The 57,186-nt window shown below is 71.1% G+C and carries 55 protein-coding genes and 1 tRNA gene (2 of these 56 cut by a window edge); 18 read left to right on the forward strand and 38 right to left on the reverse strand.

Annotation, left to right across the window (positions count from 1 at the left end):
* Positions 1–510, forward strand: the end of a protein-coding gene (locus ABD709_RS12455; RefSeq protein ID WP_344775827.1) for a hypothetical protein. 981 nt of this gene lie to the left of the window's left edge; only the last 510 of its 1,491 coding nucleotides appear in the window; the start codon falls outside the window, past its left edge; it ends in the stop codon at positions 508–510.
* Positions 511–522: 12 nt separating this feature from the next.
* Here ABD709_RS12455 and polA read toward each other — a convergent pair whose 3' ends face one another.
* Complete coding sequence (gene polA / locus ABD709_RS12460) at positions 523–3,219, reverse strand: DNA polymerase I (protein ID WP_344775829.1); 2,697 nt, start codon at positions 3,217–3,219, stop codon at positions 523–525.
* A 64-nt stretch (positions 3,220–3,283) separates the two neighbouring features.
* Between polA and ABD709_RS12465 the strand changes: the two genes are divergently transcribed.
* Positions 3,284–3,703 (forward strand): hotdog fold thioesterase, encoded by a 420-nt coding sequence (locus ABD709_RS12465; RefSeq protein WP_344775831.1) that lies wholly within the window; start codon positions 3,284–3,286, stop codon positions 3,701–3,703.
* On the opposite strand, the gene ABD709_RS12470 is transcribed toward ABD709_RS12465, so the two are convergent.
* The gene (locus ABD709_RS12470; RefSeq protein ID WP_344775833.1) at positions 3,700–4,302 is read right to left on the reverse strand and encodes a GNAT family N-acetyltransferase; all 603 of its coding nucleotides are present in this window, start codon (positions 4,300–4,302) and stop codon (positions 3,700–3,702) included. The genes ABD709_RS12465 and ABD709_RS12470 overlap by 4 nt on opposite strands.
* A gap of 126 nt (positions 4,303–4,428) precedes the next feature.
* On the opposite strand from ABD709_RS12470, the gene ABD709_RS12475 reads away from it, so the two are divergent.
* From ABD709_RS12475 to ABD709_RS12495, 5 genes are all read left to right on the forward strand, one after another.
* On the forward strand, positions 4,429–5,175 hold the full coding sequence (locus tag ABD709_RS12475; RefSeq protein ID WP_344775835.1) for a DUF554 domain-containing protein: 747 nt from the start codon (positions 4,429–4,431) through the stop codon (positions 5,173–5,175).
* A 25-nt stretch (positions 5,176–5,200) separates the two neighbouring features.
* Positions 5,201–5,986, forward strand: a complete 786-nt coding sequence (locus ABD709_RS12480; protein WP_344775837.1) for an ABC transporter substrate-binding protein — start codon at positions 5,201–5,203, stop codon at positions 5,984–5,986.
* A 23-nt stretch (positions 5,987–6,009) separates the two neighbouring features.
* On the forward strand, positions 6,010–6,810 hold the full coding sequence (locus tag ABD709_RS12485; RefSeq protein ID WP_344775839.1) for an amino acid ABC transporter permease: 801 nt from the start codon (positions 6,010–6,012) through the stop codon (positions 6,808–6,810).
* Positions 6,807–7,541 (forward strand): amino acid ABC transporter ATP-binding protein, encoded by a 735-nt coding sequence (locus ABD709_RS12490; protein WP_344775841.1) that lies wholly within the window; start codon positions 6,807–6,809, stop codon positions 7,539–7,541. Before ABD709_RS12485 ends, ABD709_RS12490 begins: the two co-directional genes overlap by 4 nt.
* Before the next feature lie 210 nt (positions 7,542–7,751).
* A complete protein-coding gene (locus ABD709_RS12495; protein ID WP_344775843.1) occupies positions 7,752–9,074 on the forward strand; it encodes an ABC transporter substrate-binding protein in 1,323 nt (440 codons plus the stop codon).
* A gap of 77 nt (positions 9,075–9,151) precedes the next feature.
* Here the strand turns inward: ABD709_RS12495 and ABD709_RS12500 are convergent, their stop codons facing one another.
* The 5 genes from ABD709_RS12500 to ABD709_RS12520 all read right to left on the reverse strand — a co-directional run bounded on the left by ABD709_RS12500 (position 9,152) and on the right by ABD709_RS12520 (position 14,159).
* Positions 9,152–9,928: an ABC transporter ATP-binding protein gene (locus ABD709_RS12500; RefSeq protein ID WP_344775845.1), complete on the reverse strand. Its 777-nt coding sequence runs from the start codon at positions 9,926–9,928 to the stop codon at positions 9,152–9,154.
* Positions 9,925–10,848, reverse strand: a complete 924-nt coding sequence (locus tag ABD709_RS12505) for an ABC transporter ATP-binding protein (RefSeq protein WP_344775847.1) — start codon at positions 10,846–10,848, stop codon at positions 9,925–9,927. The genes ABD709_RS12500 and ABD709_RS12505 overlap by 4 nt, the downstream gene beginning before the upstream one ends.
* Positions 10,841–12,043 carry a branched-chain amino acid ABC transporter permease gene (locus ABD709_RS12510; protein ID WP_344775849.1) on the reverse strand — a complete coding sequence of 401 codons (1,203 nt, stop codon included), beginning with the start codon at positions 12,041–12,043 and terminating at the stop codon, positions 10,841–10,843. The genes ABD709_RS12505 and ABD709_RS12510 overlap by 8 nt, the downstream gene beginning before the upstream one ends.
* 10 nt (positions 12,044–12,053) lie before the next feature.
* A complete protein-coding gene (locus ABD709_RS12515; RefSeq protein ID WP_344775851.1) occupies positions 12,054–13,424 on the reverse strand; it encodes an ABC transporter permease subunit in 1,371 nt (456 codons plus the stop codon).
* 141 nt (positions 13,425–13,565) lie between these two features.
* Entirely contained in the window at positions 13,566–14,159 is a 594-nt protein-coding gene (locus tag ABD709_RS12520) for an ANTAR domain-containing response regulator (RefSeq protein ID WP_344775853.1), read from the reverse strand.
* An 82-nt stretch (positions 14,160–14,241) separates the two neighbouring features.
* Here ABD709_RS12520 and ABD709_RS12525 point away from each other — a divergent pair.
* Positions 14,242–14,324 (forward strand) — tRNA-Leu (locus ABD709_RS12525).
* Between the two features lie 464 nt (positions 14,325–14,788).
* The gene (locus tag ABD709_RS12530; protein ID WP_344775855.1) at positions 14,789–15,562 is read left to right on the forward strand and encodes a DUF427 domain-containing protein; all 774 of its coding nucleotides are present in this window, start codon (positions 14,789–14,791) and stop codon (positions 15,560–15,562) included.
* Here ABD709_RS12530 and pyk read toward each other — a convergent pair.
* The 8 genes from pyk to trpC form a co-directional block, all read right to left on the reverse strand.
* A complete protein-coding gene (gene pyk, locus ABD709_RS12535; protein ID WP_344775857.1) occupies positions 15,559–17,031 on the reverse strand; it encodes a pyruvate kinase in 1,473 nt (490 codons plus the stop codon). The two genes, ABD709_RS12530 and pyk, sit on opposite strands and share 4 nt — an antisense overlap.
* Before the next feature lie 83 nt (positions 17,032–17,114).
* Positions 17,115–18,596 carry a glutamate synthase subunit beta gene (locus ABD709_RS12540; RefSeq protein WP_344775859.1) on the reverse strand — a complete coding sequence of 494 codons (1,482 nt, stop codon included), beginning with the start codon at positions 18,594–18,596 and terminating at the stop codon, positions 17,115–17,117.
* 65 nt (positions 18,597–18,661) lie between these two features.
* Entirely contained in the window at positions 18,662–23,227 is a 4,566-nt protein-coding gene (gltB, locus tag ABD709_RS12545; RefSeq protein WP_344775861.1) for a glutamate synthase large subunit, read from the reverse strand.
* Between the two features lie 139 nt (positions 23,228–23,366).
* A complete protein-coding gene (gene lgt, locus ABD709_RS12550; protein WP_344775863.1) occupies positions 23,367–24,365 on the reverse strand; it encodes a prolipoprotein diacylglyceryl transferase in 999 nt (332 codons plus the stop codon).
* A complete protein-coding gene (locus ABD709_RS12555) occupies positions 24,362–24,958 on the reverse strand; it encodes an SCO family protein (RefSeq protein WP_344775865.1) in 597 nt (198 codons plus the stop codon). Before ABD709_RS12555 ends, lgt begins: the two co-directional genes overlap by 4 nt.
* Positions 24,955–25,749 carry a tryptophan synthase subunit alpha gene (gene trpA, locus ABD709_RS12560; protein WP_344775867.1) on the reverse strand — a complete coding sequence of 265 codons (795 nt, stop codon included), beginning with the start codon at positions 25,747–25,749 and terminating at the stop codon, positions 24,955–24,957. Before trpA ends, ABD709_RS12555 begins: the two co-directional genes overlap by 4 nt.
* The gene (gene trpB, locus ABD709_RS12565) at positions 25,746–26,882 is read right to left on the reverse strand and encodes a tryptophan synthase subunit beta (protein WP_425575128.1); all 1,137 of its coding nucleotides are present in this window, start codon (positions 26,880–26,882) and stop codon (positions 25,746–25,748) included. The genes trpA and trpB overlap by 4 nt, the downstream gene beginning before the upstream one ends.
* Positions 26,883–26,944: 62 nt before the next feature.
* Entirely contained in the window at positions 26,945–27,763 is an 819-nt protein-coding gene (gene trpC / locus ABD709_RS12570; RefSeq protein WP_344775871.1) for an indole-3-glycerol phosphate synthase TrpC, read from the reverse strand.
* 128 nt (positions 27,764–27,891) lie between these two features.
* Here trpC and ABD709_RS12575 point away from each other — a divergent pair, with 128 nt between their 5' ends.
* The 3 genes from ABD709_RS12575 to ABD709_RS12585 all read left to right on the forward strand — a co-directional run bounded on the left by ABD709_RS12575 (position 27,892) and on the right by ABD709_RS12585 (position 29,071).
* Positions 27,892–28,194 (forward strand): CD225/dispanin family protein, encoded by a 303-nt coding sequence (locus ABD709_RS12575; protein WP_344775873.1) that lies wholly within the window; start codon positions 27,892–27,894, stop codon positions 28,192–28,194.
* 1 nt (position 28,195) lies between these two features.
* On the forward strand, positions 28,196–28,636 hold the full coding sequence (locus tag ABD709_RS12580; RefSeq protein ID WP_344775875.1) for a DUF2752 domain-containing protein: 441 nt from the start codon (positions 28,196–28,198) through the stop codon (positions 28,634–28,636).
* A gap of 69 nt (positions 28,637–28,705) precedes the next feature.
* Positions 28,706–29,071, forward strand: a complete 366-nt coding sequence (locus tag ABD709_RS12585) for a DUF4190 domain-containing protein (protein ID WP_344775877.1) — start codon at positions 28,706–28,708, stop codon at positions 29,069–29,071.
* A gap of 25 nt (positions 29,072–29,096) precedes the next feature.
* Here ABD709_RS12585 and ABD709_RS12590 read toward each other — a convergent pair whose 3' ends face one another.
* The 12 genes from ABD709_RS12590 to hisD form a co-directional block, all read right to left on the reverse strand.
* Complete coding sequence (locus ABD709_RS12590; RefSeq protein WP_344775879.1) at positions 29,097–29,555, reverse strand: DUF2752 domain-containing protein; 459 nt, start codon at positions 29,553–29,555, stop codon at positions 29,097–29,099.
* Between the two features lie 29 nt (positions 29,556–29,584).
* Positions 29,585–29,785 carry an HGxxPAAW family protein gene (locus ABD709_RS12595; RefSeq protein WP_344775881.1) on the reverse strand — a complete coding sequence of 67 codons (201 nt, stop codon included), beginning with the start codon at positions 29,783–29,785 and terminating at the stop codon, positions 29,585–29,587.
* 54 nt (positions 29,786–29,839) lie between these two features.
* Positions 29,840–30,439, reverse strand: coding sequence for a Trp biosynthesis-associated membrane protein (locus ABD709_RS12600; RefSeq protein ID WP_344775883.1), 600 nt, complete (start codon positions 30,437–30,439; stop codon positions 29,840–29,842).
* A complete protein-coding gene (gene hisI, locus ABD709_RS12605) occupies positions 30,432–30,773 on the reverse strand; it encodes a phosphoribosyl-AMP cyclohydrolase (protein ID WP_344775885.1) in 342 nt (113 codons plus the stop codon). Before hisI ends, ABD709_RS12600 begins: the two co-directional genes overlap by 8 nt.
* Before the next feature lie 13 nt (positions 30,774–30,786).
* On the reverse strand, positions 30,787–32,577 hold the full coding sequence (locus tag ABD709_RS12610) for an ABC transporter ATP-binding protein (RefSeq protein WP_344775887.1): 1,791 nt from the start codon (positions 32,575–32,577) through the stop codon (positions 30,787–30,789).
* A complete protein-coding gene (locus ABD709_RS12615; RefSeq protein WP_344775889.1) occupies positions 32,574–34,385 on the reverse strand; it encodes an ABC transporter ATP-binding protein in 1,812 nt (603 codons plus the stop codon). Before ABD709_RS12615 ends, ABD709_RS12610 begins: the two co-directional genes overlap by 4 nt.
* Positions 34,386–34,547: 162 nt before the next feature.
* Positions 34,548–35,309 (reverse strand): imidazole glycerol phosphate synthase subunit HisF, encoded by a 762-nt coding sequence (hisF, locus tag ABD709_RS12620; RefSeq protein WP_344775891.1) that lies wholly within the window; start codon positions 35,307–35,309, stop codon positions 34,548–34,550.
* Positions 35,306–36,052, reverse strand: a complete 747-nt coding sequence (priA, locus tag ABD709_RS12625) for a bifunctional 1-(5-phosphoribosyl)-5-((5-phosphoribosylamino)methylideneamino)imidazole-4-carboxamide isomerase/phosphoribosylanthranilate isomerase PriA (protein WP_344775893.1) — start codon at positions 36,050–36,052, stop codon at positions 35,306–35,308. The genes hisF and priA overlap by 4 nt, the downstream gene beginning before the upstream one ends.
* Positions 36,045–36,692, reverse strand: a complete 648-nt coding sequence (gene hisH, locus ABD709_RS12630) for an imidazole glycerol phosphate synthase subunit HisH (protein ID WP_344775895.1) — start codon at positions 36,690–36,692, stop codon at positions 36,045–36,047. Before hisH ends, priA begins: the two co-directional genes overlap by 8 nt.
* Entirely contained in the window at positions 36,689–37,312 is a 624-nt protein-coding gene (hisB, locus tag ABD709_RS12635) for an imidazoleglycerol-phosphate dehydratase HisB (RefSeq protein ID WP_344775897.1), read from the reverse strand. Before hisB ends, hisH begins: the two co-directional genes overlap by 4 nt.
* Entirely contained in the window at positions 37,312–38,439 is a 1,128-nt protein-coding gene (locus ABD709_RS12640; protein WP_344775899.1) for a histidinol-phosphate transaminase, read from the reverse strand. The genes hisB and ABD709_RS12640 overlap by 1 nt, the downstream gene beginning before the upstream one ends.
* Positions 38,436–39,752, reverse strand: coding sequence for a histidinol dehydrogenase (gene hisD / locus ABD709_RS12645; protein ID WP_344776039.1), 1,317 nt, complete (start codon positions 39,750–39,752; stop codon positions 38,436–38,438). Before hisD ends, ABD709_RS12640 begins: the two co-directional genes overlap by 4 nt.
* 89 nt (positions 39,753–39,841) lie before the next feature.
* Between hisD and ABD709_RS12650 the strand changes: the two genes are divergently transcribed.
* Together ABD709_RS12650 and ABD709_RS12655 are read left to right on the forward strand one after the other, a co-directional pair.
* Positions 39,842–40,777 carry an alpha/beta fold hydrolase gene (locus ABD709_RS12650; protein ID WP_344775901.1) on the forward strand — a complete coding sequence of 312 codons (936 nt, stop codon included), beginning with the start codon at positions 39,842–39,844 and terminating at the stop codon, positions 40,775–40,777.
* Between the two features lie 37 nt (positions 40,778–40,814).
* Positions 40,815–41,480: an LON peptidase substrate-binding domain-containing protein gene (locus ABD709_RS12655; RefSeq protein ID WP_344775903.1), complete on the forward strand. Its 666-nt coding sequence runs from the start codon at positions 40,815–40,817 to the stop codon at positions 41,478–41,480.
* On the opposite strand, the gene ABD709_RS12660 is transcribed toward ABD709_RS12655, so the two are convergent.
* From ABD709_RS12660 to ABD709_RS12670, 3 genes are all read right to left on the reverse strand, one after another.
* The gene (locus tag ABD709_RS12660) at positions 41,428–41,982 is read right to left on the reverse strand and encodes a hypothetical protein (protein ID WP_344775905.1); all 555 of its coding nucleotides are present in this window, start codon (positions 41,980–41,982) and stop codon (positions 41,428–41,430) included. The genes ABD709_RS12655 and ABD709_RS12660 overlap by 53 nt on opposite strands.
* On the reverse strand, positions 41,979–45,566 hold the full coding sequence (dnaE, locus tag ABD709_RS12665; RefSeq protein ID WP_344775907.1) for a DNA polymerase III subunit alpha: 3,588 nt from the start codon (positions 45,564–45,566) through the stop codon (positions 41,979–41,981). Before dnaE ends, ABD709_RS12660 begins: the two co-directional genes overlap by 4 nt.
* A gap of 150 nt (positions 45,567–45,716) precedes the next feature.
* Positions 45,717–47,819, reverse strand: coding sequence for a Calx-beta domain-containing protein (locus ABD709_RS12670; RefSeq protein ID WP_344775909.1), 2,103 nt, complete (start codon positions 47,817–47,819; stop codon positions 45,717–45,719).
* Positions 47,820–47,980: 161 nt separating this feature from the next.
* Here ABD709_RS12670 and cobT point away from each other — a divergent pair, with 161 nt between their 5' ends.
* Positions 47,981–49,009, forward strand: coding sequence for a nicotinate-nucleotide--dimethylbenzimidazole phosphoribosyltransferase (gene cobT, locus ABD709_RS12675; protein ID WP_344775911.1), 1,029 nt, complete (start codon positions 47,981–47,983; stop codon positions 49,007–49,009).
* Positions 49,006–49,764, forward strand: a complete 759-nt coding sequence (locus tag ABD709_RS12680) for an adenosylcobinamide-GDP ribazoletransferase (RefSeq protein WP_344775913.1) — start codon at positions 49,006–49,008, stop codon at positions 49,762–49,764. Before cobT ends, ABD709_RS12680 begins: the two co-directional genes overlap by 4 nt.
* 6 nt (positions 49,765–49,770) lie before the next feature.
* On the opposite strand, the gene cobU is transcribed toward ABD709_RS12680, so the two are convergent.
* From cobU to ABD709_RS12695, 3 genes are read right to left on the reverse strand one after another with little or no spacing between them, the layout of a single operon-like run.
* Positions 49,771–50,304, reverse strand: a complete 534-nt coding sequence (gene cobU / locus ABD709_RS12685; protein ID WP_344775915.1) for a bifunctional adenosylcobinamide kinase/adenosylcobinamide-phosphate guanylyltransferase — start codon at positions 50,302–50,304, stop codon at positions 49,771–49,773.
* Entirely contained in the window at positions 50,297–51,748 is a 1,452-nt protein-coding gene (locus ABD709_RS12690; protein ID WP_344775916.1) for an RNB domain-containing ribonuclease, read from the reverse strand. Before ABD709_RS12690 ends, cobU begins: the two co-directional genes overlap by 8 nt.
* 18 nt (positions 51,749–51,766) lie before the next feature.
* Positions 51,767–52,972 (reverse strand): cytochrome P450, encoded by a 1,206-nt coding sequence (locus tag ABD709_RS12695; RefSeq protein ID WP_344775918.1) that lies wholly within the window; start codon positions 52,970–52,972, stop codon positions 51,767–51,769.
* Positions 52,973–53,049: 77 nt separating this feature from the next.
* On the opposite strand from ABD709_RS12695, the gene yaaA reads away from it, so the two are divergent.
* Positions 53,050–53,829 carry a peroxide stress protein YaaA gene (gene yaaA / locus ABD709_RS12700; protein ID WP_344775920.1) on the forward strand — a complete coding sequence of 260 codons (780 nt, stop codon included), beginning with the start codon at positions 53,050–53,052 and terminating at the stop codon, positions 53,827–53,829.
* On the opposite strand, the gene ABD709_RS12705 is transcribed toward yaaA, so the two are convergent.
* Entirely contained in the window at positions 53,830–54,531 is a 702-nt protein-coding gene (locus tag ABD709_RS12705) for a hypothetical protein (RefSeq protein ID WP_344775922.1), read from the reverse strand.
* A gap of 75 nt (positions 54,532–54,606) precedes the next feature.
* Between ABD709_RS12705 and ABD709_RS12710 the strand changes: the two genes are divergently transcribed.
* Positions 54,607–55,617 carry a nitronate monooxygenase gene (locus tag ABD709_RS12710; RefSeq protein WP_344775924.1) on the forward strand — a complete coding sequence of 337 codons (1,011 nt, stop codon included), beginning with the start codon at positions 54,607–54,609 and terminating at the stop codon, positions 55,615–55,617.
* On the opposite strand, the gene ABD709_RS12715 is transcribed toward ABD709_RS12710, so the two are convergent.
* The 4 genes in view from ABD709_RS12715 to ABD709_RS12730 are tightly spaced (at most 51 nt apart) and all read right to left on the reverse strand, a layout consistent with a single transcriptional unit that may run on beyond the window.
* Positions 55,618–55,800: a hypothetical protein gene (locus ABD709_RS12715; RefSeq protein WP_344775926.1), complete on the reverse strand. Its 183-nt coding sequence runs from the start codon at positions 55,798–55,800 to the stop codon at positions 55,618–55,620.
* Positions 55,801–55,851: 51 nt separating this feature from the next.
* Positions 55,852–56,361 (reverse strand): flavin reductase family protein, encoded by a 510-nt coding sequence (locus ABD709_RS12720; RefSeq protein ID WP_344775928.1) that lies wholly within the window; start codon positions 56,359–56,361, stop codon positions 55,852–55,854.
* Positions 56,354–57,109 carry a pyrimidine reductase family protein gene (locus ABD709_RS12725; protein ID WP_344775930.1) on the reverse strand — a complete coding sequence of 252 codons (756 nt, stop codon included), beginning with the start codon at positions 57,107–57,109 and terminating at the stop codon, positions 56,354–56,356. Before ABD709_RS12725 ends, ABD709_RS12720 begins: the two co-directional genes overlap by 8 nt.
* Before the next feature lie 19 nt (positions 57,110–57,128).
* A protein-coding gene (locus ABD709_RS12730) for a bifunctional RNase H/acid phosphatase (RefSeq protein ID WP_344775932.1) crosses the window boundary here: on the reverse strand, positions 57,129–57,186 show its 3' end. The gene runs 1,088 nt beyond the window's last position; only the last 58 of its 1,146 coding nucleotides appear in the window; its start codon lies off the right edge, out of view; it ends in the stop codon at positions 57,129–57,131.

Raw genomic sequence — 57,186 nt, forward strand, 5'->3', positions numbered from 1 at the left:
GTACGCGCGCGACTGCGCGCCCATGCCGACCGCGGCAAGGTCCAGCAGGGCCAGCGGATCGACGTCACCGGCTCCTACGCCCCCCGGAACAAGGGGGTCCGGGTCGCGCTGGAGCGCAAGAGCGGCGCGCGGTGGCACACGATCGCGCGAGACCGGACCAGCCCTCGCGCGACGTTCGGGTTCCACCCTCGCGCGAGCTCGGTCGGCAAGTGGGTGCTCCGGGTCGTCGCCGCGAACGGCGGGGGCAACCTGGGCAACCAGACCGGCCGCTTCGTCGTCCAGGTCACGCCCAAACCCGATCCGCCGGCGCCGTGCGGGGCGGCGTGCGACACCTCCACGCCCGATCCCGCGTCCACGGGCACCGCGCCGCCCGACGACCCGCAGCCCGACGACGGCATCCCGCCGGTATTCCGGCATCCCGCGTCGAAGACGCCGGCGCAGCACCACGCAGACTCAGCCGTGTCGCTGCAGTTCCCGTCCGTCCCAGTAGCGAGGCAGACGGCTCACTGACACCCAGCCGCCCTAGTGGGCGGCCTCGTGCCAGGAGCGGCCGGTGCCGACCGACACGTCGAGCGGTACGGCGAGGTCGGCCGCGCCACCCATCTGCTCCCGGACGATCCGCTCCAGCGCGTCCCGCTCGCCTTCGGCGACCTCGAACACGAGCTCGTCGTGCACCTGCAGCAGCATCCGCGAGGCCAGGCCGGACTCGTCGATCGCCTCCTGCGTGCGGAGCATGGCCACCTTGATCACGTCGGCGGCCGAGCCCTGGATCGGCGCGTTGAGAGCCATCCGCTCGGCCATCTCGCGGCGCTGGCGGTTGTCGCTCGTCAGGTCGGGCAGGTAGCGCCGCCGGCCCATGATCGTCTCGGTGAACCCGGTGCGCCGGGCCTCGTCGACGACGCCCGAGAGGTAGTCGCGGATCCCGCCGAACGTCTCGAAGTACTCGTCCATCAGGACCCGTGCCTCGCTCGGCTCGATCCCGAGCTGCTGGCCGAGCCCGAACGCCGAGAGACCGTAGGCCAGGCCGTAGTTCATCGCCTTGATCTTGGCCCGCTGCTCGGGCGTCACCGAGTCGGCCGGGACCTCGAACACCCGCGACGCGGTGATCGAGTGGAAGTCGCGGCCGGACCTGAACGCCTCGATCAGCAGCTCGTCCTCGGAGAGGTGCGCCATGATGCGCATCTCGATCTGGCTGTAGTCGGCCGTCATCAAGCAATCCCAAGCAGCGCCCGGACCGTCTGGTCCGACAACGAATCCCTCGCGGATCCGGCGGCCCTCCTCGGTGCGGATCGGGATGTTCTGCAGGTTCGGCTCGGTCGAGGAGAGCCGCCCGGTCGCCGCGATCGTCTGGTTGAACGTGGTGTGGATCCGGCCGTCGGGCGCGACGGTCTTGAGCAGCCCCTCGATGGTCTGCCGCAGCCGGCTGACATCGCGGTGCCGCAGCAGGTGCAGCAGGAACGGGTGCTCGGTCTTCACGAACAGCGCCTGCAGCGCGTCGGCATCCGTCGTGTAGCCGGTCTTGGTGCGCTTGGTCTTCGGCATGCCGAGCTCGTCGAACAGCACCACCTGGAGCTGCTTGGGCGAGCCGAGGTTGATCTCCTTGCCGATGACCGCGAACGCCTCCTCGGCCGCCGACCGCACCTCGTCGCCGAAGTGGCTCTCGAGGGCTGTCAGGTGGTCGAGGTCGACCGCGATGCCGGTCTGCTCCATCTTCGCGAGCAGGTGCACCAGCGGCAGCTCCACCTCGGCGAGCAGCCGGCTGCCACCGTGCTCCTCGACCGCGGTGTCCAGCGTCTCGGCGAGGTCGAGCACGGCCCGCGCGTGCAGCGCGGCCGTCGCCACGACGCCGGCCCCGGCCGGGTCGTCGTCAGCGGCGAACAGCGTGTCCTGCTCGGCGTCGGCCTCGACGCGCAGCTCGCGCTTGAGGTAGCGCACCGTCAGGTCGGCGAGGTCGTAGGAGCGCTGGTCGGGCCGGACGAGGTACGCCGCGAGCGCCGTGTCGCTCACCACCCCCCGCAGCGCCCACCCGTGCGCCGCGCACGCGAGCACCGGGCCCTTCGCGTCGTGCAGCACCTTCGGCCGGTCGGCGTCGGCCAGCCACTCCCCCAGGACCTTGTCGTCCTCCGGCGTCAGCTTCTCCGGATCGACGTACGCCGCGCGGCCGTCTCCCAGGGCAAACGCCATGCCCTCGATCCGGCCGGTGCCGGAGCCCCAGGCGCCGCGGACGTGGATGCCGACGCGCTCGGTGCCGACCGCGTCGAGCCAGGGGCCGACCTCGGACTCGCCCAGGATGGTCGTCTCAAGCTCGAAGCCGCCCTCCTCGACCTCCTCCTCCGAGGTGAGCGTCTCGAACAGCCGGTCCCGCAGCACTCGGAACTCCAGGCTGTCGAAGAGCGTGTGCACCTCGTGCCGGTCCCAGGGACGGATGGCCAGGTCGGGAGGCGTGAGCTCCATCTCGAGGTCGGTCACGAGCGCGTTGAGCCTGCGGTTGCGGATGACGTCTCCGAGGTGCTCGCGGAGGGCCTCGCCCTTCTTGCCGGTGATCTCGTCGGCGTGGGCGATCACGTTGTCGAGGCCGTCGTAGGTGTTGATCCACTTGGCGGCGTAGCCGACTCCCACACCCGGCACGCCTGGCAGGTTGTCGGACGTCTCCCCCACGAGCGCCGCGATCTCCGGGTAGCGGTGCGGCGGGACGCCGTACTTCTCCTCGACGGCGGCCGGCGTCATTCGCGCGAGGTCGGAGACGCCCCGCATCGGGTAGAGCACCGTGGACCGGTCGCTCACCAGCTGGAGCGAGTCACGGTCGCCGGTGAGGATCAGCACCTCCATGTCGGACGTCTCGTCGGCGAGCGCCTGCGTCGTCAACGTGGCGATGATGTCGTCGGCCTCGAAGCCGGGCTTCTTCAGGTAGGGGATCCGCAGCGCGTCGAGGACCTCCTCGATCAGCGGCAGCTGGCTGCTGAACTCGGTGGGGGTCTTGTTGCGCTTGGCCTTGTACTCGGAGTACTCCTCCATCCGGAACGTCTGCCGCGAGACGTCAAACGCCACCGCGATGTGGGTCGGCTGCTCGTCGCGGAGCACGTTGATGAGCATCGACGTGAAGCCGTAGACCGCGTTGGTGTGCTGGCCGGTGGTGGTCGAGAAGTTCTCGACCGGGAGCGCGAAGAACGCGCGGTAGGCGAGCGAGTGACCGTCGAGGAGGAGGAGTCGTGGTCGCACCAGCCGACTCTATCCAGCCCTACCGACATCTCCCCCGGCCCGCCCGCACCGATACCGTGACGCCATGAGCGACGCCCAGGACCTCACCGCCGCGATGCCCCAGGGCATGGGAGCCCTCAACGACAAGATGGGCATCGAGATCATCGAGGCGTCCGTGAATCGCGTGGTCGCGACGATGCCGGTCGAGGGGAACACCCAGCCCTACGGGCTGCTGCATGGCGGCGCCTCGGTGGTGCTGGCCGAGACACTCGGGTCGATGGGGTCGGCGCTGCACGCGCAGCCGGACCGCTACCCCGTCGGTGTCGACATCAACGCCACGCACCACCGTGCGGCCACCTCGGGGACCGTCACCGGCGTGGCGACGCCGATCCACCTCGGCCGCAGCACGGCCGCTTGGGAGATCGTCATCTCCAACGAGGAGGGCAAGCGCGTCTGCACCTCGCGCATCACCTGCGCGCTGCTGCCCTACCAGCCGAACAGCTAGGGCTGCTCCGGCGCCACCGGCGGGACGGAGTCGGGGAACGCGACCCGGTCCTGTCCTCGGCTGCGCCGCTGCGACCGGCGTGCCGCGAGGACGCGCGGCATGCTGCGGCCACCCGCGACGGGCGGTGTCACCCGGCTGCGCAGCAGCGAGGTGGGCGCGGCGCGCACGGTGCCGACCGGGGCGAGCCCGAGCCGCGCCATGAACCTGTTGGCGTCGCGTGCCGTCGCCGGGACGGCGGTCGTCACGTGGAGCACGCAGTTCTCCTCGGCGAACGAGGTGGCGGCGTCCATCAGGGCCCGACCGACCCCGTGCCGGCGGGCGTGGTCGAACACGCGCGGCTGGATCGACTGGACGCACGGCTCGAGGTTGAGCGGCGACATCGTGGTGAGACGGAGGAAGACCGCGCCGGCGACGCGGCCGTCGTACTCGACCACGACGAACCGCTGCTCCGGAGACGCCGCGGCGTTCTTGATGACGAGCTCGAGGTCGGCGACCTGCTCGGCCCGGTCCACGCGGCGGAGCTGGTCGCTCCACAGCTCCGCGAGCACCGGGGCATCCTCACGACAGGCGATCCTGGGGACCAGGCTCGTTCGGCTCATGCTCGAACACCTCTCGATCCGACCGGTTGCGGGTCATGCGACCTGCAGCCCGGGTCACACTACGCTCGGCCCGGGCGTTCGCGACAGGGGCACCTACAACAACCCACAGCATCCGGGAGGAGCGACGTGATCCCAGGCTCGGGCACGGTGGTCAACGTCGCCACCGTGCTGCTCGGCTCCCTCGTCGGACGGCTCGCCGGCAACCGGCTGCCTCAGCGCACCCGGGAGCTGGTCACCGACGGGCTGGGCCTGGTGACCCTCCTCATCGCCGCGATCTCGGCGATGGCCGTGCTCGACCCGGCGCTGTCCGACGAGGTCGGCGACAGCGCGCCGGTCCTGATCGTCCTCGGCGCCGTGCTGATCGGCGGCATCGCCGGCTCGCTGCTGCGCCTCGAGCAACGGGTCGAGGCGTTCGGGGGCTTCCTGCAGCGGCGTCTGGCCGGCGACGCGTCCTCCTCGGACCGGCAGCGCTTCGTCGAGGGGTACGTCGTCGCGTCGCTCATCTTCTGCACGGGACCGCTCACCATCCTCGGCTCGCTCGAGGACGGCCTCGGCCACGGCGCCGAGCAGCTGTACCTCAAGTCTGCCCTCGACGGCTTCGCGGCGATCGCGTTCGCCGCCGCCTTCGGGTGGGGGGTCGCGGCGAGCGTCGTGACGCTCGTGGTGGTCCAGGGCGGCCTCACCCTCGTCGGTCTGGCGCTCGGCGACGTGCTCCCGGACGCCCACCTGGCGGCCATCACCGCCACCGGAGGCCTGCTGCTCGTCGGCGTCGCGCTGCGGCTGCTCGACCTCAAGCAGATCGCCGTCGCCGACCTGCTCCCCGCGCTCGTCGTCGCCCCGCTCCTGGTGGAGCTGGTGGCCGTGTTGCGGTGAGGCGCCGATCCCCTAGGGTGCGGCTATGAGGAAGCTGACCCCGGTTCTCGCCCTGTTCATCGCGGCAGCCTTCGGGCTGAGCGCCTGCGGCTCCAACGACAGCGGTACGACGTCGACCGGCGCCCAGGTCGTCGACAAGGGCACCCTGACCGTCTGCTCCGACGTGCCCTACCCGCCGTTCGAGGACTTCGACAAGTCCAGCGACACGGGGTTCACGGGCTTCGACATCGACATCATGAGCGAGATCGCCAAGCGGCTCGACCTCGACCTCAAGGTCCAGGACTCGGCGTTCGACCCGCTGCAGAACGGCAGCGCGCTCGCTTCCGGTCAGTGCGACGTCGCCGCGTCCGCGATGACGATCACGCCCGATCGCGAGAAGGTCATCGACTTCTCCGACGGCTACTACGCGTCGAAGCAGTCGCTGCTCGTGCCCAGCGACAGCGACATCGCCTCGATCGACGACCTGTCCGGCAAGAAGGTCGGCGTCCAGCAGGGCACGACCGGCAAGACGTACGCCGAGGAGAACGCCCCCGACGCCGAGCTGGTGAGCTTCCCGAGCGACGCGGAGATGTACCAGGCGATCAAGGCCGGCCAGGTCGACGCGCTGCTGCAGGACCTCCCGGTGAACCTCGACCACACCAAGGACGGCCAGTTCAAGATCGTCGAGACCTACGACACCGATGAGGAGTACGGCTTCGGGATCAAGAAGGGCAACACCCAGCTCGTCGAGGACATCAACGGGGCGCTGAAGGACATGCACGACGACGGCACCTACGACACGATCTACAACAAGTACTTCAAGGTCGACTGAGTCGTGGCCGGAGCGACGCGCTCGTGAAGCGGACCACTCGGAGGAGGCTCGTCCTCGTCGGCCTGAACGTCCTCGTCCTCGCGTTCGCCCTCGCGGCGGTCCTCCTGGTCAAGGCCAACTGGGACACGATCGGGCCGAACTTCTGGAGCCCGGGCCGCAAGGACACCTGGCGCGACCTGATCACGACCGGCGTCAAGAACACGGTCATCTACACGGTGATCGCGTTCTCCGGCGGCCTCGTGCTCGCGGTCGCGCTCGCGCTGGGACGCCTGTCCCCGGTCTTCACGCTGCGCTGGGTGGCGACGGCCTACATCGAGTTCTTCCGTGGGCTACCCGCGCTTCTGGTGATCAGCTTCATGGCGTACGGCCCGGAGATCGCCTTCGGCTGGCGCCCTCCCGGCGGACTGCCCGGCGCTGGGCTGCTCGCGCTGATCCTGGTCGCGAGCGCCTACATGGCCGAGACCGTCCGCGCCGGCATCCAGGCGGTCCCGAGGGGGCAGTCCGAGGCCGCTCGATCTCTGGGGATGGGCGGCGGCGCGACCATGGTCCGGATCATCCTCCCCCAGGCGTTCCGCGTGGTGATTCCGCCGCTGACGAACGAGTTCGTGCTGCTCATCAAGGACACGGCCCTGCTGTCGGTCATCGGTGTCCAGCTCGGCCAACGCGAGCTGACCACGGTCGCGCGCGACTTCGAGTCGACAGGCGCGACTGCGCAGACGTCGACGAGCCTGGTTCAGGCCGCCCTGATCTACCTGGTGATCACCATCCCGCTCACCCAGCTGGTCAGCTGGCTCGAGCGCCGGCAGCGGAGGGCGACCCGATGACCACCGCGGCGATCGAAGTCAAGAACCTGCACAAGTCCTTCGGCAAGGTCGAGGTCCTCAAGGGGATCGACTTCCACGTCGACCCCGGCGAGGTCGTCTGCGTCATCGGGCCCTCGGGGTCCGGCAAGTCGACCCTGCTCCGGTGCGTGAACCGGCTCGAGGAGCCGACGTCGGGTGAGATCCTGGTGGAGGGCATCGACATCTGCGACCCCAACGTCGACCTGAACGGGGTCCGGTCGCGGATCGGCATGGTGTTCCAGCAGTTCAACCTGTTCCCGCACCTCAACGTGCTGCAGAACCTCACCATCGCCCAGCGCCGCGTTCGCGGGCGGAACAAGGGCGAGGCGGTCGAGATCGCGCGTCACAACCTGGCGAAGGTCGGCCTGGCGGAGCGCGAGAAGGCCTACCCGGCCCAGCTCTCCGGTGGCCAGCAGCAACGCGTCGCGATCGCCCGGGCCCTGTCGATGAACCCCGACATGATGCTGTTCGACGAGCCGACCAGCGCGCTGGACCCCGAGCTGGTCGGCGACGTCCTCGCGGTCATGAAGGACCTCGCCGCGGAGGGCATGACGATGATGGTCGTCACCCACGAGATGGGCTTCGCGCGCGAGGTGGGCAACAAGCTGGTCTTCATGGACGACGGTGTCGTCGTGGAGGAGGGTGTCCCGAGCGAGGTCCTCGCGTCGCCCCAGCACCAGCGCACGCAGGCCTTCCTCTCGAAGGTCCTGTAGCGCGGCGGTCAGGCGCGGCGCGCCGTGTTTCGGCGATTTCACCGCAACGGGACCCAGGTAACGGTTTGATGAAGACACCAGGGCGTTCGGTCCCCCGACCCCTGGTGAGATCTAGCGTGACGAGCGTTGGCGGCCTCAGTCGGGGCGCCATCGCGGGTAATCCAACGACTGAGAGGTCAACCTGTGAAGCTTCACTCCTCCGCTGCCATGGTGAAAGTCCTGGCATGCACCACCCTGCTCAGCCTCGGGCTCGCGGCCTGCGGCAACAGCGACGACGACTCGGGCGGCAGCAGCTCCGCCAGCGACACCAGCAGCGCGAGCGGCAGCAGCGACTCCTCGGCGATGACCGACGACAAGTGCTCGGCGAACGACACCAGCTCGCTGCGCATCGGCGAGCTCCTCCCCGTCACCGGCTCGCTCGCGTTCCTCGGGCCCCCCGAGATCAGCGGTGTCGGCCTGGCCATCTCCGACGCGAACGCCGCCGGCGGCGTCAACGGCCAGAAGATCTGCTACGACCTCCAGGACTCCAGCGACTCCGACCATCTCCAGGTGTCGACCAAGGGTGCCAAGACCCTCGTCGCCAACCAGGACCCGGTCGTCATCGGCGCCGCGTCCTCCACGGTCTCCCTGAACGTGGTCGACTACTTCGACGCCCACAAGACCGTGGAGATCTCGCCGGCGAACACCTCGCCGAGCCTGTCCGGCGCGTCGCCGTTCTACTTCCGCACCGCGCCGCCGGACTCGGTCCAGGGCTCGGCGCTCGGGTCGCTGATCAGCCAGGACGGCGCCTCCCGCGTCGCGTTCCTCGTCTTCGAGGACGACTACGGCACCGGTCTGCGTGACAACGTGCAGAAGACCATCGAGGCCGCGAACGGCCAGTGCGTCTACGGCTGCAAGGGCGACGGCCAGGAGTTCGCTCCGGCGGAGACGAACTTCTCCTCGCAGGTCCAGCAGGCGCTGGCCAGCAACCCCGACGCCATCGCGGTGATCGCGTTCGACCAGACGAAGTCGATCCTGCCCGAGCTGAGCAAGCAGGGCTGGGACATGTCCAAGGTCTACATGACCGACGGCAACACGGCCGACTACAGCAAGGACTTCGACCCCGGACTGCTCGAGGGTGCCCAGGGCACCATCCCCGGCGCGGACGCGAGTGACGAGTTCAAGCAGCGGGTGTCGGACTGGAACCAGATGGCGAACGGCAAGCCGCTCGACGACTACTCCTACGCCGCTGAGTCCTACGACGCCACGATGCTCGCCATCCTGGCGGCTGCCAAGGGCGGCAAGAACGACTCGACGACGATCCAGCAGAACCTGCCGTCGGTGTCCGGCACCGACGACGGCACCGAGTGCAGCACGGTGTCCGACTGCCTGGACGCGATCGGGAACGGTGACACGATCCACTACACCGGCCCCTCGTCGATCGGTCCGTTCAACAGCGACAACGACCCGTCCTCGGCGTACATCGGCATCTACAAGTACGACAAGACGAACAAGAACATCCTGTCCACGACCATCCAGGGTTCGGTCGGCTGACCTGAGCCTCTAGCAACGAACGAGGGCCGAGCGGCAACAGCCGCTCGGCCCTCGTTCTTGTCGTCTCCGTGGTGCGCTCAGCCGGCGCCGCCGGTCGCGCCCGTAGTGCCGCTGCGCTTCTCGTCGACGTCCTTCGCCAGGGTGCCGAGGTAGAGCTCGATCACCTTGGGGTCGTTGGCCAGCTCCTTGCCCGTGCCGGTGTGGGCGTCGCGGCCCTGGTCCAGGACGTAGCCGCGGTCGCAGATCTGCAGGCAACGGCGCGCGTTCTGCTCGACCATGACGACGCTGACGCCGGTCTGGTTGATCTGCTTGGTGCGGATGAAGGTCTCGTCCTGGCGGACCGGCGAGAGGCCGGCGGACGGCTCGTCGAGCAGGAGCACGTCGGGCTCCATCATCAGGGCGCGTGCCATCGCCAGCGACTGCCGCTCACCGCCGGACAGCGCGCCCGCCTGGCGGGTGCGCCGCTCGTGCAGGTTCGGGAAGAGGTCCCACATCGCCGCGAGCCGCTCCTTGGCCTTCTTCGGGCGTAGGTAGAGACCCATGAGGAGGTTCTCCTCGATGTCGAGCGAGGGGAACACGTTGTTGCTCTGCGGCACGAAGCCGACGCCCATCTCAACGAGCCGGTTGGTGCGCTCGTTGGTGATGTCCCGGGCGCCGATCTTCACGGTCCCGGAGTGGACGTGCACCTGGCCGAACATGGCCTTGAGCAGCGTCGACTTGCCGGCGCCGTTGGGGCCGATGATGCCGATCATCTCGCCGGCGTGGGCCACCAGGCTGCACCCGTTGAGGATGTTGACTCCCGGGATGTACCCCGCGACGACGTTGTCGACCTCGATGACGGGCTGATCGCTCATCCGAGCTCCTCCCTCTCCTGCTCCTCCTCGGCCACCTCGGACTCGATCTCGTCGTAGTCCAGCTCGGCGAGGTCGGTCTCGTGGTGGGCGCCGAGGTAGGCGTCGATGACGGCCGGGTCGGACATCACCGTGTCGGACGGGCCCTCAGCCACGATCCGGCCCTCGGCCATCACGACGACCCACTCCGAGATGTGGCGTACGACGTGCATGTCGTGCTCGACGAAGAGCACCGTCATGCCGTCGTCCCGCAAGGACTGGATGTGGCCCAGCAGCGACTGGGTCAGCGCCGGGTTCACCCCGGCCATCGGCTCGTCGAGCATGATCATCGTCGGGTCGCTCATCAGCGCCCGGGCCATCTCCAGCAGCTTGCGCTGACCACCGGACAGGCTGCCGGCATAGTCGTCCTTCTTGGTGTCGAGCTTGAAGCGCGCGAGCAGGTCGAGCGCCTTCGCGTGGACCTCGGCCTCCCGCTTGCGCCACGCCGGCGGGAACAGGGACAGCGCGAGCCGCTCGCCCGGCTGGTTGGACGCGCCGAGCATCATGTTCTCCAGCACCGTCATCCGCGACAGCGCCTTCGTCAGCTGGAACGTGCGCACCATCCCGGTGCGGGCGATCGCCGCGGCCCCGGTCCGGGTGAGCTGCTTGCCGTTGAAGTTCCAGGCCGCGCCGCCCTTGCCGGCCGACGTCGGCTGGTCGAAGCCGGTCATCAGGTTGAAGAACGTCGTCTTGCCGGCGCCGTTGGGACCGATCAGGGCGGTGATGATCCCGCGCTGGACCTCGAGGTGCTCGACGTCGACCGCCGTGATGCCGCCGAACTGCCGGACGATCTTGTCGACCCGGAGGATCGGGTCCGGCTTGGCCGACCCCGGCGTCCTCTCGACCGACGCCAGGGCGTCGGCCCGTGCAGTGGCCTCAGACATGGAATCTCAGCTCTCTCTTGTCGCCGAAGATGCCCTGAGGTCTGAATATGACCAGCAGCATGAGCACCGTCCCCATCACGACGTACGCCGTCGGCTCGGCCTGCTGGTCGGACAGGAACGAGTCCGGGACGTAGAAGCGGACGATGCCCTCGATGGTCCACTGGCCGAAGAAGTAGAGCACCGGCCCGATGATCGGTCCGAGCAGGGTGGCGGCACCGCCGATCAGCAGCGCCGTGTAGCAGAGGAACGTCATCGGACGGGCCTGGTCGTCGGCCTTGATCGCGCCGAGCGACAGGGCATAGACCATGCCGCCCAGCGCTCCGAAGCAACCGCCGATGATCAGCGCCTGCAGCTTCACGGCGAACACGTTCTTGCCGAGGGACCGGATCGCGTCCTCATCCTCGCGGATGCCCTTGAGCATCCGGCCCCAGGGGCTGCGGGTCAGCAGGTAGACGATGCCGGTGCAGATCGCCGCGAGCACCCAGCCGACGAACACCACCCACCATCCCGTCGACGACGCCACGTGGTCCCCGACCTTGGAGTCGCCCGTCGAGAGCTCGGTGAGCGGGAACATGAACAGAGCGGCGAGCAGCAGCACCACGCCGAGGCCCACCATGACGAGGATCTTGCGGGTCCCGGACGCCAGCTTCATTCCCGCCAGGACCAGGCCCACGGCAAGCGCGAGCACGACCAGCCAGCCGAAGATCCGGAAGCCGGCGCTCGTGGAGACGTCGGCGTAGTTGAACGACAGGATCTGCCAGGTCTTGTAGTGCGGGAAGAACGAGAGGTTCAGGAACGCCGGGTCGTACTTCTTGCTCGGGAAGCCGAGCGAACCGCCGGTCAGGCTCTTGAATCTCTCGGAGTTGCCGAGGATCTTGATCACCTCGGCGGCCGCGATGGTCACGATCGCGAGGTAGTCGCCTCGCAACGTCAGCGCGGAGAATCCGATGATCATCGCGAACACCGTCGCTAGTGCGAACCCGATGAGGATGGCCACGACGAACGGGATGTCGTGGGCCACCGAGATCGCGAAGCCGTAGCCACCGAGCAGCATGAAGCCCGCCTGGCCCATGTTGAGCAGCCCGGTGTAGCCGAAGTGCACGTTGAGCCCGATGATCACGATCGCGATCGCCGCCGTCTTGGCGCCGATCCCCTCCCGCAGGACGTCGGTGAGAAGTGCTTGCAACTGGTCCATGTCGCTGCTCCTAACCGACCCTCTGGGCCTTGCCGAGAAGACCCTGCGGCCGGAACAGCAGCATCAGGATCATCAACAACATCGCGGTGGCGTACTTCAGGTCGTCCGGTACGCCGAGCGTCGGCACCACACTCGCGATCATCCCGATCACCATCGAGCCGACGAGCGCGCCGAACGCCGTACCGAGTCCTCCCAGGGTGACCGCCGCGAAGAGCAGCAGCAGGATCTGGGAGCCCGTGAGCGCGGTGATGCCGTTCTGGATCACCAGGGCGTAGAGAAGTCCGGAGAGGCCGGCGAGGGCGAGCGCGACCGTCCAGACCATCCGGATCACGTGATCGGTGTCGATGCCCGAGGCCATCGCCAGGGCCGGGTTGTCGGAGACCGCTCGGGTCGCTCGCCCGAGCCGGGTCCGCATGAGCGCGAAGCCGATCGCGGCGATGATCGCGATCGAGATCAACGCGGCGGTGAGCGACAGCGACGTCCAGGCGACCTTGTCGCCGAAGATGTAGTGCGGCGTGACCGTCTTCTTCGACACCTGCTTGGTGTCGGTGGACAGCATCAGCTGGTAGAAGAACAGCAGCGCGAGGGAGAGGCCGATGCTGACGATCATCAGCTGGATCAGACCGAGCCCGCGGCGGCGCAGCGGCTGCCAGATCAGCCGGTCCTGCAGCCAGCCGATCCCCGCACAGACGAGCACGACCAGGATGCCGGCCGGCAGCAGCCCGATCGTGCCGATGCCGGGGAGGCCCACGTTGCAGAACCAGTAGCCGAGCACGCCGCCGAGGGTCACCTGCTCGCCGTGCGCGAAGTTCGACATCCCGGTCGTGCCGTAGATCAGCGACACCCCGATCGACGCCAGCGCCAGCAGCAGCCCGAACACGATGCCGTTGTAGATGCCCTGCATCACCTCGGCGGTCTTGTCCTTCTGGTTCGGGTTGTAACCGCTGGCGTTGATGCTGAACGACGCGGAGTTGGCCGAGATCGTGCCGAACTTGATCGGCAGGCTCACCTCGTTCTTGCCCTCCACGGACATCCCGGAGGGGAGCGTGCTCTCGTCGAGCGACACCTTGTAGGTGCCCTCCTCCGTGACGTTGAAGTGCCACTTGCCGTCCGAGTCGGACTCCGTCGTCTGCTCGTCACCGCTCGGCGTTGTCAGGACGACCGTGGCGCCGGAGATCGGAAGGTTCTTCTGCTTGCCCTGCCGGACGAGGAGCGTGCCTTGGATGCACGCCGACTCGAGCGTCTGGGTGCACGTTTCGTCGTCGGCGGCATGCGCCGGTGGCGCCGTGGACAGCGCGCAGAGAAGGCCGACGAACGCGACAACGATCGCGCCGACCACCCCCCGTACCGCCCGGTGGCCCGTGGACTTCGGTGTGATCAACGCGACCGATCCCTTTCCTAGGCTGCCGGGCAGTCTAGGGCCGCACCACCCTCGCGCCACCCCCTAACGGGCCGGTAACAACGACCGAAATCAGGCAGTTACCTGATGGTGACCTGGCGGGAGCCCGGGCCGGACGTCGGTTCAGGCGCCGGGAACGCCGTGCGAGACGACCCCTTCGGCGACCTCGCGCATCGACATCCGGAGGTCCATCGCGGTCTTCTGGATCCAGCGGAACGCCTCCGACTCGCTGAGGTCGAGCTGCTCCTGCAGGATCCCCTTCGCACGCTCGACGGCCTTCCGGGTCTCCAGCCGGTCGGTCAGGTCGGTCACCTGCGCCTCGAGCTCGGCAAGCTCGGCGTACCGGCTGACGGCCATCTCGATCGCCGGCACCAGGTCGGACTGCGTGAACGGCTTCACGAGATAGGACATCGCGCCGGCCTCGCGCGCCCGCTCGACCAGGTCGCGCTGGGAGAACGCGGTCAGCATGACCACCGGCGCGATGCGCTTCTCCGCGATCTGCTCGGCCGCCGCGATCCCGTCGAGGACCGGCATCTTCACGTCGAGGATGACGAGGTCCGGCCGCAGCTGCTCGGCGAGCTCCACGGCCTTCTGCCCGTCGCCCGCCTGCCCGACGACGTCGTAGCCCTCCTCGGCCAGCATCTCGGCGAGGTCCATCCGGATCAGCGTCTCGTCCTCGGCGATGAGCACGGTGCGGGGCGTCGGCGTCTCGGTCACGGGCAAAGGCTATCGAGCGTGCGGTCCGAGCCGCCCAGGGGAATATGAGGCGCTGTCCGCCGCAGGCTAGAGTCGCCAGCGCGCCGGGTTGCTGGAACAGGCAGACAGGGCGAGCTCAAACCTCGCTGCCCTCTGGGCGTGCGGGTTCGAGTCCCGCACCCGGCACGATCGGACGAGATTCTGTCGGTGTCCAAGCGCACGCTCCTCCCCTGCCCCACGTTCGCCCGATATCGACGGTCGAATCCGCACTGCGCGACTCGGATGCCGGCATGAGCGACAGCGCCAACGCGGTCAAGCACGAACGGCCGATAGTCCTCGACGGATGGCAGCGACAGATCGTCCGGGCGCACCCCGGCCCGTTCCTGCGGGGACTGTTCCATTCCGATGGGTGTCGGACGACGAGCTCCACGACTCGGCTGGTCGCCGGAGAGCCGAGGACCCTGGGCGCTCGATCTCGTCGACGTGGCGTGGCGGCAGTCCGATCCTCGGGTCAACAGTGTCTCCAGACGCGAAGCGGTGGCGCGGCTCGACGACTTGATCGGATCGAAGTCATGACCGGCAATCCTCACGTCGATGCTTCGCGGTAGCACTCATGTCGCGAGCCGGTCATCCGGCCTAGCCTCGACCTCATGCGAACCGAAGCCTCGGACAAGTGGGTCCGCGCGTACGTCGGCGACGTGGCGGTGGTCGACAGCCGACGGCCGCTGCTGTTCTGGGAGGACCGGTTCCCGGTGCCGGGCTACGCCTTCCCGCGCGACGACGTACGGACCGACCTGCTGACCCCGTCGCAGACCAGGCAGACCGTGCGGAACTTCCACACGCCGAAGGGGCCGGTGAAGGCGTTCTACGACCTCGAGGTCGCCGGCCGCAGGCTCGAGCACGCCGCCTGGGAGCGGGACGACCCCGCGCTGGAGGGCCTGCTGGTGCTGACCTGGGAGCCCGGCGTGCTCGACCGGTGGACGGAGGAGGACGAGGAGGTCGTCGCGCACCCGCGGGACCCGCACAAGCGGGTCGAGGCGATCGCGAGCTCCCGGCACGTGGAGGTCTCGGTCGACGGCACGGTGCTCGCCGACAGCCACGCGCCGGTGCTGCTCTTCGAGACCCACCTGCCGACCCGCTACTACCTGCCGCGGGAGGATGTCCGGCTGGATGCGCTGGTGCCCAGCGCGAATGTGTCGACCTGCCCCTACAAGGGGGTCGCCGACGAGTACTGGAGCCTCCCGGGTGAGGCCGGCATCGACAACGTCGCCTGGTCGTACGCCGATCCCTACCCCGCCGTCCAGCGGGTGGCGGGCCGGATCGCCTTCTACAACGAGCTGGTCGACATCACCGTCGACGGCGAGCCGCAGGAGCGGCCGCAGTCGATCTTCAGCAAGGCGGGCAACCGCCCGACGTCGGGCTAGGTGGTCGAGCGGCGCCGGTAGGCCGGCGCCACCTCGTTGATGGCGTCGCCCATCCGGTGCACGCGCAGCGCGTTGGTCGACCCAGGGATCCCCGGCGGGCTGCCCGCGACGATCACCACGAGCTCGCCCTCCTTCACGCGGCCGATCCGGAGCAGCTCCTCGTCCACCTGGCGCACCATCTCGTCGGTGTGCTCGACCGACTGGGTCTGGAACGCCTCGACGCCCCAGGTCAGCGACAGCTGCGACCGGGTCCGGGCCTCGGGGGTGAACGCCAGCGTGGGGATACCACTGCGCAGGCGGGAGACGCGGCGAGCGGAGTCGCCGGACTGGGTGAACGCGACGACGTACTTCGCGCCGACCCGCTGGGCGACCTCCTCGGCCGCCTTGGTGATGATGCCCGCCCGCGTGTGCGGGTCCCACAGCATCGGCCCGAACTGTCGGCCGCCCGCGTCGTGCTCGAGCGCGTGCCTCTCGGTCGAGGAGATGATCCGCGCCATCGTCTCGACCGTGTGGATCGGGTGCTCCCCCACGCTGGTCTCGCCGGACAGCATCACCGCGTCCGCCCCGTCGAGGACGGCGTTGGCGACGTCGCTGGTCTCAGCACGGGTCGGCGCCGGGTTGGACACCATCGACTCCAGCATCTGCGTCGCGACGATCACCGGCTTCGCGTTGCGGCGGGCCTTCTCGATGACCTGCTTCTGGAGGAACGGCACCTCCTCCAGCGGGCACTCCACCCCGAGGTCGCCACGGGCGACCATGAACGCGTCGAAGGTCTCGACGATCTCGTCGAGGTTGTCGATCGCCTGCGGCTTCTCGATCTTGGCGATCACCGGGAGGAAGATGCCCTCCTCGCGCATGATCCGGCGTACGTCGTCGGCGTCCGAGGCGCTCCGCACGAAGCTGAGCGCGATGAAGTCGACGCCGAGCCGCAGCGCGAACCGCAGGTCCTCGACGTCCTTGTCGGACAGCGCCGGCACGGACACCGCGACGCCCGGCAGGTTGATGCCCTTGTTGTTGCTGACCTGACCTCCGACGAGCACCTCGGTGCGGACGTCGGTGTCGTCGACGTCGACCACGCGCAGCCGGACCTTGCCGTCGTCGATCAGGATCGGGTCGCCGGGATTCACGTCACCGGGCAGGCCCTTGTAGGTCGTCCCGCAGATGGTCGTGTCGCCCTGGACGTCGCGGGTGGTGATCGTCCACTCCTGGCTGCGGTGCAGCGCGACCGGCCCGTCGGCGAACCGCTCGAGACGGATCTTCGGACCCTGCAGGTCAGCGAAGATGCCGACCCCGTGCCCGCTGGCGTCCGAGGCCGCCCGCACCAGCTTGTAGACCTCGGCGTGGTCCTCGTGGGACCCGTGACTCATGTTCATCCGGGCGACGTCCATGCCGGCGTACACCAGCTCGCGGATGCGCCGCTCCGAGCTCGTCGCGGGGCCGAGCGTGCAGACGATCTTGGCTCTTCTCACGGGGAGAGCCTAGCGAGAATGTGATCGTTCCAACCGGCCGCCCGGCTACCGCTGAGTAGCCGGGCGGCCAACGGTCGGGACCGTCAGACCACCAGGGGCCGCGCGGTGGGCGGGATCGGCGCCGGCAGCGTCGTGCTCCCCGTCAGGTAGGCGTCCACCGCGGCGGCGGCGGCGCGACCCTCGGCGATCGCCCAGACGATCAGCGACTGGCCGCGGCCGGCGTCGCCGGCGACGAACACGCCGTCCACCGACGACATGTAGTCCTTGTCGCGGGCCACGTTGCTGCGCTCGTCGAGCTCGACACCGAGCTGCTCGACCAGGCCCGGGCCCTCCGGCCCGAGGAAGCCCATCGCGAACAGCACCAGCTCGGCCGGGATCTCGCGCTCGGTGCCCTCGACCTCGACGAGCTTGCCGTCCTCGAAGCGGACGTCGACCAGCCGCAGCGCCTTGACGTTGCCGTCTTCGTCGCCGACGAACTCCTTGGTCGACACGCCGTAGACGCGGTCGCCCGCCTCCTCGTGGGCCGAGGAGACGCGGAAGGTCATCGGGTACGTCGGCCACGGCTGACCTGCGGGACGGTCGACCGGGGGCTCGGGCATGATCTCGAGCTGGGTGATCGACTTCGCTCCCTGGCGCACCGAGGTGCCGAGGCAGTCGGCGCCGGTGTCGCCGCCGCCGATGATGACGACGTTCTTGCCCTCGGCGGTGACCTGGTCCTCGCCCGGCAGCTGAGGCTCCCCGAGCGAGGCCCTGTTCGACTGCGGGAGGAAATCCATCGCCTGCAGGATCCCGCCGAGCTCGCGGCCGGGCACCGGCAGGTCGCGGGGCACCGTGGCCCCCATCGCGAGCACCACCGCGTCGTAGCGGTCGCGCAGCCTGTCGCCGGTCAGGTCACCGACGCCGACCTCGACGCCGGACCGGAACACCGTGCCCTCGCGCTTCATCTGCTCGAGGCGACGGTCGAGGTGCCGCTTCTCCATCTTGAACTCGGGGATCCCGTAGCGCAGCAGACCGCCGGGCTTGTCCGCACGCTCGTAGACGGCGACCGTGTGCCCGGCGCGGGTGAGCTGCTGGGCCGCGGCGAGGCCGGCCGGGCCGGAGCCCACGACGGCGACGGTCCGGCCGGAGAGCCACTCCGGCGGCTGCGGCCGCACGAAGCCCGAGTCCCAGGCCTTGTCGATGATCGAGACCTCGACGTTCTTGATCGTCACCGCGGGCTGGTTGATGCCGAGCACGCACGCGGTCTCGCACGGGGCCGGGCACAGCCGCCCGGTGAACTCCGGGAAGTTGTTGGTCGCGTGCAGGCGCTCGATCGCGCCCTCCCAGTCGTCGCGCCAGACCAGGTCGTTCCACTCGGGGATGAGGTTGCCGAGCGGGCAGCCCTGGTGGCAGAACGGGATCCCGCAGTCCATGCAGCGGCCGGCCTGCTCGGTGATGATCGGCAGCAGGGCGCGGCCGATGCCCCCCTCGGGGTAGACCTCGTTCCAGTCGTGCACCCGCTCCTCGACCGGCCGACGCTCGGCGACCTTGCGGGTGGCCTTGAGGAACCCTCGTGGGTCAGCCATCGCATTCCTCCTGGTTGTCGGTCACGTCACCGTTCAGCGGGCTTGCCCCGAGGGCAACGACGTGGTCAGCCATGAAGGACCTCCATGATCCGGTTCGCGACGGCGTCCTCGTCGAGGCCCTCGGCCTCGGCCTTCGCGGACGCCTCGAGCACGAGTCGGTAGTCCCGCGGCATGACCTCGGTGAACCGGGTCAGCGCGGCGTCCCAGTCGGCGAGCAGCGCCTCGGCGACCTTCGATCCGGTCTCCTCGTGGTGCTTGCGCACCATGTCGTGGAGCTCGTCCGCGTGTGCCTCGGACACCGGTCCGAGCTCGACCAGCTCGTGGTTGACGCGGATCTCCTTGAGGTCGAGCACCCAGGCGATGCCGCCCGACATGCCGGCCGCGAAGTTGCGACCGGTCCTGCCGAGCACGGCGACGCGGCCACCGGTCATGTACTCGCAGCCGTGGTCGCCCACGCCCTCGGTGACGACCCGCGCGCCCGAGTTGCGGACGCAGCACCGCTCCCCCACGCCGCCGCGGATGAAGACCTCCCCCGACGTCGCGCCGTAGGCGATCGTGTTGCCCGCGATGATGTGCTCGTCGGCCTTGAAGGTCGCGGCGCGGTCGGGCCGGACCACCAGGCGGCCTCCGGAGAGTCCCTTGCCCAGGTAGTCGTTGGCGTCGCCCTCGATCCGCAGGGTGATGCCGCGCGGCACGAACGCGCCGAACGACTGGCCCGCCGAGCCGAGGAACGTCAGGTCGATCGTCCCGTCCGGAAGCCCCTCGCCGCCGTACTTCTTGGTGACCTCGTGCCCGAGGATCGTGCCGACGGTGCGGTTGACGTTGCGGATCGTCAGCTGGGCCCGGACCGGTTCGCCGCTCTCCAGCGCCGGCTTGACCAGCGGCAGGATCTCGGTCACGTCGAGCGACCGCTCGAGCGCGTGGTCCTGGCCCTTGGTGTTCCGCACGTCCTGGTCGGGGAAGTGCGTCTCGGCGACCTCGACCTTGTGCAGGATCGGCGTGAGGTCCAGCCCCTGCGCCTTCCAGTGGTGGACGGCCTCGAGGGTGTCGAGCACCTCGACCTGGCCGATGGCCTCCTCGATGCTCCGGAAGCCGAGCTCCGCGAGCAGCTCGCGCACCTCCTCGGCGATGAACTCGAAGAAGTTCACGACGAACTCGGGCTTGCCCGTGTAGCGCGAGCGCAGCACCGGGTTCTGGGTGGCGACGCCCACCGGGCAGGTGTCCAGGTGGCAGACCCGCATCAGGATGCAGCCGGAGACGACGAGCGGAGCGGTCGCGAAGCCGAACTCCTCAGCGCCCAGCAGCGCCGCGATCACCACGTCACGGCCGGTCTTGAGCTGGCCGTCGGTCTGCACGACGATCCGGTCCCGGAGGCCGTTGAGCAGCAGCGTCTGCTGGGTCTCGGCGAGGCCGAGCTCCCAGGGGCCACCCGCGTGCTTGAGCGAGGTGAGCGGCGAGGCGCCGGTGCCGCCGTCGTGACCCGAGACGAGCACGACGTCCGCGTGCGCCTTGGACACGCCTGCCGCGACCGTGCCCACGCCCACCTCGGAGACCAGCTTCACGTGGACGCGAGCCTCGGGGTTGGCGTTCTTGAGGTCGTGGATCAGCTGCGCCAGGTCCTCGATCGAGTAGATGTCGTGGTGCGGCGGCGGGCTGATCAGGCCGACGCCGGGCGTGGAGTGCCGGGTCTTGGCCACCCAGGGGTAGACCTTGTTGCCGGGCAGCTGACCGCCCTCGCCGGGCTTCGCGCCCTGCGCCATCTTGATCTGGATGTCGTCGGCGTTGGTGAGGTACTCCGACGTGACGCCGAACCGACCGGACGCGACCTGCTTGATCGACGAGCGCCGCTCGGGGTCGTAGAGGCGGTCCGGGTCCTCGCCGCCCTCACCGGTGTTGGACTTGGCGCCCAGCCGGTTCATGGCGATCGCGAGCGTCTCGTGCGCCTCCTTGGAGATGGAGCCGTAGGACATCGCGCCGGTCGAGAACCGCTTGACGATCTCGGAGACCGGCTCGACCTCGTCGATCGGGATCGGCGTACGACCGGACGCGGCGGCGTCCTTGAACCTGAACAGTCCGCGCAGCGTCATCAGCTTCTCGGCCTGCTCGTCCACCGCCGAGGTGTACTGCTTGAAGATGTCGTAGCGGCCGGTCCGCGTGGCGTGCTGCAGCCGGAAGACGGTCTCGGGGTTGAACAGGTGCGGCTCGCCCTCGCGCCGCCACTGGTACTCCCCGCCGATCTCGAGCTCACGGTGGGCCGGGGCGATGCCCTCGCGGGGGTAGGCCTTGGCGTGGCGCAGGGCCACCTCCTCGGCGACCGTGTCCAGCTCGATGCCGCCGAGCTTGGAGGTGGTGCCGGTGAAGTACTTGTCGACGACGGTCTGCGAGAGGCCGATGCACTCGAAGATCTGGGCGCCGGTGTAGGACGCCACGGTCGACACGCCGATCTTGGACATCACCTTCACGACGCCCTTGCCGAGCGCCTTGATCAGGTTCTTGACCGCGTCCTCCGGCTCGACCTTGACGTAGTAGCCGTCGCGGGCGAGGTCCTCGACGGTCTCCATCGCGAGGTAGGGGTTCACCGCGGCCGCGCCGTAGCCGACGAGGAGCGCCACGTGGTGCACCTCGCGGACGTCGCCGGCCTCGACGAGCAGACCGACCTGGGTGCGCGTCTTCTCACGCACCAGGTGGTGGTGGACCGCGCCGGTCAGCAGCAGCGACGGGATCGGCGCCAGCTCCTGGGTCGAGTGCCGGTCGGACAGCACGATGATCCGGGCGCCGCCCGCGATCGCGTCGGACACCTCCTGGCAGATCTCGTCGATCCGCTGGGCCATGGCCGCACCGCCGCCCTCGACCGGGTAGAGGCCTCGGGAGACGTGGGTGATGAACCCGGGCATGTCGCCGTCGCGGTTGATGTGCCGGATCTTGGCCAGGTCGTCGTTGGAGATGACCGGGAACGGGAGCACCACCTGGCGGCAGGACGCCGGCGTCGGCTGGAGCAGGTTGGACTCCGGGCCGATGCTGCCGTTGAGCGAGGTCACGAGCTCCTCACGGATCGCGTCCAGCGGTGGGTTCGTGACCTGGGCGAACAGCTGGCTGAAGTAGTCGAACAGCAGCCGCGGCTTGCCGCTGAGGGCCGCGATGGGCGAGTCGGTGCCCATCGAGCCGAGCGGCTCGCCCGAGGTGTTGGCCATCGGAGAGAGGATGACCCGAAGCTCCTCCTCGGTGTAGCCGAAGATCTGCTGGCGGCGGGTGACCGATGCGTGCGTGTGCACGATGTGCTCGCGCTCGGGCACGTCGTCGAGGTGGATCATGCCGGCGTGGAGCCACTCGCCGTAGGGGTTCTCGCCGGCGAGCTCCGCCTTGATCTCCTCGTCCTCGATGATCCGGTGCTCGTCGGTGTCGACGAGGAACATCTTCCCGGGCTGCAGCCGGCCCTTGCGGACCACGGTCGCCGGGTCGAGGTCGAGCACGCCGACCTCGGAGGCGAGCACGACCAGGCCGTCCTCGGTGACCCAGAACCGCGAGGGGCGCAGGCCGTTGCGGTCCAGGACCGCGCCGATCTGCGATCCGTCGGTGAAGACGACGCACGCGGGTCCGTCCCAGGGCTCCATCATCGTGGAGTGGAAGCGGTAGAAGTCGCGCCGCTGCTCGTCGATCTCGGAGTGGTTCTCCCACGCCTCCGGGATCATCATCAGCACCGAGTGCGGCAGGCTGCGGCCCCCCATGTGCAGCAGCTCGAGCACCTCGTCGAAGGACGCCGAGTCCGACGCGCCGGGGGTGCAGATCGGGAACAGCCGCTCGAGGTCGCCGGGGATCACGTCGGAGGCCAGCAGCGCCTCGCGCGCCCGCATCCAGTTGCGGTTGCCCATGACCGTGTTGATCTCGCCGTTGTGGGCGATGAACCGGAACGGGTGCGACAGCGGCCAGCTCGGGAACGTGTTCGTCGAGAACCGCGAGTGGACGACGGCGAGCGCCGAGGCGATCCGCTCGTCGACCAGGTCGGGGTAGAAGTTGTCGAGCTGGTCGGTCGTCAGCATGCCCTTGTAGGCCAGGGTCCGCGACGACAGCGACGGGAAGTAGACGTCGGTCTCCCGCTCGGCCCGCTTGCGCAGGCAGAACGCGTGCCGCTCCAGCGCCATGCCGGCCAGCCGCTGGCTGTCGCCGTGCACGAAGAGCTGGGTGAAGGTCGGCATCACGCTGAGCGCCATCGTGCCGAGGATGTCGGGGTTGACGGGAACCTCGCGCCAGCCGATCACGGCCAGCCCCTCCTCGCCGGCGATCTCCTCGATCCGCGCCTTCGTCTTCGCGACCTGCTCGGCGTCACCGGGCAGGAAGGCCGTGCCGACGGCGTACGTCGTCGGCGCGGGCAGCTCGAAGCCGGCCTCCTTCGCCACGTCGCGCAGGAAGGCGTCGGGCACCTGCATCAGGATGCCGGCGCCGTCGCCGGAGTTGGCCTCGGCGCCCGCGGCGCCGCGGTGGTCGAGGTTGCGCAGGGCAGTGAGCGCCTTGGCGACGATGTCGTGGCTGGCTTCGCCGGTCATGGTCGCCACGAACGCGACGCCACAGGCGTCGTGCTCGTGACTCGGGTCGTAGAGACCCTGCGGCGGCGGGAACGCGTGCGAGTAGGGCACTGGAGTTCTCCCGTCGGCTTCGTCTGGGGCTCGACGTGCCCGGGAGCACGCCTCCCCAGAAGGTGGGGCGCTAGGGACGTCAGTGGCCCACGCGGCGGAAGCCTCAGATTACCATTCCGCAACGCCAGGGTTTCCGCCGTCAGTCGTCCGTGGACGTCCGTCCCGCCTCTTCGGTGGCCTCCGTCACATCTGCCTCATCCGCCCCGTCGGCATCCACGGGCGCGTCGGTGACCGGGACGGTGCGGTAGATCTCGGTCTCGCGACCGGGACGCTTCCGGGAGGCCCAGACGAAGTACGCCGCCGCTGCGGCGAACAGGATGATCGAGGTCCACACGTTGAACCGCAGGCCGAGGACGTCGTTGAGCTGGACGTCGTCGATCCGCAGGTACTCGATCCACCCGCGGCCGGCGGTGTAGGCCATCACGTAGACGGCCATCACCCGGCCGTGCCCGAGCTTGAACCGGCGCTCCAGCCACAGGACCAGCGCGAACGCACCGAGGTTCCAGATGCACTCGTAGAGGAACGTCGGGTGGAAGGTCGCGATGTCCGGGACAGCCTTGCCCTGGGCGTCGAGCTGGTGGAGATAGGCGTCGCTGAAGTGCTCGCGGTCGATCTCCAGCCCCCAGGGCAGGTCGGTCGGCTTGCCGTAGAGCTCCTGGTTGAACCAGTTGCCCCAGCGACCGATCGCCTGGGCGACCAGGACACCGGGGGCCACCGTGTCCATCAGCGGCACGAACCGGATGCCCTTCGCCCGGCAGCCGAGCCAGGCACCGAGCGCGCCGAGCGCGACGCCGCCCCACACGCCGAGGCCCCCGTGCCAGACGTAGAGGACGCCCCAGGCGCCCTCCCACGACTTCCCGGCGGCGAGGCAGGCCGCCCGGTCGAAGTAGCACTCCGGGTCGGTCGCGACGTGGTAGAGCCGCGCGCCGACCAGGCCGAACGGCACCGCCCAGATGGCGATGTCCTGGATGTCGCCGTACCGGCCGCCGCGCTGCATCCAGCGCCGCTCGCCGATCGCGATCGCCGCGATGATGCCGGCGATGATGCACAGGGCGTAGCCGCGGACCGGCAGTGGCCCGAGATGCCACACGCCGTCGGCGGGGCTCGGGATGGACGCGGCGATGGTCAGCAGGTTCATGAGTCCTCGTCCAGCAGGGTCCGGATGTCGTCGGCGTACGCCGAGGCGGAGGTCTTGTCGGTCCACACCGTGTGCACCTCGTGGTCGGTGCCGATGCCGAGCACCGCCGTGGTGTGACCGCCGAGATCGTAGCCGCCGCCGGGGAGCTTCTTCCCGTCGCTGACGTAGAGGTGCATCGGCTCGCCGAGCCGGACGATGTCCTCCAGCGGGCCGGTCAGCCCGATGAACCCCTCGCCGTACTTGTCGAGGTAGCTGCGCAGGGCGGCCTCGTCGTCGCGCGCCGGGTCCGTGGTCACGAACACCATGTCGACCTTCGCGCGGTCGGCGTCGTTCAGCTGGTTGAGGCCGGCCGAGAGCGAGCTCATGACCAGCGGGCAGAGGTCCGGGCAGTGGGTGTAGCCGAAGAACACCAGCGTGAGCGGCTTGTCCGTGTCCTTCGCCAGCGAGTACGTCGACCCGTCCGTCGCGGTGAGCGGGACGTCGGGGACGGTGTAGGGCTGGTCGAGACGAGCGCCGGTGAACTCCTGTGGGCCACCGCAGGCCGACATGACGACGGACAACGCGACCAGCACGGCCGCGAGGACGGACCTCAAGCGCGGACTCCCCCGGCCAGGTCCTCGGTCAGCGCAGCGAGCGCCGCCAGCCCGCCGGCGTCGTCGCCCGGGTGGTCGAGCAGGGCCCGCACGAAGGCGGAGCCGACGATGACCCCGTCCGCGTAGGACGCGACCTCCGCCGCCTGCGCGCCGTTGCTCACACCGAGGCCGACACCGACCGGGAGATCGGTCGCGGCCTTGGTCCGCGCGACCAGCGGACCCGCGAGGTCGCTGGTCGTGGCGCGAGCGCCGGTCACCCCCATCACCGCGGTCGCGTAGACGAACCCACGGCAGGCGGCCGTGGTCATCGCGATCCGCTCGTCGGTGGACGACGGCGCCACGAGGAACACCTTGTCGAGGTCGCGCTCGTCGGCGGCCGCGATCCACTCCGGCGCGAAGTCGGGGGTCAGGTCCGGCGTGATCAGCCCGGCACCGCCCGCGTCGGCGAGGTGCTGCGCGAACCGCTCGACGCCGTACCGCTCGACCGGGTTCCAGTAGGTCATCACCAGCGTCGGCGTCCCCGTCGCGGCGACGGCCTCGACCACGCGGAGCACGTCGGTGATCCGGACGCCCGCGTCGAGCGCCGCCTGGGCGGCGGCCTGGATGGTCGGGCCGTCCATGACCGGGTCGCTGTAGGGAAGGCCGATCTCGATGACGTCGCAGCCGGCGGAGACCATCGTCCGGAGCGCGGCGATGCTGGCATCGACGGACGGGAAGCCGGCCGGCAGGTAGCCGACGAGCGCGGCCCGGCTGTCGGCGCGGGCCTTCTCGAAGGCGGTGGCGGAGCTCATGCGCGGCCCAGGCCGAAGTACTCGAGCGCGGTGCCCATGTCCTTGTCGCCGCGGCCGGACAGGTTGACCAGGATCGTCTCGCCCTGCCGCTCCTTCGCGATCTTGAACGCCCCGGCGACCGCGTGCGCGGACTCGATCGCGGGGATGATGCCCTCGGTCTTCGCGAGCAGCGACATCGCGTCCATAGCCTCGGCGTCGGTCACCGGGAGGTACGTCGCCCGTCCACTGGCCGACAGGGCGGCGTGCTGCGGACCGACACCCGGGTAGTCGAGGCCAGCCGAGATCGAGTGCGACTCGACGGTCTGGCCGTCCTCGTCCTGGAGCACGAAGGTGCGCGCGCCGTGGAGGACGCCGATCGTGCCGGCGAAGATCGTCGCCGCGTGGCGGCCGCTGTCGACGCCCTCACCGCCGGCCTCGAAGCCGTAGATGTCGACCTCCGCGTCGTCGACGAACCCGGCGAACAGGCCGATCGCGTTGGAGCCGCCACCGACGCAGGCCGCGATCGCGTCGGGCAGTGCACCTGTGAGGTCGAGGCACTGCTGGCGCGCCTCGTCGCCGATGCCGCGCACGAAGGACAGCACCAGGCTCGGGAACGGGTGCGGTCCGGCCGCGGTGCCGAACAGGTAGGCGGTGTGGTCGACGGAGGCGACCCAGTCGCGCAGGGCCTCGTTGATCGCGTCCTTGAGCGTGCGCGAGCCGCTCTTGACCGGCACCACCTCGGCGCCGAGCAGCTGCATCCTGGCGACGTTGAGCGCCTGCCGCTCGGTGTCGACCTCACCCATGTAGACGGTGCAGTCGAGGCCGAGGTAGGCCGCGGCGGTCGCCGACGCGACGCCGTGCTGGCCGGCCCCGGTCTCCGCGATCACGCGGTTCTTGCCCATCCGCTTGGTGAGCAGCGCCTGACCCAGCACGTTGCGGATCTTGTGCGCGCCCGTGTGGTTGAGGTCCTCGCGCTTGAGCAGGATCCGTGCGCCGGCGTGCTCGCTGAGCCGCTCGGCGTCGTAGAGCAGCGACGGGACGCCCGCGTAGTTCTGCAGCATCGCTTCGAACTCGGCCGTGAAGGTCGGGTCGGTCATCGCCTTCTGCCAGGCGGCGTCGAGCTCGTCGAGGGCGGCGATCAGGGCCTCCGGCATGAACCGGCCCCCGAACGCACCCGCACCTCCGAACCAACCGTGGACGTCGGCGTCGTACGTCGTCACGCCTGCCTCCCCACTTCTACCCGTCCTCCGCCCTCCGGGTGGAGGGCCGTCATCTCCGCGACCGCTTGCCGCGGCGCACCGTCCTTGACCAGCGCCTCGCCGACGAGCACGACGCGCGCGCCCTCGGCGACGTACCGCTTCACGTCCGCCGGCCCGGAGATCCCGGACTCGGCGACGAGCACGCGGTCGGCGGGCACCGACGGCGCGATCCGGCCGAAGGCGTCCGGGTCGACCTCGAGCGTCTTGAGGTTGCGCGCGTTCACGCCCACCAGCTCGGCGCCGAGGTCGACGGCGCGCTCGGCCTCAACCTCGTCGTGCACCTCGACGAGCACGGTCAGCCCGAGCTCGCGTGCCTGGTCGTGCAGCGACCGGAGCAGGTCGTCCTCGAGCGCCGCGACGATGAGCAGGGCGAGGTCGGCGCCGGCTGCGCGTGCCTCGAGCAGCTGGTAGGGGTCGACGATGAAGTCCTTGCGGAGCAGCGGGGTGTCCACCGCCGCCCGCACGGCCCGCAGGTCCTCGAGGCTCCCGCCGAACCGGCGCCGCTCCGTGAGCACGCTGATCGCCGCCGCGCCGCCGGCGGCGTACTCCCGCGCGAGGGCGGCGGGATCCGGGATGTCGGCCAGGTCGCCCTTGCTCGGGCTGCGCCGCTTCACCTCGGCGATCACGCTGCTCCCGGGGGCGCGGAAGTGCGGCATCGGGTCACGAGCGGGGTCCACGTCGGCGAGCGCGGCCCGGAGGTCGGCGACGGGCGTGGCCGCCTGGCGCCCGGCCAGGTCCTCTCGCACGCCCGCGACGATGTCGTCGAGCACCGACATGACGCCTCCTCAGCGTGTGGCCGACTGGTCTGGACATGGCCCGTTCGGGTGGTTCCGAGTCTCCCACGACGTGGTTACTGTCCCTACACCGCCCGTGATGCGACCGGGCCACCTCGAAAGGAAGATCTGTGAGCTATCCGAACCAGCCCGGAGTCCCCGGTGCGCCCGCTGGTGGCCAGCCGCCCGCCAACAATCTCGTCTGGGGCATCCTGACCACGCTGTTCTGCTGCCTGCCCCTCGGTGTCGCCTCGATCGTGTTCGCCGCCCAGGTCAACGGCAAGTGGGCGGCCGGCGACTACGCCGGCGCCCAGGAGTCCGCCGACAAGGCACGGAAGTTCGCGATGTGGGGGGCGATCGCCGGCGTCATCGTCATCGTCCTCTACGTGATCCTCATCGTGATCATCGGCGTGGGTGCCTCCACCAACAACTGAGTTGACCGACACGATCAGCGAGCGCACTGCTGCGCGGCCGGTGCCGCGCAGCAGTGTGGCGCGCTTCGGCGCCGTGACGCTGGCCGGCGTCGCCGCCGCGGCGATGCTCGCCGCCGTCGACCCGCACGAGCCCGGGCACTACCCGACCTGTCCGTTCCTCGCGACCACCGGCTTCTACTGCCCGGGGTGCGGCTCGCTCCGAGCCACCAACTCGCTCCTCCACGGACACCTGACCGGCGCGTTCGACCGCAACCCGCTCGCGGTCGTCATGCTCCCCGTCGTGCTCGGCGCCTGGGTTCTGTGGGGGCTCCGGCTCGCCGGGCACACCACCTGGACCCCGACCGCCATCCCGGCCCGCTGGATCTGGGTCTTGCTCGGCGCGATCCTCGCGTTCTGGGTCCTGCGCAACATCCCCGGTTGGACCTTCCTCTCCCCGGAATGAGGACTCCGACTCGGTAGGGTCCTGCGCAGACCGGCCCGGGTGGTCCGGGCCGCGAGGAGAGGAAACACCGTGTCCTACAGCGAGCCTCCCAACTACGGGTCCCCGCCGCCCCCGCCCCCGGGCGGCGGCTACGGCGCGCCGCCTCCGGGGTACGGAGGCGCCCAGCCTCAGTCGAACTCGGTGATGGCGATCATCTCCCTCGTCACCGGCATCCTCGGCGTGGTGTGCTGCGGCTCCTTCGTGTTCGCGGTCGCCGCGCTGATCCTCGGGTTCCTTGCGCGCAAGGAGATCAACCAGTCCGGCGGGGCCAAGAAGGGCTCCGGGATGGCGACGGCCGGCATCGTGCTCGGCGTGATCGGTCTCGTCATCAGCGTCATCTGGATCATCCTCGTGGTGACCACCGGCGACTTCAACTTCTACACGAGCACCAGCTGACCCAGGTCGGCCAGCGGCGGCGGGGTCAGGGCGCGAGCCAGGACCCCGCCGTCGTGTTCCTGAGCACGGCGAAGACCAGCATCAGCGCGCACACGACGACAGCGGTGACGTTCATCGAGCGCCCGGACGGCTGCCACGGCCGGCCGGTCCAGCGCCCGTAGGTCCAGCGCCCGAACGCGTAGGCGAGGAACGGCAGCGAGACGATGAAGAGCAGGTTGCTGGAGGCGGCAGCTCCGAGCTGACCATTGCTGAGGTCGTTGACCGCGCGGAGGCCGCCGCAGCCGGGGCAGTAGACGCCCATCGCCGCGAGGGGGCAGAAGCCCCAGGAGCCGTGGTCGTGCGGGTCGCGGAAGTGCAGGGCGACCGTCATCGCGGTGAGGCCGCCGGCGACGACCAGCGGCGCGACCATCCGGCGGGTGCGCGAACGCACCGCGGGCGCGTCGGCTGCCAGGACCTCGGTCCCGGAGAGCTCGTCGAGCGTCATGGCGCCTCCTCAGCGCCCACCGAGGGGGCTCAGTGGTCGGTCTCGTGCAGTCCCATCTTGTCCATCGCCACGAAGACGACACCTGCCGCGACGACGATCGCCACGCCGATCCAGAACATCACCATGCTGACCGGGCTCAGCATCAGCCCGATGCCGCCCACGAGGAACCCCGCAAGGGCGACGAAGACGGCGGTCCAGGCCGCCGGGGTGTTGCCGTGGTTGTCGGCCATCGATCGGTGCTCCTCGAAGCTCGTGGGTTGAACTGCCGGAAGTCTAGTGCCCGCTCAGGCGGTCGGGTCCTCGCCCTCGTCGAGCGACTTCCAGATGTCGATGCTGGACTGCTCCTCCACCGGCTGGCCGGGCGCGGAGGGGTCCTCTGCAGAGGCGGTCGGGGCGTCGTACCGGCTCCCCATCTCGGGCCAGCCGCCGACGTACCGCAGCGCGAGCACCCCGGCGGCGAGCGCGACCGCGGCGCCGAGCGCGGCGAGGTAGGCCCAGACCGTCCAGGACGTGTCCGGGTGTGTGTCGGAGTACGGCGCGTACTGGTCCAGCAGCTGCTGGCGAGCGACGCTCCAGCCCGCGACGACGACCACGAACAGCACGATCGCGACCGCCGCACCGAACCACGCGACCACCCTGCGGAACCGGCCGCGGGTCACCAGGACGACACCCCAGGACGCGAGCAGCACGAGCGCGATCGCGGTCGATGCGGAGGAGCCGGACTTGCCGGCCGCGGCCTCGATCAGCTGCGTGACGGCACTGTTCGCGCTGTCCCCGGACGGCGAGACCCACGCCTTGTTCCCGGCGAGCGCGACCAGCCCGGCGCCGGCGAGCCCGGCGAGGACGGTCGGGACGAAGGTACGGCGAGCGCGCGCGTCAGCCACCGATGAGCCCCTGGTCGAAGCAGGTGCGGTCGCCGGTGTGGCAGGCGACGCCCTCCTGGTCGACCTTGAGCAGCAGGGTGTCGCCGTCGCAGTCCAGCCGTACCTCGACGACGTGCTGCGGGTTCCCGGAGGTCTCGCCCTTGACCCAGTACTCCTGCCGCGAGCGGCTCCAGTACGTCGCCCGGCCCGTGGTCAGCGTGCGGTGCAGCGCCTCGTCGTCCATCCAGGCGAGCATCAGCACCTCGCCGGTGTCGTGCTGCTGGACGATGGCCGGCACCAGACCCTCGGCGGTGCGGTGCAGCCGGTCCGCGATCTGCTGGTCCAGGAAGCTCACGGGTCGATTATGGCTACTCGACCCGCGAGGACTGCTGGGCGACCCACGATGCGTGCAGCCCGCCGTACACGCTGCCGTCCTGACGGACCAGCTCGGTGTGGGGTCCGCGCTGGACGATCCGGCCCCGGTCGACGACCACGACCTCGTCCGCCGCCTCTGCGGTCGAGAGCCGGTGGGCGATCGTCACCGAGGTCCGTCCGCTCATGAGACGTTCCAGGGCGCGGCCGATCCGGGTCTCCAGCTCGGGGTCGACGGCGCTGGTCGCCTCGTCGAGGACGAGCAGGTCCGGATCGGCGAGCTGGGCGCGGAGCAGCGCGACCAGCTGCCGCTCCCCCGCCGACAGCGACTCCCCGCGCTGGCCGACCTCGGTCGCGAGCCCCTCGGGCAGAGCCGCGAGCCAGTCACCGAGGCCGATCTCGTCGGCGGCCGCGGCGATGTCGTCGTCGGTGGCGTCGAGCCTCCCGTAGCGGGCGTTCGCGGCCAGGGTGTCGTCGAACAGGAATCCCTCCTGCGGCACCAGCACCACCCTCGCGCGCAGCGACGTCTCGGACACCTCGCGCAGGTCGAGGCCGTCGAGCAGCACCCGACCCTCGGTCGGGTCCATCAGCCGGGTCAGCAGCTTCGCGATCGTCGACTTGCCCGAGCCGGTCTCCCCCACCACGGCGACCCGGCGACCGGCCGGGATGTCGAGGTCGATGTCGCGCAGCACCGGCGGGCCACCCGGGTAGGCGAAGCCGACCCGCTCGAACCGCACGTCCACCGCATGGTGCGGCAGGACCCGGCCGGCCGGACCGGGGTCGACGAGGTCGGCCGGGGTGTCGAGGATCCCGATCACCCGCCGCCAGCCGGCGATCGCGTTCTGCGCGTCGGTGAGGATCTGGGTGCCCATCTGGACCGGGCCGACGAACAGCGTCACCAGGAACGCGAACGCGAGCACCTTGCCGGCGGTGATGTCGCCCGCGAAACCCAGCCAGATGCCGACGATGAGGACGCCGGCATTGGCGAGGCCCGCGGACACGCCGCCGAGCGAGAACGACACCACCGTGAACCCCTGCGCCCGCGTGCTCGCGTCCTGGTAGGCCGCGACGGCGTCGTCGATCCGCGCCTGCGTGCGGTCCTCGACGGCGTAGGACCGGACGACGGCGGCGCCGACGACCGGCTCGGAGATCGCCGACAGCAGCACGCCGACCTGGCGCCGCACGACGCCGTACGCCTCGGCGAGCTTGCGCTGGAACCAGCGCATGGACAGGAACAGGGGGGCGAAGCACGTCCAGACCACGAGAGCGAGCTGCCAGGAGTACACGATCATCACGATCGTCGCGACCATCATCTGACCCACGCTGACGACGAACAGCAGGCCGCCGTAGACGAGGAATTGGCTGACCTGGTCGACGTCGCTGGTGACGCGCGAGACGAGGGCACCGCGGCGCTCGGTGTTCTGGGTGAGCAGCGGCAGGTCGTGGACGTGCCGGAACGCCTTCACGCGCAGCGTCGCGAGACCGCGCTCGGCGGTGGTGAAGAGGCGGGCGGTCATGGCGTACGACGCCCAGCTCGTCACGGCGATCGCGGCGGCCGCGGCGACCGCCGCCCAGGTGGTGAACGTGACGTCCGGGCCGCCCGGGGCGCGCAGGCCGTGGTCGACGGACTGCTGGATCGCGATCGGCACGATGACCTGCCCGACCGAGGCGAGCACGGCGAGGAGCAGCGTGACACCGATCCCGTCCTTGAGCTCGGGTGAGTGGTGGACGCCGCGGCGGATCGTCTCGATCGCGCCGACGTCCTCGCCGGAGTCGAGCAGGGTCATGACGGCAGCACCTCCCCCGACAGCTCCGCCCGGTCGCCGAGCTCGCTCTCGTAGGCGTTGACGAGCCGTGCGTAGTCGGGGTTGCGCGCGACCAGGTCCTCGTGCGGGCCGCGGTCGGCGACGTGGCCGTCGGCGAGGTAGAGCACCTCGTCGGCCAGGGCGATCGTCGCCTTGCGGTAGGCGACCACGACGAGGGTGCTCCCGGTGCCGGACTCCCGCAGGCCCGCGAGGATCCGGGCCTCGACCTCCGGGTCCACCGCCGACGTGGCGTCGTCGAGGACGAGCAGCCGCGGTCGGCGTACGAGGGCTCGGGCGAGGGAGATCCGCTGGCGCTGGCCGCCGGAGAGCGACGTCCCCCGCTCACCGAGCCGGGTGTCGAGGCCGGCGGGAAGGGCGGCGACGAAGCCGTCGGCCTGGGCGATCCGCAGCGCCGCCCAGACGTCGTCGTCGGTCACCTCGGCGCCGAGCGTGACGTTGCCGCGCACCGTGTCGTCGAAGAGGAACGCGGTCTGCGGGACCACGGCGAGCACGTCGGCGAGGGCGCCGCGCTCGAGATCACGCACGTCGACGCCGTCGACCCGGATCGCTCCGTCGTCGACGTCGACCAGTCGCGTGAGCAGGTTGGTGAGCGTGCTCTTCCCCGACGCCGTCGCGCCGACCAGCGCAACCGTGCGGCCGGGCGCGACGTCGAAGCTGACGTCGCGGAGCAGCCGCCGGCCGGGGACGTAGCTGTAGGCGAGCCGGTCTACCTCGAGCCGCGCTCCCCCGCCGCCGGCGGGTGCGGGCGCGTCGCCGTACTCCATGCTGCCGGTCGCGCGCAGCACCGCGTCGACCCGGCGGTAGCCGACGACGCTGCGCGGGAACTCCCCGAGCAGCCAGCCGATCGAGCGGATCGGGAAGGACACGACGGTCAGCAGGTAGGTCACGGTGACGACGTCGCCCGGCACCGTCGCGCCGGACAGCACGCGGTGCACGCCGATCACGAGCACGACGAGCACCGCGAGGCTGGGCAGCGCGGCCAGAGTCGGGTCGAACGCCGCGCGGATCCTGCCGACGCGGACGTTCGCGTCCCGCAGGTGCTCGGCCTTGACGCGGAACCGCGCGGTCTCCTCCGGCTCGCGGCCGAGGGTCTTCACGACCATCGCGCCGTCGAACGACTCGTGCGCGACCTCGCTGAGCTCCGCGCGCAGCTGCTGGGCGCGCGTGGCCCAGCCCTGGGCGAGCCGCTGGTAGACGACGTTGGTGGCGATGACGAGCGGGAAGACGAGCAGCCCGACGACCGCCAGCACCAGGTCCGCGACGAGCATCTGGACGACCGCGATCACCATCATCGCGACGGTGCCCACGGCCATCGGCAGCGGAGCGATCGGTCCCCACGCCGCCTCGACGTCGGAGTTCGCGTTGGAGAGCAGCTCGCCGGTCGGGTGCTGCTGGTGCCAGGACATGGGCAGGCTGAGGTACTGCCGCGTCACGGCACGCCGGGTGTGCGCCTGCATCCGGTACTGCATGACACCCGCGCCGAGCCGGCGCGCCACGATCCCGACCGCCCGCAGGATCGCCACCCCGACGAACAGCCCGAGCACCGCCCAGAGCAGGCCGGACCGGACCTTGCCCTCCTCGAACGCCGGCAGCACGACGTGGTCGGTCGCCCACCCGAGCACCCACGCGTCGGCCACGGTCAGCGCGCCGAACAGCAGGCTGCCGATGGTCGAGGCGGCGAAGATCCACGGCTCGCGCTTGATCGCCACCCGCAGCACGGCGAACCCCGCGAGAGTCGTGCCCGTTCCGCTCCTGCGCTGCTCCGTCACCCGTCCCTGCTCTCTGGTCCCACCCCCGGGCGCAACCCGGCGGGACGAGCAGGCTATTCCCCCGCCCCCGCGAATCCTTCCTCGTGTCGCGCCGAATCTTTCGCGGATGCGCGCACGAAGGAAGATTCGGTGCTGCACGAGGAAGGATTCGGCGGAGACCTGTCAGCGCACGGGGTAGCCGGCGGCGGAGAGGGAGTGCTTGACGTCGCCGACGCGCACCTTGCCGAAGTGGAAGATCGTGGCGGCGAGGACGGCGTCGGCACCGGCGTCGACCGCGGGTGGGAAGTGCTCGGCGGCACCGGCGCCCCCGGAGGCGATCACGGGGATCGACACCTCGCGCCGGACGGCGTGGATCAGCTCGAGGTCGAAGCCGTCCTCGGTGCCGTCGGCGTCCATGGCGTTGAGCAGGATCTCGCCGGCGCCGAGCTCGGTGGCCCGGACGGCCCACTCGATCGCGTCGAGACCCGCCGACTGCCGGCCGCCGTGCGTGGTGACCTCGAAGCCCGACGGCGTGCCGGCCGCCCGGCGGGCGTCGACCGAGAGCACCAGGACCTGGTTGCCGAACCGGTCGGCGATCTCGGCGACGAGCTCGGGACGGTGGATCGCCGCGGTGTTGACCGCGATCTTGTCGGCGCCCGCCCGCAGCATCCGGTCCACGTCCTCCACGGTGCGGATGCCGCCACCGACCGTGAGCGGGATGAAGACCTGCTCCGCGGTCGCGGACACGATCTCGAGGGTGGTGGCCCGGCCCTCGTGCGAGGCGGAGATGTCGAGGAACGTCAGCTCGTCGGCGCCCTCGGCGTCGTAGGTGCGGGCCAGCTCGACCGGGTCCCCGGCGTCGCGCAGCTCCTTGAAGTTGATCCCCTTGACCACGCGGCCCGCGTCCACGTCGAGGCACGGGATCACCCGCACGGCGAGGGTCATGCCGTGCCCTTGGTGAGCGCGAGGGCGTCCTCGAGGGTGAACCGGCCGGTGTAGAGCGCGGTACCGGCGATGGCGCCCTCGACGCCGTCCTCGACCAGGCCCATCAGCGCCCGGATGTCGTCGAGGGTGGTGACGCCGCCCGAGGCGACGACCGGGCGGTCGGTCGCGGCGCAGACGTCGCGCAGCAGCTGCAGGTTCGGGCCCTGGAGCATGCCGTCCTTGTTGACGTCGGTGACGACGTAGCGGGCGCACCCCTCGGAGTCGAGCCGGGCGAGCGTCTCGTAGAGGTCGCCGCCGTCGCGGGTCCAGCCGCGCGCTGCGAGGGTGCGGCCGCGGACGTCGAGGCCGACCGCGACCCGGTCGCCGTACGTCGCGATCGCCCGCGCGCACCACTCGGGCTGCTCGAGCGCCGCGGTGCCGATGTTCACCCGACGACAACCGGTCGCCATCGCGGCCTCGAGCGACTCGTCGTCGCGGATGCCGCCGCTCATCTCCACCTTGATGTCGAGGGCGCCGACGATCCTGGCCTGCAGCTCGCGGTTCTGGCCGTGCCCGAACGCAGCGTCCAGGTCGACCAGGTGCAGCCACTCCGCACCCGCCTCCTGCCAGCGCAGCGCCGCCTCGACCGGGTCGCCGAACACCTTCTCCGACCCGTCCACGCCCTGCACGAGCTGGACGGCCCGGCCGTCCTTGATGTCGACGGCCGGGAGCAGCTCGAGGTAGCGCGAATCCAGCTCAGACAAGAGAGTCCACCCAGTTCTTCAGCAGTGCGGCGCCCGCGTCCCCCGACTTCTCGGGGTGGAACTGCGTGGCGCACAGGGGTCCGTTCTCGACGGCGGCGACGAACCGGTCGCCGCCGTGCTCCGCCCAGGTCACCAGCGGCCGGTGGCTCTCCGGCGTGCGGTCGTTCGTGACCAGGGCCCAGTCGCGCACCCCGTAGGAGTGCACGAAGTAGAACCGCTCGTCCTCCACGCCGGCGAACAGCCGCGTGCCCTGCGGCGCCTCGACCGTGTTCCAGCCCATGTGCGGGACGATCGGCGCCTGGATCCGCTCCACGACGCCGGGCCACTCGCCGCAGCCCTCGGTCTCGACACCGTGCTCGATGCCGCGCTCGAACAGGATCTGCATCCCCACGCAGATGCCGAGCACCGGCCGCCCGCCGGAGAGACGCCGGGCGATGATGCGCTCGCCGCGGATCGCTCGCAAGCCCTGCATGCAGGCCGCGTAGGCACCCACGCCGGGGACCACGAGCCCGTCCGCAGCGAGGGCCGCATCGAGGTCGCCGGTCAGGGTTACGTCGCCGCCGGCGCGCTCGACCGCGCGCACGGCCGATCGCAGGTTGCCCGAACCGTAGTCCAGGACAACCACCGACGGTGCGGTCACAGAGATCCCTTCGTGGACGGCACGCCCGTCTCCCGGGGGTCGATCGCCACCGCGTCGCGGAACGCGCGGGCGAACGCCTTGAACTGCGTCTCGACGATGTGGTGCGGCTCGCGGCCGGCCAGCACCCGCACGTGCAGCGCGATGTGGGCGTGGAAGGCGATCGTCTCGAAGACGTGCCGCGTCAGCGAGCCGAGGTACGGCGTCGCCTGGTCACCGCCGCCGAGCAGGACGTACTGCTGCCCCTCCGGCTCGCCGGTGTGCACGCAGTAGGGCCGGCCGGAGACGTCGACGACGGCCTGCACCAGCGCCTCGTCGAGCGGCACGGTCGCGTCGCCGAAGCGGCGCACGCCCGCCTTGTCGCCGAGCGCCTCGCGCAGCGCCTGGCCGAGCACGATGGCGGTGTCCTCGACCGTGTGATGGGCATCGATGTGGGTGTCGCCGGAGGTCTGCACGGTCAGGTCGACCAGCGCGTGCCGGGCGAACGAGATCAGCATGTGGTCGTAGAACCCGACGCCGGTGGACACGTCGTGGCGGCCGGAGCCGTCGAGGTCCACCTCGACGAGCACCTTCGACTCGCTGGTCTGGCGCTCGATCCTCGCCGTGCGCGGTGCGGTCTCCATCAGATCTCCTTCATCACGTGCAGCAGGGCGTCCTGGAACGCCGCCATCTCCTCGGCGGTGCCGACCGACACCCGCAGCCAGCCGTCCGGCCCGGTCTCCCGGATCAGGACACCCCGGTCGAGCAGCCCCTGCCAGACAGCATGACGGTCGTCGAACCGCCCGAACAACACGAAATTGGCGTCGCTGTCGGCCGCCTCGAGGCCCTGCGCCCGCAGCCAGGCGACCGTGCGGTCCCGTTCGACCCGCAGCTCGTCGACCTTCCCGAGCAGCTCGGGGGCGTGCCGAAGGGCCGCGAGGGCGGCCGCCTGCGTGACGGCCGAGAGGTGGTAGGGCAGCCGGACGACGCGGATCGCGTCGCAGATCGCGGGGTGGGCGGCGAGGTAGCCCAGCCGCAGGCCGGCCCCCGCGAACGCCTTGCTCATCGTCCGGGTGACGACCAGGTTGCGGTGGGCGGGCAGCAGCTCGAGCGCGCTCGCTACGCCCGCGCGACGGAACTCGCCGTACGCCTCGTCGACGACGACGATGCCGTCGTCGCCGACCGCCTCGCAGAGAGCGGTGACGGTGCCGGGCGGCAGGGCGGTGCCGGTCGGGTTGTTCGGGCTCGGCAGCAGGACCACGCTCGGCCGGTGCTCGGCGACGACGGCGCGCGCGTGGTCGAGGTCGATCGCGAAGTCCTCCTCGCGGCGGCCCATCACCCAGGTGGTGGCCGTGTCGCGGGCGTACTCCGGGTACATGGAGTACGTCGGCGCGAAGCTCACGGCCGTCCGCCCCGGGCCGCCGAACGCCTGCAGCAGCTGCAGCATGACCTCGTTGGAGCCGTTCGCGGCCCACACCATCTCCGCGGAGATCTCAGTGGTTGAGGTGCGAGCTTGCGAGCCTCGAAACCCGTCCCGCGAGAGGTAGGCCGCCAGCGCCTCGCGCAGCGCGACGAACTCCCGGTCCGGGTAGCGGTTGAGGGTCGGCGCCACCTCGGCGACCGCGCGCGCAATGTCGGCGACGCACTCCGCGGACGGGCCGTAGGGGTTCTCGTTGACGTTCAGCTGGACGGGCGCCCGGTCGGCAGGGAGCTGCGGCGCCCCGTACGGCTCGATCCCGGCGAGCTCGGGGCGGAGAGGCGGCCAGGTCACCGATCGAACCTGACCTTGACCGCGGCGCCGTGGCCGGGGAGGTCCTCGGCGGCCGCCAGCGTCGTCACGTGGTCGGCGACCTCCGCCAGGGCCTCGCGGGAGTAGTCCACGACGTGCACCGACTTGGTGAACGCGCGCACCGACAGACCCGAGGAGTGGCAGGCGCAGCCACCGGTGGGCAGCACGTGGTTGGAGCCCGCGCAGTAGTCGCCGAGGCTCACGGGCGCGTAGGGACCGACGAAGATCGCGCCGGCGTTGCGCACCCGGGCGGCGTAGGACGACGCGTCGCGGGCGTGGATCTCGAGGTGCTCGGCCGCGTAGGCGTCGACGACCGCGAGACCCTGCTCCAGGTCGCGCACCAGCACGATGCCCGACTGGCTCCCGGACAGCGAGGTCCGGATCCGCTCGACGTGCTTGGTCGCCGAGACCTGCTTGTCCAGCTCGGCCTCGACGTCGTCGGCCAGGGCCTCGCTGTCGGTCACCAGGACGGCCGCGGCCAGCGGGTCGTGCTCGGCCTGGCTCACCAGGTCGGCGGCGACGTACGCCGGGTCCGCGGTCTGGTCGGCAAGGATCGCGATCTCGGTCGGTCCGGCCTCGGAGTCGATGCCCACCCTGCCCTTGAGCAGCCGCTTCGCCGTGACGACGTAGATGTTGCCCGGGCCGGTGACCATGTCCACCGGCGCGATCGCCTCGGTGGCCGTCCCGGCCGGCGCCCCGTAGGCGAACATCGCGATCGCCTGGGCGCCGCCGACGGCGTACACCTCACGGACGCCGAGCAGCGCGCAGGCGGCGAGGATCGTGGGGTGCACGGCCCCGCCGAACTCCTTCTGCGGCGGACTCGCCAGCGCGATCGAGCCGACGCCGGCGGTCTGCGCCGGGACGACGTTCATCAGCACGCTCGAGACGAGGGGCGCAAGGCCGCCGGGGACGTAGAGCCCGACCCGCTGCACCGGCACCTTGCGGTGGGTCACGGTCGCGCCGCTCGCGAGCTCGGTGACGGCGTCGGCCTCGAGCTCGTTGGCGCAGGTCGCCCGCAGCCGCCGGATGGACTCCTCCAGGCCGGCGCGGATGGCCGGGTCGAGCTCCGCGAGCGCGGTCTCCATCGCCTCGGTCGGAACGCGGACGTCCTCGACGCGGACGCCGTCGAACCGCTCGCCGTACTCCCGGATCGCCTCGAGCCCGCGGTCGCGCACCGCGTCGAGGATCGGCTGCACCGCATGCGTCGCGGCCTCGATGTCGAACTCGGCGCGCGGCACGGCGGCGCGGTAGTCGACATCGGCGGCAGCCGAGCGCAGGTCGATGCAGCGGATCAGGGACATGGGCCGATTCTACGGTGGTAGCACCGACCCCTCGTGGTGGTGGCACGCTGGCTGGACGGGCTCGCGCCGAGCACCTTGGTGGCATGGTCGCGATCCGCCCGACGCTCGCCGCCTCCGCGGCCGCGGCGTCGCTCGTGCTCGCCGGGTGCGGCGGGGACGACACACCCAGCCGCTCCGGTGGTTCGCCCGACCCGGCCGCCTCCGCGTCGACTCCCGCCTCCGCCGTCGGGCACGTCGACATCGGCGGGCGATCGCTGCACTACGCGTGCGTGGGCGCTCCGGTGGCCGGCGAGCCCACGATCCTGCTGCTCTCCGGTGGCAACCTCGGCGTCGACTCCTGGTACCCGATGGCCGAGGATCTCGGCGGCTCCCACCACGTGTGCGGGTTCGACCGGGCCGGGTACGGCGCGAGCGACCGGGCGCCCGGGTCCCGCCGGACGAGCAGCGACACCGTGGACGACCTGATGGCGGCGACCAGCGCTCTGGACCTCGCCCCACCGTTCCTCCTCGTCGCCCACTCGGCGGGCGCGTTCGAGGCGGTGCTGATGGCGGACCGGGCCCCGGAGCTCCTCGCCGGCGTGGTCCTGGTCGACCCGGCGGGATCGCACGTCGACGACGCTGCGCGCGCGGCGCTTCCTCCCGAGCGGCCGCACGAGTCACCGGCCCTGGCCGAGGAGCGGCACTTCCTGACCGTCGAGTCGCACGACCCGAGCCTGAACGACGAGCACCTCGACATCGCCGCGAGCGAGCGCGAGGTGAGCGCCGCGCTCGACCGGCCCGGCCTGCTCTTCGGCGACCTGCCGGTCGTGGTGCTCCAGGCTCCCCCGCCGCCGTACTTCCGGGAGCTGCCCGACGCCTACGTCCGGGCCGTCGACGCGAGTGCCGACGCGGACAACCGGCAGTACGCCGGCGAGACCACCGACGGCACCCTGGTCCACGTCCACCACACCAGCCACATGGTGATGGTGGACCAGCCGCAGGCGGTCCTCGACGCGATCGACGACGTGCTCGCGCGTTGACGGCCAAGGCGTCGGTCCGACCGCCTAGGTTGGAGGCGTGAGCACGCGCATCCCGATGTTCCCGCTCAACGCGGTGGTCTACCCGGGGGTCAGCGTGCCGCTCCACGTGTTCGAGGACCGCTACCGCGCGCTGGTGCACCACCTGCTGCGGGTCGAGGACCCCGCGGAGCGGGTGTTCGGGTCGGTCGGGATCCGGGAGGGCTACGAGATCGGCGACCACGGGGCCCAGTCGCTGTTCCGCATCGGCGTCCGGCTGCAGATGACCGAGGTCGAGAGCCACCCCGATGGCACCTTCGACATCGTCGCCGTCGGGCGCGACCGGATCCGGCTGGACCGGCTCGACGGCACCGGCAACTTCCCGATGGGCGAGGTGGCGCAGCTCCCGGAGCGCACGGTCCCCGTGCCGGACCACGTGATGGAGCGGGCGCGGGCGACCTTCACCGCCTACCGCCATGCGCTCGAGCAGATCGCGACCGACCCCTACGAGGGGCAGATCCCCGACGACCCGCTGTTCCTGTCCTGGACCCTCGCCGCCTGCGCGCCGCTCCCGATGGCCGAGAGGCAGGAGCTGCTCGAGGCCGACGACGCCGAGCAGCGGCTGATCCTGGTGACCGACCTGCTCCGCAGCGAGCTGCGCGCGATGAACGTGATCAGCTCGCTGCCGGCGACCGAGGTTGCTCGGACTCGCTGGTCCCCGAACTGACGTCGGGTACGCCGCTCATGCTGTGCAGGGACAGGAGCACGACGAGGAAGCCGGTCAACGCCCCGACCGGGCCCGCGAGGTAGGGCGACCAGCCGTTCACCGACAGGTGGCCCAGGAAGTCCTTGCCGATGTTGGCGTGCGTGGCCGGTGGGACCGGCGGGCCGAGCTCCGACCCGAACCAGGCGGTCAGCGCGGCAGTGGCCGCGGCTCCCACGAGGAGGAGCACGACGAACAGCAGCTCCCGGCCGCGAGCGAGCAGCCCGACGACGACCCCGAACAGGATCCCGAGCCCGGCACTCAGGACGACGTACTGGGCGGTCGCGGAGAACTCCCGCTTGAGCCCGTCGGCGCTGGCGTCGTACCAGTGCGGACCCTGGACCGTGTCGTAGACCGTGCCCTTGGTCGCGGGACCCCACCAGTGCCACCACAACCAGCCGCCGAGGAAGCCCAGCGCGACAGCCAGCAGCAGCACCACCAGGGCGCGAACGATCGACCTGCTCATGCTTGGAGACAACCCGGTCCGAGCAGCGCCTTCAAGTCGGCGAAGAGCGCAGGGCTCGGGGTGACCCGCGGTCCGAGGCGCATCAGCTTCGTGGAGTCGCGCGCCAGCAGGTGCAGGCGGACCTCGCTCAGGCCGGGATGCGCGGCCAGCACGTCCTTCATCCCCGCGACCGTCTGCGGCGTGCAGCGGGTCAGCGGCAGGCTGATGACGACCGGCCCGTCCGCGGCGCCCCGGTCGAGGTCGGGCGCGGTCACCTCCTGCGCGTGCAGCTCGGGCGTCTCCTTGCTCCGCGAGAGCCGCCCGCGGACGGTCAGGATCGCGTCCTGCTCGAGCAGCGGCGCGGCGAGCTGGTAGGAGCTCGGGAACAGCAGCACCTCGATCGCCCCCTCGAGGTCCTCGAGGGTGACCATCGCCCAGGGGTCGCCCTTCTTGGTGATCTTGCGCTGCACCGAGGTCACCAGCCCGGCGACGGTGACGGGCGAGCCGTCGGCCCGCTCCTCGTCCTGCAGCAGCTGGCCGATCGTGGTGTCGGTGCCGTTGGACAGCACGTGCTCCAGGCCGAGCAGCGGGTGGTCGGAGACGTAGAGGCCGAGCATGTCCCGCTCGTGGGCGAGCAGCGTGCGCTTGTCCCACTCCTCCAGGTCCGGAATGGTCACCGAGACGCCGAAGCCGCCCCACTCGGACTCGTCGCCGAGGCTGCCCATGTCGGCGAAGAGCGAGTCCTGCCCGATCGCCTCGTTGCGCTTGATGTCGACGTACTGGTCGACCGCCGTCTCGTGGATCGCGACGAGGGCGCGGCGCTTGTGCTTGAGGTCGTCGAAGGCGCCCGCCTTCACGAGGGACTCGATGACCCGCTTGTTGCAGACCTGGATCGGCACCTTGGACAGGAAGTCGTCGAAGTCCTCGAAGCGACCCTTCTCCTCGCGGGCCTCGACGATCGCGTCGACCACGTTGCTGCCGACGTTGCGGACCGCCGTCAGGCCGAACCGGATGTCGGTGCCGACCGCCGTGAAGTCGTGGGAGGACTCGTTGACGTCGGGCGGCAGGACCGCGATCCTCATCCGCCGGCACTCGTTGAGGTAGATGGCCATCTTGTCCTTGTCGCTCTTGACCGAGGTCAGGAGCGCCGCCATGTATTCGGTGGGGTAGTTGGCCTTGAGGTAAGCGGTCCAGTAGGTGATGACGCCGTAGGCGGCGGAGTGCGACTTGTTGAACGCGTAGTCGGCGAACGGGACGAGGATGTCCCAGAGCTTCTTCACCGCGTCCTGCGGGTAGCCGCGCTCGAGCATGCCGGACTCGAAGCCGGCGTACTGCTTGTCGAGCTCCTCCTTCTTCTTCTTGCCCATCGCGCGGCGCATGTTGTCCGCGGCGCCCAGCGAGAACCCGGCGAGCACCTGGGCGATCGCCATGACCTGCTCCTGGTAGACGATCAGGCCGTAGGTCTCCCCCAGCACCTCCTCCAGCGGCTCCGCTAGGGCGGGGTGGATGGGCTCGATCGGCTCGCGGCCGTTCTTGCGGCGGGCGTACTTGTTGTGGGAGTCGGCGCCCATCGGGCCGGGGCGGTAGAGCGCGGAGACGGCCGTGATGTCGGCGAACTGGTCGGGCTGCATCGAGCGCAGCAGGGCCCGCATGCCGCCACCGTCGAGCTGGAACACGCCGAGCGTGTCGCCCCGGCCCATCAGCTCGTAGGTCGCCCGGTCGTCGAACGGCAGCTCCTCGAGCACCACGTCCTCGCCGCGGTTGGCCTTGATGTTGACCAGGGCGTCCTCGAGGGTGTGCAGGTTGGAGAGCCCCAGGAAGTCCATCTTGACCAGCCCGAGCGCCTCGCACATCGGGTAGTCGAACTGGGTGATGATCGCGCCGTCCTGCGGGCGCGCCATGATCGGCACGATGTCGATCAGCGGCTCGCTGGACATGATCACGCCGGCCGCGTGGACGCCCCAGTTGCGGATCTGGCCCTCGAGGCCGCGAGCCGTCTGGTAGATCGTGCGCACGTCGGGGTTCTGCTCGTGGAGCGCGCGGAACTCGCCGCCCTCGGAGTAGCGCTTGGAGGTCTCGTCGAAGAGGTCCTTGAGCGCGACGCCCTTGCCCATCACGTCGGGCGGCAGCGCCTTGGTGATCATGTCGCTGACGCCGAAGCCGTGGTCGAGCACCCGGGCGGCGTCCTTGATCGCGGCCTTGGACTTGAGCCGGCCGAACGTGGCGATCTGGGCGACCTTCTCGGCGCCGTACTTCTCGGCGACGTACTGGATCACCTCGCCGCGGCGGTGGTCGTCGAAGTCGATGTCGAAGTCGGGCATCGACGGGCGCTCGGGGTTGAGGAAGCGCTCGAAGAACAGACCGTGCTCGAGGGGGCACAGGTCGGTGATGCGCAGTGCGTAGGCCGCGATCGAGCCGGCACCGGAGCCGCGGCCCGGGCCGACCCGGATGCCGTTGTCCTTGGCCCACTGGATGAAGTCGGCGACCACGAGGTAGTAGCCGCAGTAGCCCTTCTGCGAGATGATCGCGAGCTCCATCTCGACGCGGTCCTTGACCTCCTGGGTCAGCCGGTCGCCCGGGTAGCGCGCCTCGATGCCGCGCCAGACCTCCTTGCTGAACCAGCTCTCCTCGGTCTCCCCCGCCGGGATGTCGGCGCGCGCCATGTAGCCGCCGGTCGACTCGGTGAACTGGACCGAGCAGCGCTCCGCGATCGCGAGGGTGTTGTCGCACGCCTCGGGCATGCCGAACCGGTCGGCCCAGAGCTCGCGCATCTCCGCGGCGGACTTGATGTAGTAGCCGCCGCCGTCGAACTTGAGCCGGTTGGTGTCGGAGAGCCGCTTGCCGGACGCGACGCAGATCAGGGCGTCGTGCGCGTCGGCGTCCTCGGGGTTGTTGTAGTGGGAGTCGTTGGTGGCGACCGGTGGGATGCCCAGCTCCTTGCCGAGCCGGAGCAGGTCGTCGCGGACCCGCTTCTCGATCTCGATCCCGTGGTCCATCAGCTCCAGGAACACGCTGTCGCGGCCGAAGATGTCCTGCAGCTCGGTGGCCTCGCGCACGGCCTCGTCGTACTGACCGAGGCGGAGCCGGGTCTGGATCGCGCCGCTCGGGCACCCGGTCGAGACGATCAGGCCCTTGCTGTGCTCGGCGAGCAGCTCCCTGTCCATCCGGGGCTTGTAGAAGAAGCCCTCGAGGCTGGACCGGGAGGAGAGCCGGAACAGGTTGTGCATCCCCTCGGTGCTCTCCGCCCACATCGTCATGTGGGTGTAGGCGCCACCGCCGGCGACGTCGTTGCCACCCTCCTCGATGACACCGCCGCCGTCGGCCGACGACTGGCCCCAGCGGACCCGGCGCCGCTCGCCGCGGTGGGTGCCGGGCGTGAGGTAGGCCTCGATGCCGATGATCGGCTTGACGCCGTATTTCTTGGCCTTGCTGTAGAAGTCGTAGGCGCCGTGCAGGTTGCCGTGGTCGGTCATCGCGATCGACCCCATGCCGAGGTCGCTGACCCGCGTGAACAGCCCGTCGAGGAGCGACGCCCCGTCGAGCATCGAGTACTCGGTGTGGACGTGCAGGTGGACGAAGTCCGAACGGTCCCCGGCGTCTGCCATCGGTGCTGCTGGCTCCTCGAGATGGGTGGGCGGGCGGTCGGGGGAAGGGTTCAGAGACTACGCGACCCGACCGCCGAAAGAGTGGCAGACACCGCCGACACAGCAGAGGGCGGTGGCCCCGAGGCCACCGCCCTCACTCGCAAGCTGCGATCAGCGCACCGTGATGGTCAGCGTCTCCGACCGGTAGGCGCCCTGCTTGGTGAAGACCTTCGCGTAGACCTGCACCTCGGTGCCGCGGTCGTAGCGCTGCGCGAGCACCTTGTCCAGCGTGCCGTCGGAGTCCAGCTTCCCGTTGAAGAGCGCGGTCGACTTCGAGCCGACCTCGCCACCGTAGAGGGAGACCGAACGGCCCTTGGCGGCCGGCGTCGTGCTGACCTCGGCACGGACCTTGGGCCCCTTGGTGTTACGGAGATGGAGGTCGACGCTGGTGTCGTTGTCGACGATGACACCGGTGCCGGTGCCGTCCGCGAGGTTGCCGAAGGCGGGGTCGGTCAGCACGAGGCTCATCGACTCCTTGGGCTCGGCGACCTTGTCACCGACGACGGTGACGGACACGTTCGTCGACGTCGAACCGGCGGGGATCGTCGCCGTGCCCGTGGTTGCCACGTAGTCCTCGCCGGCCACGGCCGTCCCGTCCTGGGTCTGGTAGTCGACCGTGACGTCCTCGCCGAAGGCGTGGTCGATGGCCACCGGGAACGTGAGGTGCGCGGTGTCGCGGTTGGCCTCCTTGACCTTGGCGTCGCCGACCGACACCTGCGGCATCGTCGGCTCGAGGTCGAACGCGTCCGTCGCGGGCGTGCGGGACGTCGCGGCGTCGACGAACCCGACCTTGATCGCGTCGAGGAAGTACTCCCCGTTGCGCTGGGCGTCGTAGTCGGAGCCCCCGCCGCCCACCATGAAGGTGACGCCGCCGTTGCTGCCGTCCGCGTTGCCCTCGGTGCCGATCCGGGCGTCCGGGTGCGCCGCGACGTACTGGTCGAGCGGGAAGGAGTCGGCCGGGCCGGCGTCGCCGCCCACGGACCACACGCCCTGGCCGGCGTTCCAGTCCTGCCAGGTCGACTGCTGGACCGTGCCGTTGTTCGCCGGGAAGAAGAACAGCTGCTCGTCGCCGGCGCCGGGGTCGAACTGGCCGTTGCCGTCGCTGTCGACGTTGAGCCGGAGGTAGAACGGCTGCTGCGCGGTGTCGTTGCCGGCCGTCGCCCGCTCGTAGGTCGAGTAGTCGAGGGTCGTCAGCCGGCGCAGGGCCTGGCCGTCGTACTGGGCGGTGCGGAACTGCTCGATGCGGTTGCCGTTGCTGCCGATCGCGGCGCGCAGGCTGCCGACGCCGAGCGGCGGGTTGCCCGGGCCCTTGACGAACGACTGGTTGCTGTCGAGCTCCTCGTAGTTCGGATCGTTGAAGAACGCCCGGCTGACCCAGTCGTGCCGGTCGGCCGGGTCGACGGTGATGTCGTCGGTGCTGCCGGTCTCGGTGTCGCGCCGCCCGAGGTCGTAGAGCGTCGTCGTGCCGTCGGTCAGCCCGACGATGACGCGGTCGACGTCGTAGCGACCGTTGATCTGGTTGTCGCTCGAGCCGCCCTGGCCGCACCCGACGATGAGCGCGACGCCGCCGCCGCTGGCGTCGGTGCCGTTGGCGGAGTTGTTGACGATCGTGGCGTCCGGGTTGGCCGCCGCGTAGTCGGCCAGCGTCGTGTAGTCGCTGTCGCCACCAACGCCCCACTGGCCGTCGATGGTCGCCCAGCTCTGCCACACGTCGTTCTTGACGCCGTCACCGTTGGAGTCGGTGTTGTTCGCGGGGAAGAAGAACAGCGAGGCGTCGGAGGCGCCGTCGCCGTCGTTGTCCACGTTGAGCCGGAGGTACGTCGGCTGGCGCAGGCCGGTGCCCGCGTCGGTCGCCGTCGCGAAGGTCGAGTAGTCCAGCCGGTCGAGGTCGGCGAGGCGGGTGCCGTCGTAGGCCGGGGTGCGGTAGAGCTCGGTGCGCAGGTCGTTGTCGTTGAGCGTCGCCTGGTGGCTGCCGGGGCCGAAGGGCGCCGGGTTCGGGCCGTACACGTCGGACTGGTTCGGCGTGTAGTCGTTGCCGTCGCAGAAGTACGCCTGCTCGACCCAGGTCGACGCGCCGGTGACGCCCGACGTGCTCGTCGCCGCCGGGGCTGCGAGCGCCGCGGAGGCGAGCAGCGGGGTGCTGAGCAGGAGAGCGCCGGTCGCGACGCCTCCGGCGAGTCGAGGCGCGAACGAGCCCCGAGATCGGTGCTGCATGAAGGTTCCCCCTAGAGAAACTTAGTTGATGTAGTCATCGACGTTAACCGAAATGTTGCGGGTTCGGTTCAGAATTGAAAAAACAGCCTGGAAGTTTGTCCCTCCGGGGGCGCGGGGACCACGCGCGCAGCGGTGCCGGAGCCGGAGTAGGTTGCCTGCCCGTGACCTCCACCGTGAGCCCGCCCGATCCCGCCACCGCCGCCGCCGCGGCCGAGCGACTCGCCGGCCTGGCGACGCCCGCGGGAGCGCTGGGCAGGCTCGGGGTGCTCGGCGCGTGGGTCGCCGCCTGCCAGGGCTGCGTCCCCCCGGAGCCGCTGGACGACGTGCGGCTGGTGATCTTCGCCGGCGACCACGGCGTCGCGCGACACGGCGTGTCCGCCTACCCGCCGGCGATCACGCCAGCGATGGTGCGGACCTTCGTCGCCGGCCGGGCCGGCGTGAACGCGCTGGCCGCCGCCCACGACGTGCACGTGCGGGTGCTCGACATCGGCGTCGACGACGACCTCGAGGGCGTCCCGGACGAGGTGCGGGCGCACAAGGTCCGCCGCGGCAGCGGTGCGATCCACCTGGAGGACGCGCTCACCGCGGACGAGCTCGAGCGGTCCCTGGCGGCCGGGCGTGCCGTGGCCCTGGAGGAGATCGCCGCGGGCGCGCAGCTGCTGCTGTCGGGTGACATGGGCATCGGCAACACCACCCCGGCGGCGGCGATGGTCGCCGCGGCGCTCGGCCTGCCGGCTGCCGAGGTCACCGGCCGGGGCACCGGTGTCGACGACGCGGCGCTCGAGCACAAGGTTGCCGTCGTCCAGGCCGCGCTCGACCGGGCCGGCTCGCGGCTCGACGATCCGCTGCAGACGCTCCGGGCGGTGGGCTCGGCGGACCTCGCGGCGACGGTGGGCTACCTCGTCCAGGCGGCTGAGTCCCGCGTGCCGGTGCTGCTCGACGGCCTGATGTCGGTCGCGTGCGCGCTCACCGCCGAGCGCCTGGCGCCGGGAGTCTCGGCATGGTGCGCCGCCGGCCACCGGTCGACCGAGCCGGCGCAGTCGCTCGCCCTGGAGAAGCTCGGCCTGGAGCCGGTCCTGGACCTCGGCCTGCGGCTCGGCGAGGGTTCCGGCGCGGTCGCCGCGGTGCCGGTGCTGCGGTCGGCAGTCGCCCTGCTGCGCGACGTGGCGCTGCTCGCCGACCTGATGTGAGCCCCTCCGGCGTCGCACGCAGCCTCCGCCTGTCGGTCGGGATGCTCACCTGCGTCCCGGTCCGGCCGGTGCTGGAGGTGCGGCCGGCGACCGCGCTCGGCGCGCTGCTCGCGGCTCCTCTCGCGGCGGTCCCGCTCGCGACGGTCGTGGCCCTGGCCTGCTGGGGCGGCGCCCAGGCCTCGCTGCCCCCGCTCGGGGTGGCGTTCGTCGCCCTCGGCCTGCTCGCGCTCGGCTCGCGCGCGCTGCACCTCGACGGGCTCGCGGACGTCGCCGACGGGCTGACGGCGTCCTACGACCGGGAGCGGTCGCTGGCGGTGATGAAGGGCGGTACGGCGGGTCCGGCGGGCGCGGCCGCTCTGGTGGTCGTGCTCGGCGCCCAGGCGGGGGCGCTGGCGGCGTACGTCGGCGACGTGCGCTCGGCGGTCCTCGCCGGGCTCTGCGTGTGCGCGTCCCGTGCGGCGCTCTGGATCGTGTGCGCCTCGCCCGTCCCGGCCGCGCGCCCGGACGGGCTCGGGGTGACGTTCGCCCGACGCGTGCCGCTGCTCGTCGCGGTCCCCGGCTGGGCGGCGCTCGCCGCTGTGGCTGTCCTCGCCGACGCGGTGCGCGGGCCGCTCGCCGTGGCGGCCGCTGCCCTGGTCGTCGTCGTCCTGGCCTGGCGGTGCACGCGCCGGTTCGGCGGCGTCACCGGTGACGTGTTCGGTGCGGCGATCGAGCTCGCCCTCGCGACCCTGCTGCTCGGTCTCGCCGGCGCCTGAGCCGCCTCAGAGCACCAGCACCCGGCCGGCGACGACGAGGTGCACCTCGTCGCACGCCTCGGCGACCCGCTGGTTGACCGTGCCGAGCAGGTCGCGGAAGAGCCGTCCCGAGCGGTGCTCCGGCACGACCCCGAGGCCGACCTCGTTGGTGACGACCACGACCCGCTGGGTGGCGTCGCCGATCGCGGCGACGACGCCGGCGAGTCGGGACAGCACGGCGTCGTCGACGTCGCCGGCCGGCGCGTCCCAGAGGCGCTCCTCGTCGATGACGCCGGCGAGCCAGGTACCGAGGCAGTCGACCAGCACGGGCCCGATGGCCGACCGGACGGCCGACTCGAGGTCGACGGTCTCGACCGTCGTCCAGGCGGGGGGCCTCCGGTCGCGGTGGGCAGCGACCCGCGCCTGCCAGTCCGGGTCGTCGAAGGTCGGGCCGGCGGCGACGTACGTCACCGGCTCCAGCTCGGACAGCAGACGCTCGGCGTGGCGGGACTTGCCGGAGCGCACTCCCCCGGTGACCAGGACCTTCGCGGCGTCAGCCAAGCGAGAACTCCACCTTCCGCGAGGACAGGTCGGCGCGCGTGAGCCGCACGGTGACGTCGGTGCCGAGCGGCAGCTTCCCCGAGGCGGCCACGACCGGCGCCTCGACGCCGATGCCGGCGACCAGCACGACACCGCGCCCGGGGTCCTTCTCGTCGACGCTGGTGACGACGCCGGGGAAGTCCTCGCCCACCCGGCCCTGCAGCAGCCCGGCCTCGATGAGGTCCATCACGGCACGTTCGTAGGCGTGCGCTCGCTGGTCGGCGCCCTGCAGGATGCTCGGGAGCTCGGGCAGGCCGGTGCACGCCCACTCAGGCACCGGGCGGCCGCCGGACAAAGCGACGCAGACCTCGCCGGCGTAGCGGTCCCCGAGCCGCCGCAGCGGCGCGGTGACGTGGGCGTACGGCGCCGCGATCGCGCTGTGCTCGTGCTGCTCCGGCACGGTTCCGTCGAAGTCGGCGTAGCCCGAGCCCCGCAGCAGCCGTGTGCAGGCGACCGCCAGCGCCAGGTGGGCCGGTTTGCTGCGGTCGAGCGAGCGGATCAGCTCGGGGTAGGGCAGGTCGCGGGGCCACTCGATGCCGAGGCCCTTCGCCACCCGGTGCAGCCGCGCGACGTCGCGGGGGTCCGGCGGTGGCAGCGTGCGCAGCAGCCCGACCTTGCCCTCGATCATCATCGCGGCGGCGGCCATGCCGGTCATCAGCGAGATCTGGGCGTTCCACATCTCCACCGGCAGCTGCTCGCGCAGCTCGAGCCTGAAGACGCCGTCGACGACCTCGACCTCCTGCTCCGGGATCGGCAGGTTGATGCCGCCACGCTCGGCCTCCTTGGCCTCGCGCAGCCTGCCGACCTCGCGCAGCAGCGGGAGGACGTCTCCCGCGGACCCGTCGCCCGCGTCGAGCGCCTTCTGCGCGTCGACGTAGGACCAGCGCTGCCGGGACCGCACCCTGGCGCGCTCGACCGTGACGTCGTGCCAATCGCCGTCCGCGTCGACCGGGATCGTCCAGAGCAACGCGGGTGCGACCTGGTCGGGCAGCAGCGATGCGACGCCCTCGGAGAGCTCGGCGGGGTGCAGTGGGATCCGCGTGCCGGCGCCGTACAGCGTCTCGCCGCGCCGGTGCGCCTCCGCGTCCACCGGGTCGCCGGGCTTCACGAAGGCAGCGACGTCGGCGATCGCGTAGTGCACGGTGTAGCCGCCCGAGCCGTCCGCGGACCGCTCGATGTGCATCGCCTGGTCGAGGTCCATCGAGCCCTCGGGGTCGATGGTGAGGAACGGGATGTCGGTGCGGTCGAGGTCCGGCAGCGCGGGGGCGGTGGAGGCGGCCACCGCGGCCTCCACCACCTCGGGTGCGAACCCGTCCGGCAGCTCCAGCTCCCGCTCGACCCGGGCCAGCGCGTCCTGGAGCTCCGACGACGTCGCCCGGACCCGGACCACGAGATTGCTCGGCATGGCCCAGACAGTACTGATCTAGCCGGTGGTCACCGGGAGCGTGTTCGGGCCGCGCAGGTTGATCCGGCCGTTCCACTCGACGTCGCCGTCGAGGGCGAGCCGCGGGAAGCGCTCGACCAGCCGTTGGATCGCGATCCGGCCCTCGAGCCGGGCCAGCGCGGCGCCGAGGCAGTGGTGCACACCGGCGCCGAACGAGAGGTGGCTCCGCGGCTCCGGCCGGTCGATGCGCAGCTGGTCGGCGTCGGGCCCCCACTGGGCCTCGTCGCGGTTGGCCGCGCCCAGTCCCGCCATGACGAACGAGCCCTGCGGGATCGTGCGGCCGTCGACCTCGTACGGCGCCAGCGTGATCCGCCGGCTGAACTGGACCGGCGAGTCGTAGCGCAGCAGCTCCTCGACCGCGTTGCCGGCGAGATCGGGCTGCTCGCGCAGCATCGCGGCCTGGTCGGGGTGGTGCAGCAGCGCCAGGGCGCCGTTGGCGATCAGGTTCACCGTCGTCTCGTGGCCCGCGACGTAGAGCAGGACGACCTGGGCCACCAGCTCGTCGTCGTCGAGGACGTCGCCGTCGTCCTCGGCGCGGATGAGCGCGGTCATCAGGTCCTCGCCCGGGTTCGCGCGCTTCCACGCGATCAAGCCGCGCGCGAGGGCACTGAGCTCCTCGTCGGCCGCCATGATCTCGGCCGCGACCTGGGGGTCGACCACCGGCTCGAGCGACCGCACCAGGGTCCCGGTGAGCTCCCGCATCCGCGCGTGGTCCGCGCTGTCGGGCAGGCCCATCATCTGGGAGATGACGGCGAACGGCAGCGGGAAGGCGAGCGCCTCGACCAGGTCGACCGGACCCGACATCCGGTCCAGCAGCTCGTCGACCAGGCTCACGATCTCCGGCTCCAGCGCGGCGATCGACCGGGGCGTGAACGCCTTGGAGACCAGCTTGCGGAGCCGCGTGTGGACCGGCGGGTCGCGGTCGAGCATGGACAGCCCGCCCGAGCGCTCCTCGCGCTCGCCGTACATCTCGGCGTTGAGGTCGGCCAGCGCGCCGCCCACGTTGCGCTCCTCGACCGAGAGAGACCCGCGCAGCAGCGCGGACACGTCCTCGTGGTGGGACAGCACCCAGAACCCCAGCGGGTGCTCGTGCGCCGCGCCGGACGCGCGCAGCCGCGCGTACTCCGGATAGGGGTCGTCGGTGTAGCCAGGTGCGAACGGGTCGAAGACGTAGGTCTCGGTCACGGGGACACTCTCCGCCGTCCCGAGTCCGCTGTCATCCTCCTGCGGTAGGTGGCCGGCGCGGGCTCTAGCCTTGCCGCGTGCTCATCCTGCTGCCGCCCAGCGAGGGCAAGGCCGCGCCCTCCCGGGGCCGCGCGCTCGACCTCGACGCGCTCGCGCTCACCGTCCTGACCGACGCACGCAAGCGGGTGCTGCACGCGCTGGTCGGGCTGTGCCGCGACGAGCCGGACCGCGCGGTGGAGGTGCTCGGGCTGTCGGCCGGGCAGGCCGACCTCGTCGAGCGCAACGCGCGGCTGGAGTCGGCCCCGACGGCACGCGCGGACCGCGTCTACGCCGGCGTGCTGTACGACGCCCTCGACGCCGGGTCGCTGTCGGCAGCCGCGCGGCGCCGCGCGGCGACCCGGGTGGCGGTCACCTCCAGCCTGTTCGGGCTGGTCCGCTTCGGCGACCGGATCCCTGCCTACCGGCTGTCCGGCGACGCCGCGCTGCCCGGCCTCGGGCCGGTCGCAGGCGTCTGGCGGGACGCGCTCGGAGGCGCCGTCGAGGAGGCCCTCGGCCGCGGCCTCCTGGTGGACCTGCGGTCCAGCATGTACGCCGCCTTCTGGCGCCCGCCGGCCCGGCTCGGCTCCCGTGTCGCCACCGTCCGCGTGCTGCACGAGGTCGGCGGTCAGCGGAAGATCGTGTCGCACTTCAACAAGGCGACCAAGGGGCGGATCGTGCGCGCCCTGCTCGAGGACGGGGCCGACCCGCGCACCCCCGCGGCGCTCGCGGACGCCCTCCGCGACCTCGGCTGGACCGTCGAGGTCGGCGAAGCGGCAGAGAAGGGCACCCAGCTCGACGTGGTGGTCGCCGAGCTCTAGTCACTGGGCGTCGATGAAGGCCTTCAGGATGTCGACCCCGGCATCGGCCTTGCCGCTGAGGTCGGTGCTGCCCTGCGCGTCGACCTCGACCTCGAAGAGCGCACCGTCGGACTTGGTGATCGCATCGACCACCGTCGGTGTCGCGTAGACGACCCCGCCGTCGCCGACATCGATGGACTGGGCCTCGACGCCGTTGTTCGCCGCCTCCTCGCGGACGCTCTTGATCTCGTCGTCGGCGATCACGCCGGCACCCTTCGCGAGGGTGATCTGCACCTTGTCGCCGCTGTAGTAGCAGCCCGCCGCCACGACCACGTTGCCCGAGAGGTCGAGCGACACGTCCGAGCCGATCTTGTCCGACACGTCGCCCTCGCTCGGGCACTCGGCCCCTCCGAGGCCCGGCACCGTGTTCTTGATCGTGTCCGTCACGTCCTTGGCGGCCCGCCAGATGAAGAACCCACCCACCCCGCAGACCAGGAGCATGACGACCACCACCACGACGACGGCGACCAGGCAGCCGCTGCCGCCCTTCTTGGCCGGGGGCGGCGGCTGGTACGGCGGCTGCGGGCCGCCGTACTGGTAGGGCTGCTGGGCGCCGTACTGCTGCTGGTAGGGCTGCTGGTACGGCTGCTGCGGCTGCTGGTACGGCGGCTGCTGCCCGGGCTGGTTCGGCTGCGGCGGGGGCGGAGGCGGCGGGTAGCTCACGGGTCGCAGGATCCTCCGTCCCGGGGGTCTCGCGCATCGGGGAAAACACCACCTTGTCGTCGCTACCGTGGAGGGGTGCTCGACCTGCGCGACCTGGACATCCCCGTGCTCGGGGCCCCGATGGCCGGCGGCCCCTCCACCCCGGCGCTGGCGGCGGCCGTGTCGGAGGCGGGCGGCCTCGGCTTCCTGGCCGCTGGGTACCGGACGGCGCGACAGGTGGCGGACGACATCGAGGCGCTGCGCGCGGCGACCTCGGCGCCGTACGGCGTGAACCTGTTCGTGGTCGGGCGCTACGAGCCCGACGCCGCGGCGATCGACGCCTACTGCCGGACCCTGCGGGCCGAGGCCGACCGGCTCGGTGCCGAGCTCGGGCCGCCGCGGTGGGACGACGACGACTGGGAGGCCAAGCTCGACCTGGTCCTCGACGCGCGCCCCGACGTCGTGTCGTTCACGTTCGGCTGCCCCAGCGCCGAGGTGCTGCGCCGGCTGGCGGAGGTCGGAGTGCTGACGGCCGTGACCGTGACGACCGCGCAGGAGGCGCGCGTCGCGGCCGACCGCGGTGCGGCGTCGCTGGCGGTCCAGGGACCGGAGGCCGGCGGTCACCGCGGCACCTGGGACCTCGACGCCGACCCGGACCCGGCGCCGCTCCTGGACCTGCTGGCCGCGGTGACCGACGCGGTCGACCTGCCCGTCGCCGCCGGTGGCGGCGTGGCCTCGGCCGCGGAGGTCTCGTCGGTGCTCGATCGCGGGGCCGTCGCCGCTCAGGTCGGTACGGCGTACCTGCTCGCCGACGAGGCCGGCACCAACCCGGTCCACCGGGCCGCGCTCACCGACCCGGCGTTCGCCGCGACCCGGGTGACCCGGGCCTACACCGGCCGGTGGGCGCACGGTCTCGCCAACCGGTTCATGGCCGAGCACGCGGAGGCACCTGCCGGGTACCCGCAGCTGCACCACGTGACCTCACCACTGCGCCGCGCCGCCGTCGCGGCCGGTGACCCGCAGGTGGCCCACATGTGGGCGGGCACCCGGCACGCCGACGCGCGCCCCCTGCCCGCCGCGGAGATCACCCGGCTGCTGGCGCCCTGATCACCCGCCGGGGGTCTGGTGGCTCTCCCGCCGGGTCCCCTCGGGGTCGTCGACCCGCTCGTCGGACTCCTCGAGGATCGACTCCGCCTGCGCCTCGGGGTTCTCGCTCCCGGCCGCGCGTTCCTCGGGCAGGAGCTCGGCCCGCTCGGCGATGCGTCGCTCGTCCTCTGGTGTCAGCGCCATGCCGTACTCGTACCCGCAGAGCGCACCGGCACACCAGCCGTGCCGGATTCGTCAGGGCTCGATCGCCCGCTCGTCGGCGTCGTGGCCGGCGTCGAGGTGGGCGGCCGCAGAGACCCGCAGCGGCCGGAACCGCCCGCTCGACTGCGCGAGAAGGACGCGCGTGGTCAGGCACACGTGGTCGCCGCCGTCGTCGAGGATCGCGGTCCGCGCGAGCAGCATCCGGTGCGGGCAGGCGGTGAGCAGCGGCACGCCGTGCTGGTCGACCTCGACATCGACGCCCGCGAACTTGTCCACGTCCTCGCCCGACAGGGTGCCGAAGTGCTCGGCGACCGCGAGGTCGTCGGCGGTCAGGAAGTGCAGGCCGAAGTACGCCGACCGCAGGGCCACCCGGTAGGTGTGGTTGGCCTTCGACAGCCAGACGGAGTACCGCTCGGGCTCGATGCTGGACTGGGCGTGAAAGCCCACCAGGCAACCCGACTGCTCGCCCGCGGCAGCCGTGGTCACCACGACCAGCGGTGGGTCGGCCGAGGCGACGAGATCGCCGAACGCGCGGTCAGCCATCCGACCCACCGGCCCGCTCGTAGCGCAGGAACAGCGTGTCGTCCTCGACCATGGCGCCGCGCAGCCCGAAGCTCGTGATGCCCGCCCCGGCCGGGTTCACGCAGACCGGCAGTGGATCCCCTCCGATCATCGGCGAGACCGAGAGGCAGAGCTCGTCGAGCCGGTCGGCGGCGACGAGCTCACCGAGCCAGGTCGGCCCGCCCTCGCAGAGGACCACGCGGTGGCCGAGGTCGGCGAGCGCCTGCATCGCCAGGGCCGGCTCGACCCGGTCCTCACCGGCGATCACGACGGTCGCCGCCTCCCGTGCTCGCGCGAGCCGCGCGGGGTCGGCGGCCGCGCAGGTGATCACGTGCGTCGGCGCGTCGTCCGGCGCGTCCGTGAACGCCCTCGACGTCCAGTCGAAGCCCAAGGACCGGCTGACCACCGCGAGCGGCGGGACCGGCGCGCGGCCGGCCGCCTGCCGGGCGGCACGGGCCTCGTCGCCGAGCCGCACGGCGCCGTACCCCTCGCGGCGCACCGTCTCGGCACCCACGAGGACGACGTCCGCGATCTGCCGCATCCGGCGGAACAGCTCCTGGTCGGGCGCGGTCGACAGCGAGCCGACCCGGCCGCCGACCGCTGCCGTGCCGTCCAGGCCGGCGACCATGTGCCCGGTCACCCAGCACTCGTGCCGCGGCCGGCTGCGGTCGACGGCGAGGTACGGCGCGAGCGGGTCGTCGACGTCGGCCCCCGGTTGCAGCTCCTGCACACCTCGACCCTAGGAGGTTTCAGCCCGTGATGTTGTAGGCCTTCAGCGAGCCGCGGCGATCGCCGGTCCGCTGGTCG

It is taken from the genome of Nocardioides panacisoli (genome assembly GCF_039537325.1).
GTDB classification, from domain to species: domain Bacteria; phylum Actinomycetota; class Actinomycetes; order Propionibacteriales; family Nocardioidaceae; genus Nocardioides; species Nocardioides panacisoli.

Bases quoted from the DNA above. Each gene is read 5' to 3' on its own strand.
- ABD709_RS12465 (WP_344775831.1), top strand. From the start codon at position 3,284: ATGAGCGACGCCCAGGACCTCACCGCCGCGATGCCCCAGGGCATGGGA.
- ABD709_RS12470 (WP_344775833.1), bottom strand. From the start codon at position 4,302: ATGAGCCGAACGAGCCTGGTCCCCAGGATCGCCTGTCGTGAGGATGCC.
- ABD709_RS12480 (WP_344775837.1), top strand. From the start codon at position 5,201: ATGAGGAAGCTGACCCCGGTTCTCGCCCTGTTCATCGCGGCAGCCTTC.
- ABD709_RS12490 (WP_344775841.1), top strand. From the start codon at position 6,807: ATGACCACCGCGGCGATCGAAGTCAAGAACCTGCACAAGTCCTTCGGC.
- ABD709_RS12500 (WP_344775845.1), bottom strand. From the start codon at position 9,928: ATGAGCGATCAGCCCGTCATCGAGGTCGACAACGTCGTCGCGGGGTAC.
- ABD709_RS12505 (WP_344775847.1), bottom strand. From the start codon at position 10,848: ATGTCTGAGGCCACTGCACGGGCCGACGCCCTGGCGTCGGTCGAGAGG.
- ABD709_RS12510 (WP_344775849.1), bottom strand. From the start codon at position 12,043: ATGGACCAGTTGCAAGCACTTCTCACCGACGTCCTGCGGGAGGGGATC.
- ABD709_RS12530 (WP_344775855.1), top strand. From the start codon at position 14,789: ATGCGAACCGAAGCCTCGGACAAGTGGGTCCGCGCGTACGTCGGCGAC.
- ABD709_RS12540 (WP_344775859.1), bottom strand. From the start codon at position 18,596: ATGGCTGACCCACGAGGGTTCCTCAAGGCCACCCGCAAGGTCGCCGAG.
- lgt (WP_344775863.1), bottom strand. From the start codon at position 24,365: ATGAACCTGCTGACCATCGCCGCGTCCATCCCGAGCCCCGCCGACGGC.
- trpA (WP_344775867.1), bottom strand. From the start codon at position 25,749: ATGAGCTCCGCCACCGCCTTCGAGAAGGCCCGCGCCGACAGCCGGGCC.
- trpB (WP_425575128.1), bottom strand. From the start codon at position 26,882: ATGCCGGAGGCCCTGATCGCCGCCCTCGACGAGCTCGACGCCGCCTGG.
- trpC (WP_344775871.1), bottom strand. From the start codon at position 27,763: ATGTCGGTGCTCGACGACATCGTCGCGGGCGTGCGAGAGGACCTGGCC.
- ABD709_RS12590 (WP_344775879.1), bottom strand. From the start codon at position 29,555: ATGACGCTCGACGAGCTCTCCGGGACCGAGGTCCTGGCAGCCGACGCG.
- ABD709_RS12595 (WP_344775881.1), bottom strand. From the start codon at position 29,785: ATGGCCGACAACCACGGCAACACCCCGGCGGCCTGGACCGCCGTCTTC.
- ABD709_RS12610 (WP_344775887.1), bottom strand. From the start codon at position 32,577: ATGACCCTGCTCGACTCCGGCGAGGACGTCGGCGCGATCGAGACGATC.
- hisF (WP_344775891.1), bottom strand. From the start codon at position 35,309: ATGACCCTCGCCGTGCGGGTGATCCCGTGCCTCGACGTGGACGCGGGC.
- hisB (WP_344775897.1), bottom strand. From the start codon at position 37,312: ATGGAGACCGCACCGCGCACGGCGAGGATCGAGCGCCAGACCAGCGAG.
- ABD709_RS12650 (WP_344775901.1), top strand. From the start codon at position 39,842: ATGGTCGCGATCCGCCCGACGCTCGCCGCCTCCGCGGCCGCGGCGTCG.
- ABD709_RS12660 (WP_344775905.1), bottom strand. From the start codon at position 41,982: ATGAGCAGGTCGATCGTTCGCGCCCTGGTGGTGCTGCTGCTGGCTGTC.
- dnaE (WP_344775907.1), bottom strand. From the start codon at position 45,566: ATGGCAGACGCCGGGGACCGTTCGGACTTCGTCCACCTGCACGTCCAC.
- ABD709_RS12670 (WP_344775909.1), bottom strand. From the start codon at position 47,819: ATGCAGCACCGATCTCGGGGCTCGTTCGCGCCTCGACTCGCCGGAGGC.
- ABD709_RS12690 (WP_344775916.1), bottom strand. From the start codon at position 51,748: ATGCCGAGCAATCTCGTGGTCCGGGTCCGGGCGACGTCGTCGGAGCTC.
- ABD709_RS12715 (WP_344775926.1), bottom strand. From the start codon at position 55,800: ATGGCGCTGACACCAGAGGACGAGCGACGCATCGCCGAGCGGGCCGAG.
- ABD709_RS12720 (WP_344775928.1), bottom strand. From the start codon at position 56,361: ATGGCTGACCGCGCGTTCGGCGATCTCGTCGCCTCGGCCGACCCACCG.